We start from the raw sequence: 52,271 nt of genomic DNA on the forward strand, positions 1-52,271 counted from the left end.
GGAAGACAATTGCACTTGTACGTCAGCAATTATGACCTATTTGCGTCCTCAGAGAGCAGGATGTCTGCACGGCCAATTCCAAAACACTTTCTCAGGAGTTCGTCATGCGTATTGCATTCAATCTGGCTGCTGCCTTCGTGAGCAGCGCCGTCATCATGCTGGCCGTTATCTGATTTCAAATACCACCGGACAACCGGTGGTACGGCCGGTTCGCCATCGCCTGCAGCCCGCAATGATTGCCGGCTGCAGGCAAGGTGCTCCCCAGGCAATCCCAGCCCGCCATCGACACAAAACGTAAAGCACCGCGGTTACCGTTCGCTAACTTTGTTTGGCTATGTCGCCGGGGTGAGCAAGACCAAACACAGCCCATCAGCCGCGCGTGATCTGCCGGTCATGGCCATTCTTGGCCTGCGCGATAGCGCCGATGGTGATTGGGACCATTTCCGCGCGATCCAGTATACCGGCCTTGCCCGTTACTCGAACCTGCGTGTCGTCACCAATCTGGTGCTGGGCCTGATGGTCTGCCAGCTTTTCAGCGGCTTCGTTCCGCTGTGGCAGCTGGCGGGCTGGATGGCGATGCTGGGCGCTGCACTCTTTTTTCCGACAATCGTTTACCGCCAGAGCGGCATGGTCAATCACGATCACGTTGCCCGTCGTTTCGTGCTGCAGCTCGTCGCGGCGACCAGCCTGATTGCGTTCGTCTGGTGCATCCCCATTTTGGTGTTCGCGCCTTTGGCAGGCGACCTTGAACTCGCCACCGTCTGGACGATCCTGGCGGCGCTGGTCGTTGCGGGAACGCTGCTGCTCAACGCGTTGCCGCTGGGTGCGTTCATGTTCAACCTGGTGCTGATGTCTGCCTCGATTGTTGCCTATTGGCAGGCAGGCAACATGGTGACCGTGGGTGCGATCACCAGCTTCTCGATCCTTCTGGCGCTGTCTGGGTTTGAAAACGCGCGCGGTTACCTGATGTTCAAGCTGTCCGAACATGGCCTGGCCGAAAAGGACGAGGTGGTCAGCCTGTTGCTTCGCGAGTTCGAAGAGGGGGATGCTGACTGGCTCTGGCAGATCGACTCCGCACGCCGCATCATCAACGCCAGCCCACGCTTCGCCTTTGCCGTCGGACGCGAGGTCAGCGAGATCGAAGGCATGCCGCTGACCCAGCTGATTGCCGGCAAGCTGTGGGAGGGGGGCAACCTTCCCCCCAGCCTGCATATCCTGTCCGACAAGCTAACCAAGCGCGAGAGCTTCTCCAACCTTGTCGTCAAGGTTCATGGCGCGGACAAGACATTCTGGTGGGAATTGTCAGCCTCGCCGCGATATGATGACAACGGCACCTTCACCGGTTTCCGTGGTGTCGGGTCCGATGTCACCGAAAGCCGCGAGAGCGCCGAGAAGATCGCACGGCTTGCCCGCTACGACACGCTCACCGGACTGCCCAACCGCCTGCAATTGACCGAGGCGCTCGACCGCGCGCTCAAGGAATGCGAGCAGTGGAACTGCCGCTGCGGGTTCCTCATGATCGACCTCGACCGGTTCAAGTCGGTCAACGATACGCTGGGTCATCTGGTCGGGGACCGGCTGCTCGCGCAGGTCTCGCTGCGGCTGCGTTCGCTGATGGGCAAGGACGAGATGTGCGGCCGGCTGGGCGGAGACGAGTTTGCCGTGGTGATGCGCGATACCGGCGATGGCCAGCGTATCGGCGATATCGCCGAACGCATCATCGACGTGCTGTCGCAGCCATATGAAGTCGATCAGCACACGCTGTTCATCGGTGCCAGCATCGGCTCTGCGCATGGCCTGCGCGACGGCCGCACGGTCGAAACGCTGATGCGCAGCGCCGACCTTGCGCTCTATCGGTCAAAGGACGAGGGCGGCGGTCGCCATAACGTCTACGAGCCGCAACTGCACAGTCATGCCGAAGAGCGCCGGGTCATGGAAATGGCGTTGCGCAAGGCATTGGAGAAGGACGAGTTCACGCTCGCCTTCCAGCCGGTGGTCGATGCAGGCAGCGAATCCCTGGTCGCGTTCGAGGCGCTGCTGCGCTGGCACAACCCGGAATTCGGGCAGGTATCGCCGGCGCGTTTCATCCCCCTTGCCGAAGATGCGCGCCTGGTCGTGCCGATTGGCAACTGGGTGCTGCACCGCGCCTGCCGCGAAGCGGTGACCTGGCCCGCCAATATGCGCGTTGCCGTCAACGTTTCGGCCGAGCAGCTGTACGAGCCGGATTTCGTCGACACCGTGGTCGAGGCACTGTCTGAGGCCGGGCTGCCTCCGCAGCGGCTTGAGCTGGAAGTGACCGAGAGCGTGTTCCTGCGCGAAGGGTCACGCGCCGGCGAAACGCTGGACCGCATTCTGGCGCTGGGCGTGGGCTTGTCGCTCGACGACTTTGGCACCGGCTATTCCGCGCTGGGCTATCTCAGCAAGACTCGCTTCACCACGATCAAGGTCGATCGCAGCTTCGTGCAGGGGGCCGCTCGGGGGGCGCAGGAGAGCATTGCCATCATCCGTGCCGTGGTTGCCATGGCCGACAGCCTGGGCATGTCCACGACCGCCGAGGGCGCGGAAACCGAGCACGAGGTGCAGGTCGTCCGCAAGCTGGGCTGCAAGAAGATCCAGGGCTATTATTACGGGCGCCCGATGATGGCGAGCGATGTCGGAGAGCTTTTCAGCGATGACCGGTCGGCGATCTACGGCTGATACTCAGCCGCAGATCGACAGGTTCAGGCGCGTTCCAGCACCGATTGCGCCAGGGCCTCGAACAGTCGCGCTCCATCGGTTCCGCCGTGCTGCGGTTCGACCATCCGCTCAGGATGCGGCATCATGCCCAGCACGTTGCCCCTGGCATTCAGCACCCCTGCAATCGCGCGCGCTGATCCGTTGATATCCTGATTGTAGCGGAACGCCACCTGGCCTTCGCCCTCGATCCGGTCGAGCGTGTCGGCATCGGCGAAATAATTGCCATCGTGGTGCGCCACCGGAATGCGGATCGTTTCGCCCTTGCTGTAGGCGCTGGTGAAACGGCTGGATGCGTTCTCGACGGTGAGTTCGACGGTCTGGCAGACAAAGCGGATGCCGGCATTGCGCATCAGCGCGCCGGGCAGCAGTCCCGCTTCGGTGAGAATCTGGAAGCCGTTGCAGATGCCCAGCACCGCAACGCCGCGCTCTGCGGCCTGCACCACCGCGCCAACGACCGGCGAACGCGCGGCCATCGCGCCCGAACGCAGATAATCGCCATAGGAAAAGCCGCCAGGAACGCCGATCAGATCGAGCCCCTCGGGCAGCGTCTGTTCGCCATGCCACAGCCGGATCGGTGCATGGCCGGTGACCCGCTCGATCGCCACCGCCAGGTCGCGGTCGCAATTGGAACCGGGAAAGGTGATGACGGCCGATTTCATGCGACGCGCTCGATCCGGTAGTTCTCGATGACCATGTTGGCGAGTAGCTTGCGGCACATCGCGTCAATGTCATCGTCGCTGGTATCGTCGGCCAGGGTCAGCTCGATCAGCCGTCCGGCGCGGACGTCTTCGACGCCGCCAAAGCCCAGTCCTTCCAGCGCATGGTGGATGGCACGACCCTGCGGATCAAGCACGCCGTCTTTCAGGGTCACATGGATGCGGGCCTTCATCGGCGTCCTCCTGGCTGAATGAATGGCCTGCCCTATACCGTGCGCCAGCGGCGGGGCAAGGGGGTGCTTGCCCTCAGTTTGGTTGGTAATGCAGCTTCTGGCATTAACCGGCCTCAACAAAGCGCTGTAAATGCTTGTCGCATAGCCTTTCTGCACAACAGGGGGGTGGGAAACGCATGGCAGGCCTGGCACTGGCAATGTTCATCGGATTGTTCGGATTCGGGCATGAAATGATGGGATGGAGCGACCCCAGCGGTAATGTGCGGCTGGGGCTGTTCATGGCTTTCATCTTCGGCATCATCAGCGGTTACCGCACCCGGGCGTAACCTGCACCGGTTGGATCAGCGTGGCGCTGCGTTGGTGGTCACCGGGGATTGGCGCGATGCCAGCGCGGTGCCAGCCGCTTCATCCTCGTAAAGGGCCTGGACGAGCAAGGCTCGCTCGGGCGCCAGATAGGTGCGTGCCATCGTCAGCAGTTCATCGGCGCTGACCTTGCCGAAGGCGGTTCCGCCACTGCGGAACCGGTCGAGCCGGGCGGGCTTGCTCTGCGCGCTGTCGACCACGCCCAGCCAGGCCGAATTGCTCTTCACGCTGTTGGCGATGTTTTCCAGGATCGGCGTGCGCGCGCGGGCCAGCTCGTCGGCCGCAATCGGCGAGGGCACGGGCGCATCCCCCAGCGCACGAGCGGGGGCCGAGAGTTCCGCCGCAATCTGCCGCACCGCCTCTGCCACCTTGTCGACATCACCCGTCGCGACATTGGTGCTGATCTGGATATAGCCATAGCCGGGGTAGATCGAAGAGGTGAACGACCGGGCGACGGGTGAATAGCTGGCGCCCAGCTGTTCGCGGATCTGGTCGGTCACCTTGATCTGCAGCAGCTCGGCCAGCAGCCTCAGCCGCACATCCTCGCGATAATCGCCGTCGTCGGTGGTCGGCCAGTAGAATTCGACGATCGCCTGGTCGGCCTCGCCCTTGTGGTGCAGCACGCGCGGCGCGCGGTTGGCGGTGAACTGGCGCATCCGGGCATCGCCATAATCGCGAAAATCCGCCTCGCGCTCTGCCAGCGCGCCGAACGTGGCGGCGACGGCGGCAATCGCCTCATCCTCGTCGAAATCGCCGACCAGCCCGATCTCGATCGCGCCCTTGGCCAGCCGGTCGCCGATCGAGGCCTTGAGGTCGTCAAACGTCAGCCGCTCGAACACCGCGCGGTCGGCCAGCGAGAAACGCGGGTCGTTGTCGGACAGGATCGCGCCGATCTGGCTGCCGATCGCGCCTTCGGGCGTGGCGTTCATGCGCGCGTAGAAATTGGGCAGATAGCTGCGGTACTGGTTGATCGCCTCGCTGCGATAGCCCGGATGGGTGGTGAACGCGGCGAGCACCTGCATCTGCAGCTTGAGGTCATCGGGCGTGGTCGCCAGATAACCGCCGAGATAGTCCTCGCCCGACCCGAAGTTGAGCGAGACCGCACGGCCGGCGAAGATCGAATAGAGGTCGTCCAGGCTGTGCGCCTCAAGCCCGCCGCGCACGAAGATGTTCATCAGGCTGGTGGCTTCGGGGTTGTCGCGCGAGGCGAGCAGGTCGCCGCCATCGATGCGCAGCGAAACCAGCACGCGGTTCTTGTCGAAATCGGTCTTCTTCAGGTTCAGCCGCACATTGTTGGCAAAGCGGACGGTGCGGATGCCCAGGTCCTCGATCGTGCTGTCCGCCACCACGGTGCCGGAGGACCCGAAGTCCTGATAGGCAAAGGCCTGCGCATCGCGTGTCTGCGGCTTTGCGACTTTCGTTTTCTGCGCCTCGGCAAAGGCGGTGCGCAATATGTCTGCGCCGCCTGCAGGTTCGACCTTGGTGGCAAGGTGGATCAGCGGCTTGTCGAGCGTGCCGAAATCGTTGCGCAGCGCCTTGAGCAGGATCTTGGTGGTCAGCGCATCGCGCAGCGCGACAAAGCGTTCAAGCTGGCTTTCCGGCGTGGTGACGATCATGCCATCCTTGGCCATCGCCATGACCTGGTCGGCCAGCTGGTCATTGGGCCGTGTCTGGTGACCCAGCACGGCGTTTTCATAGCCGGTGGTAAAGTTGGCGAGCTGCTCGGCCAGTTCCGCCTTGGTGAAGCCATAGCGCAGCGCTGCGCGAACCTCGCGCTCGGCGGCGGCCAGCCCGCGCTGCCACTCGCCATCGCGGGTGGCGACGTTCAGCACCGACTGGTTGGCGATTTTGTAGACATCCGACCGCCCGATCGACGCGCCGACAAAGGGCGCGTTTTCCTGCCGGGCGATCCGCCCCAGCCTGCGCCCGACGATGTTATAGGCCAGCGCGCGGGTGAGCTTCGCGCGGCGCGCGGCCTTGCTGTCGGGCTCTTCGACGTAGGGCGAAAAGCGGATCGCGGTGGCCACCTCGTCAATCGCGGGGTGGGTGAAGATATTCGCTTCATCGGTGCGAGCGGTGTTGATGTTGCCCAGCGGCACGTGCGGAGCCTCGCCGCGAGTGGCTTGCCAGTTGCTGAAACTCGCCTGGATCTTTGCCTCGATCATGGCGACATCGACATCGCCCACGACCACCAGCGTGCTGCGGCCGGGCGTGTAATAGCGTTCGTAAAAGCTGCGGAAGCGCTCTGTGGGCGCGGTTTCGATCACGGCCCTGTCACCGATGGGCGAGCGGGTGGCGATGCGCGTGTCGGGCACGGTAAAGGCAAACAGCGATTCGCGGTTGCGCTGGGCGTAATTGGCGCGGGTGCGCATTTCGGAGAGGATGACGCCGCGCTCACGCTCGATCGCTTCGGGCTCAAACCGGATTTCGCTTGCGGTTTCGCGCAGCAGGTACAGCGCGGTGTCGACCGTTTCTGCCTTCACGTTGGGCAGGTCGAGCAGATAGCCGGTCTGGTCATAGCTGGTGAAGGCATTGGTATCCGCGCCGAACTCCAGCCCCAGCCGCTCCAGAATCTTGATCATCTCGCCTTCGGGCACGTTTGTCGTGCCGTTGAACGCCATGTGCTCGATGAAATGGGCGAGGCCGCGCTCGTCTTCGGCTTCGGAGGTCGAGCCTGTGTCGATCAGCAGCCGCATGACGGCCGTGCCCGGCGGCGTCGCGTTCTTGCGGATGGCATAGCGCATGCCGTTGGGCAAAACGCCAAAGCGAACGGCAGGATCGGGGGTCAGATCGCTGGCAGCATAGCCCCAGGCAGAGGCGATGGCCGCTTCGTCGCGAACGATCGCAGAACTTTCGCCGGGGGTGCCAGACGTCGATTCGGCAAGCGCGGATTGGGCCCAGGAAGGGGCAGGGGCCATCATCATCGCGGCAACGGCAAAAGCTGCCAGCGCCGACCTTGCTGTCAATACGGAACGCCGGCTGCCTCGATCCATCTCCGCCCACTTGTTATTGGTGTGTGGCGAAAATGTTGCATGCGCGCTTCTGTCACGCAAGATGACGGAAACGTAAAGCGATCAGGCGGTTTTCCCGCGCTTATTTGCCCTTGCGGCGGCGGTGGCTGTCGAGGTCGAGCACCTCGTTGTCGCCGCCTTCGTTAAGCAGGCCCAGACGACGGGCGACCTCCTGATAGGCCTCGACTTCGCCGCCCAGGTCACGCCGGAAACGGTCCTTGTCGAGCTTTTCGCCGGTTTCCAGGTCCCACAGGCGGCATCCATCCGGGCTGATCTCGTCGGCCAGGATAATGCGCGAGAAATCGCCATCGAACTGACGGCCGAACTCGAGCTTGAAGTCGATCAGGCGGATGCCGATCGCGGCGAACATGCCGCACATGAAATCGTTGATGCGGATCGCCATCGACGAGATGTCCTGCATCTCTTCCTGCGTCGCCCAGCCGAAGCAGGCGATATGCTCTTCGGCGACGAGGGGATCGCCGAGCGCGTCGTCCTTGTAGCAATATTCGATCAGGGTGTGCGGCAGCGGCTGGCCTTCTTCCAGACCCAGCCGGGTGCAGATCGATCCGGCAGCGACGTTGCGCACGACCACTTCGATCGGCACGATCTCGACCTGGCGGATCAGCTGCTCGCGCATGTTGAGGCGACGGATGAAGTGCGTGGGGATGCCGATATGCGCAAGCCGCGTGAACACATATTCGCTGATGCGGTTGTTGATCACGCCCTTGCCGTTGATCGTGCCCTTCTTCTGGGCATTGAATGCGGTGGCATCATCCTTGAAATACTGGATCAGCGTGCCGGGCTCAGGTCCTTCATACAGGATCTTGGCCTTGCCTTCGTAAATCTGGCGGCGGCGGGTCATGGCACGTATCTCCGATAGAAAGCAGGACGCCCCGGTGCGGCTACTCATGCGCGCAGTGCCGGGGCGTCGTTCAGCGCCCCTATAGCCGCAAGAGAACTTGCGCGCAATTGTGCTGTCTGCGCCTGTTTGTGGCCTGTCATGAAACCGGACAGGGAGGTGGTTTCACCACCGATGGCAGTGTCCGCAACTGGGGAGCGCTTAAAAATGCGCGAATGGCCGATGATGGGCAGGAAGCCACCGTGCGATCTCAATACCTGTTCCTCGCACCGAGCGGTCTTCTTTCCACTTGCGCTGATGAAGTCCGCACTCGATGCGGTGTTGGTCTGCGGCCAACCTTACTGCCGCAATTCATAGCTCTGGCGCATAAGAAACGGTTCTCCCGCGACGCGAGTCTGCTTGGTGATCCGCAGCCGATTGCCATCGCGGGTTACTATCTTGCGCGCAATCACGGTGCGACCGTTTTCGAGGGTTTCACCTTCGAGCACGATGGTGATCGAGTCATCCTTGGCCGATGCACGCGATTCCACCACTCGCCATTGGTCTGGAGCGTTGCTGCCCATGGAAATGGTGAGTGATTTGCCCGAACCGTCGAACACCCAAGTCTCGGATGAACGCACCGTCTTGCCGGGGCCGTCATCGAACGTCCATGCCAGCATGTGCCCGTCGCTCTGCATCACGGTTGGCAGGGTTTCGCGGGTGTCATCCGTGTAGTCGCGGTAGTCGAGCGTGCCGGTCCAATCGCCCGCCAGCACCCTTGCAGTCAAAGCTGCGGTTTCTGTGTTAGTGGTCAGCAGACCCTGCGCCACCCCAACCGTGCGGTCGCGCCCAGCTTCGAAATCAGCCAGGGTCGGCACGACCAACTGATCGACCGCGACGCCCTTGCCCAGATCAAAGCTTTCGATGGCATTTCGGTTCCAGGCTTCAGGAACGCGCACCTTGATTCCGCTGACGGGCAGCTTCAGCAGGAAAATGCGCCCTGCGGTCGGCCCTTCGGCGCTGCCGCTGCTATCCTCGCCAATCACGGTTGCGCCTGCCTTTTCCTTGAGCTGCGCGATCGCCATCGTGGTGGCCGATCCCACCCGTGGGCCGCTGAGGATGGTCAGGCGTCCGGTAAAGCGGCCCGCGTTGACCGGTTTCTGTTCGAACCGGGTGTCTTTTTCGCTGACGACGGCGCCCTTCATTACCGGAATCCGCTCATACCAGCCATCATCGGTTCGCTTGAAGCTGTCGAGCGGCGGGTTGAACAGCGCGTCTCTATCGCCCCAGGCGCTAACATATTGTGGCAGGTCGCCATAACGTACCGCCCTCAACCGCAGTGGCTTGAACCACGTGAAGGGTTGGTCGATCAGATAGCGCCCCAGCGCCACCGGCACATCGTCCGATCCGCCGCCATTCTTACGAAGATCGATAATCAGCTGCTCGGTGCCCGCTTCCTCCATCGCGGCGAAAAACCCGCTAAGGAAAGCTGTCGCCTGAACGGGATTGCGATAATTGACGAAGGTATCGATCCCCAGCCGTGCGACCTTGCCGTTCATCCGCCACGTGGTGCTGTTGTAAAACTCGCTGCGATACTTCGCGCCAGGCCCGGCCAGGGCTGTCCACTGCGCAAACCCGATCGGCCGGAGTGTGGCGGTGGTGGACTCAGTTCGGCCTACCAGCTTCCATTCGACCTGCCAGCTATCAGGAAAGCCGAAAAGAGCTGGGTAATTCTCGTTGAAATCATCTCCCATCAGATCACTGTCATCCGCAAGCTTGGCAGCAATCGCCTGGTCGGTGGTGCCGTCATAGGAGACCAGCGGAGCAAGCCTAAGCAGCAGCGCGGGTACCGCCATGCCATTGATACCGAGGATCTCGCTCCCCATCGGAGGCGCGCCGGCCTGCCCATCGTTCGACAGCACGATCATCCGCCCTTCGATCATCTGGAACCGCAGCGGCAGATGGGTGGGATTGTTGGTGCGGAACGCAGTCAGTTCGTCCGACATCTCCGCCTTGGTATGATCGCAGTGGATCGCAGCAAGGAGGCGCGCGACTTCGGCGTGCAACGCGAGGTCGGTGATTGGCGCAGAGACGGCGGCTTCCAGCCGCGCAAAAGCCGCGTTTATCTCGGACTTGGAGCTGTAGCGGTAAAGACCAGGGTGCACCATCTCCAACGCGCGGCGCAGCAGGACGACGTCGCGGATAGCTTCCTCGGCGCTCAACAGGCGCGGCGCGTAACGGGGTACGACCGGCGTAGCCGCGACAGCAAGTTCGGCGACGGCTGCTTTCAAGGGAAGCGGCAGAGTGCACAGGGCGGCTGCGGCGGCGAGATTAAGGCTTTTCATAGGGATCGCTCCAGTGGTCTGTAACGAAATCGTCTGTGTCCCGAACTGAGGCTGCGCGCGCCTCAATGGTCAGATTTCTGACAATTTTTGCGATTTGAGCCGCCATTGGCTGGGGCTCATACCGGCGACATCGCGAAACGCGCGATTGAAACTGGCCTTGGAATTGAACCCGGCCTCGAACGCGAGCGTCAGGAGATCACGCGCCTCGCCCCGCAAGGCGAGCAGGCGCTGCAATTCCGCCACACGGCGGCGGTTGATGATCGCGTTGAAGTTGGCTCCCGCCGCTGCGCCCAGCCCTCGTGACAGGTAGGTGGTGTTGGTGCCAAAGATTCGCGCCAGCCCCGCAAGCGTGAGCGTGGGATCGCGCCACAATTCATCCTCGTCGATTCGTGCCAACCACGCGCTGCCTCGCGCGGCCCAATCACGGGTGGCGGCTGCTAGTTCGGCGGGCTCGGGCGGGGCTGCGCTCGTGACTTGTGGAAACGGGGTTTCCGAATGCCGCCAGCCACCGATGCCGAGATACAGCACCAGCACCGAAAACCCGACATAGAGTGGGAATTGGTCGAAATAATCGCGCGCCGGATCAATCCATTTGGCGATCACGAACCCCGCCCAGATCAAGGCAACCAGCGCGAGCGCAGCGAGGAAATTGCGGATCCAGGTGGGTTCAAAATCCACACCGTCGGTGCGGTTTTCGTCGAGCCACACGCGGTAGGCTCGATAGCGGTGATAGGCGGCCGCGCTGTAGGCGGCGATACTCACCAGCGCGGCAATATCGAACGCGGGGTCGATGATCGGCGCATGGGCGATGGTGTTCCACCAGTTCTTGGTCGGCAAGGGGAATGGAAACACCGCTGCATAAGCAAGGAATTGCACGGCCACCGGCCCGAAATGTGGCCAGACGCGCACTGAGCGGGCATTGGTCAGCGTGGCGGTGTAGAGATAGAGCAGCGGCCCGAACGCCAGCGTGTAAGACAGCGGAGCGAAGCTAAGCCACGGCCACCGCTCGTAGAGTCCAGCATAGCCGATGATGTAGGGCGTCATCAGCACCGCCACGCCAAGGATGAGCAGTGCCAGCCACCGGTTCGCCGCTCGGTTGACCCGCCCAAGCCAAAGCAGTGCCGCCAGCAGCGAGCCCTGCACCGCACAAATCAAAAGCGTTATGCTCATCGGCCCGAACGAAATCATCGCTGCAGTTATGGCTTAGCGCGGGCGATTATCAAACGCGGATGTTGGTTGAACGCTTGTGAAAAAATTGGCTGCGTTGCTGGCTTGAATGGGGTCAGTAACAGAATGTCCGGTTTCTTCCCCGCTCGCACAAAAGCTGCCGATCCGCTTTCCCAAAGAAAGGCCGATGCCATCGTTCTCCGGGCTCGGCTGTGGCGTCAGGCAATCCCGCCTCGCGCAATCTTGAGCCGGGCCACCTGCTTTGCCCAGCGCAAAGGGCGGCATGGCGCTCTGATCGCCGGTTTTGAGGCGCTCTGACCGCAATTTTCCCCAGAAAACCCGGCAAAGCCTCTCGCCTTGCCGCATCCGCGCTGCTACGCGGCAGAACTATGGCAAAAGACGCGAGCGCCGGGTCTGGCGACGACATTCCCGAAATCGAGAATACCTCGTTCGACCGTGCGTTGTCGGATCGCTATCTCGTCTATGCGCTTTCCACCATCACCGCGCGTTCGCTGCCCGATCTGCGCGATGGCCTGAAGCCGGTGCACCGCCGCCTGCTGTGGGCGATGCGGCAATTGAAGCTCGATCCGGCGAGCAGCTACAAGAAGAGCGCGCGCGTCGTCGGCGATGTCATCGGTAAGTACCACCCGCATGGTGATGCGTCAGTATATGATGCGATGGTCCGCCTCGCGCAGGATTTCGTGCTGCGTTATCCTCTGGTCGACGGCCAGGGCAATTTCGGCAACGTCGATGGCGACAATGCGGCGGCCTATCGCTACACCGAAGCGCGGCTGACGCGCACCGCGATCGAGCTGATGGCCGGGCTCGACGAAGGCACGGTTGCGTTCAAGCCGACCTATAATGGTGAAGAGGAAGAGCCCGAGATATTCCCCGGCCTGTTCCCCAACCTGCTCGCCAATGGCGCGAGCGGCATCGCGGTGGGCATGGCGACCTCGATTCCCTCGCACAATGCCGCCGAAGTCATCGACGCGGCGATGCTGCTGATCGACCGGCCCGACACCAGCCACGAGCAGATCATGGAGGTGTTCTGGGGCCCCGACTTTGCCACCGGCGGGCTGCTGGTGGACAGTGCCGAGACGATTTCGCAGGCCTATCGCACCGGGCGCGGTGCCTTCCGTCTGCGCGCGCGCTATTCCACTGGCAAGGATGCCGAGGGCAACTGGGAGGCCGATGGCATCGAGAAGCTGCCCGGCGGAACCTGGCAGCTGGTGCTCAGCGAAATTCCCTATCAGGTGCAGAAGGGCAAGCTGATCGAGCAGATCGCGACGCTGATCGCGGAGAAGAAGCTGCCGATCCTCGCCGACATTCGCGACGAATCGGATGAAACGATTCGCATCGTGCTCGAACCCAAGAGCCGCAATGTCGATCCCGATGTGCTCAAGGACAGTCTGTACCGGCTGACCGATCTCGAAATCCGCTTCCCGCTCAACCTCAACGTACTCGACGAGACTCGCACGCCCGGCGTGATGGGCATCAAGCCGCTGCTCGAATCGTGGCTGCGGCACCAGATCCTCATTCTGACCAACCGCAGCCGCCACCGGTTGGACAAGATTGCAGCCAGGCTGGAGCTGCTGCGCGGCTATATCATCGCCTATCTCAACCTCGACCGGGTGATCGAGATCATCCGCACCAAGGACGAGCCCAAGCCGGTGATGATGGCCGAGTTCGAGCTGACCGACCGTCAGGCCGAAGCGATCCTCAACATGCGGCTGCGCTCGCTGCGCAAGCTGGAGGAGATGGAGCTGCGGCGCGAGCATGACGCGCTGGTCAAGGAAGCCGAGGAGCTGGAAAAGCTGCTGGCAGACCCGGGACTGCAGAAGAAGCGGCTGAAGAAGGACCTCAAGACGCTGCGTGCGTTCTATTCGGAAACGACCGCTCTTGGCCGTCGCCGCACCGATCTGCAGGAAGCGGCCCCTGCGCGCGAGATTCCGCTCGAAGCGATGATCGAGCGCGAGCCGGTGACGGTGATCATGTCGCGGCGCGGCTGGATCAAGGCGATGAAGGGTCATGCCGACCTGGCCGTGCCGGAAATCACCAAGTTCAAGGAAGGCGATGGCCCTGCCTTTGCCTTCCATGCGCAATCGACCGACAAGTTGCTGATCGCGCTCGACAATGGCCGCTTCTATACATTGGGCGCGCAGAATCTCCCCGGCGCGCGCGGCTTTGGCGAGCCGGTACGCGGCATGCTCGACATGGAGAACGAGGCCCAGATCATCGCGCTGATGCCTTATGATCCGGCAGGCAAGCTGCTGCTTGCCGCGTCGAATGGCCGGGGCTTCCTGGCCGAGGCGCGCGAGCTGATCGCCGAGACTCGCAAGGGCCGGCAGGTCGTCAACCTCAAGCCGGGCGTCAAGCTGATGGTCATCCGCCCGGTTCCCGCCAGTGCCGATCATGTCGCGGTGGTGGGCGAGAATCGCAAGCTAGTGGTGTTCCCCATTGCCGAGCTTCCTGTCATGGCGCGCGGTCAGGGCGTGCAACTGCAGCGCTACCGCGATGGCGCTCTGTCCGATGCGACCACGTTCCGGCTTGAAGAGGGCCTGAGCTGGACGATGGGCGGCGACAGCGGGCGTACCCGAAACGAGAAGGACATGGGCCTCTGGCGCGTCGCGCGTGGGGCAGCGGGCAGACTGCCTCCCAATGGCTTTCCCAGAAACAACAAGTTCGACGGGTGATTTTTTCTTTCAGCCGTTCATTTTTGCCGGGGCTTTTAGGTTAAATTTACATCTTGGACGATAGTCATCAGTAACCATGGTTACCCCGACACCGCCCTCCAAAGCGCGTTCCAAAAGCCTGCAGGTCAAGACCGGCGTGCTGGCGGCACCACGTGCGCACCCGATGATCACGGCGGCTTTGGACCCGTTGCCGATCCCGGCGGCGGTGGTGATGCGCGCCGGCGACGATCTGGACATCGTGGTTGCCAATCCCGCATTCGATCAGCGCGGTCTCGCCCCTGGCCTGCCCGCAGGGCTGGACCTGCGTCTGCTGACCGATCTGGTGTCGATCGCACATCGCAACGACAGTGGTCATGCGGTTCGCCCTTGGATTTCGAACGATCCGGTCAAGGCGCGGCGGTATGATGTCACGGTTGCGCGGATGAACCTCCGCGGTATGGAATGGCCGCATTTTCTGGTAAGCCTGATCGACCGCACCAGCGAAATCGAGACCCACGACAGCTTCCGCCGCGAAACCATGCGCGACAGCCTGACCGGCTTGCCCAACCGCGCCGGGTTCGAGGACGAGGTCGAACGCCGGCTTGCCGATCAACCGATCGATGGCCGTTCGACGATGGGCGCTTTTGCCATCATCACCATCGATATTGCGCGGTTCAGCCAGATCAATGAATGTGCCGGCAGCATCGTGGGCGACGAGCTGATCATCACCGTCGCCCGGCGATTGATGGGCCGCATGCGCAAGACCGATCTGGTCGCCAGGATCGGGGGCAACGAATTTGCGCTCTATGTTCCCCTGCGCGGAACCACCGCCCGCGAGATCACGCGGATCACCAACCGCATCCGCGATATCTTCGCCAATCCCTATCGCCTGTCCGACCTCGAAATCCAGATCGACGGTGCGATCGGGATTGCGCTGAGCAAGCCCGGACAGAGCGATTGCGCCAACTATATCCGCCAGTCGCAGATCGCGCTCAAACGTGCCAAGCGGACGCGGCAGGCCGAAATCTATACGCCCGAGGAGCTCGACAAGGCGCGCCGGCGGTTCACCCTGGAAACCGAACTGCGCAAGGCGATCGAACTCGACCGTCTGGAGCTGTATTTTCAGCCGCTCATCGACATGAGCAACGGCTTTGTCACCGGGTTCGAGGCGCTCGCGCGGTGGAAAGACCCCGATTACGGCATGATCTCGCCGGTTGAGTTCATTCCGGTGGCAGAGGAATGCGGGCTCATCCTGCCGCTGGGCCGCTGGGCGCTCGACCGCGCCTGCCAGGTGCTGAACGAATGGGACGCCAAGGCGGGCGAGGAGCTGCCGCTGAAGATCAGCGTCAACGTGTCCGCTGCGCAATTTGCGCGCGACGACATTCCCAACATGGTTTCCGGCATTCTGCGGGCCAACCGGACCAAGCCCAAGCGTATCATGCTGGAACTGACCGAATCGGTGGTGGTCAGCGATCCCTCGCGCGCGGCCAAGGTGATGCACGCCTTGCGCGCGCTCGACGTTTCGCTGGCGATGGACGATTTCGGGACCGGCTATTCCAACCTCGCCTATCTTCAGCAGCTGCCCATCGATGTGCTCAAGATCGACCGCAGCTTCGTGACGCACATGCTGCAGGAGCGCGACAAGGTGGCGATCGTCCGCGCGATCCTGTCGCTGGCCAGCGCGCTGGGCATGGAAACGACCGCAGAAGGCATCGAGACGCAGGAAATCGCGCACACGCTGGCAGCCTTGGGCTGCTCGTATGGACAGGGCTATTTCTATTCGCCGCCCGTGCCAGCAGCGCTGGCGTATGATTTCATGATCGACCGGATGGGCTGATCAACCCGCCGATTGCGCGACTTCGCTGGCAATCTGCCGGACGCGATCGGCTTCCGGAAAATCCTCTGCGATCCACCGCTGGCGTATTTCACCCAGCACCTTGGCGACAGCGGGCCCTGCATGAACGCCCAGCGCCAGAATATCGCGGCCACCCAATGGAAACTGGGGTGCTTGCCACCCCTCCAAGCTCTTCAAGCCCTCGCTGACCATGGCATCCGGCGCGCGCAGCAGCAGCCATGGAGCAACGCTGTCTGCCGGCTGGACCTCGGCCGCGATTTGCCGCGCGGTTCCGCTGGTCGGCCAGGGCGTGGCATAGCGGCCCAACGCAAGCCGCTGCGTCTTGGACAGCCGCAGCCGCGCCGCCACCGTATCGGCAAGCAGGGGATCGGTGGGCAGCAATGCCGCAAGCCGCAGCAGTGCCTCTGGCAGGGCACCCGTCTGGCCCTCCCGCGCCAGAAGGATCTCCAGCTGGGCGAGTCCATCGGGCGCAGTCTCGGGCAGGATCACCCGCCAGATGCCGCAATCGGCCATCAATTGCGCCGCTGCCAGCGGATCGGCGCTGCCCAGCAGCAATAGCAGCTCGCGCGCGATCCGCTCGCGCGACAGCGCCTTCAGCCGGTCGGCATGCGTGGTGCAGGCCGCCAGCGCATCGGCATCGGCCGCACCGCCAAAGCGCGCGTGAAAGCGAAAATAGCGCAGGATGCGCAGGTGGTCTTCCAGAATGCGGGCGCCGGCATCACCGATGAACCGCACCAGCCGGGCGTCGAGATCGGCCAGCCCGCCGAAATAATCGGTCACCTCGAGCGTTGCCGGATCGGCAAACAGCGCGTTGATGGTGAAATCGCGCCGGGCGGCATCCTCGCGCCAGTCATCGGTAAACGCGACCTCGGCATGGCGACCGTCGGTGGCGACATCGCGCCGCAATGTCGTGATCTCGACCGGGCCGTTGGGCAACACCGCGGTGACCGTGCCGTGCGCCAGACCGGTGGGAACGGTGCGCAAGCCTGCGGTCTCCAGCCGTGCCATCACCTCTTCAGGATGCAGCCGGGTGGCAATGTCGATATCCGCCGCCTCTATGCCCAGCAGCGCATCGCGCACCGCGCCGCCGACATAGCGGCATTGATCACCATCCACGTTCAGCGCAGCCAGCATCGCTGCCAGATCGTCACGGGCGGTCCATACCGCTGTGATCCGGGTCATGCCGTGACCCCTTCCAGCCGCCGCGAGAGGTTGGCGATGATCCCTGCGGTGACGCCCCAGATCCGCCGCTGGCCCCACATGATCTCGATATAGTTGCGCTGTGCGCCTTTCCACATGGTGCTGTGGTGCACATGGTTGGCGCGATCGAGCACGAAATCGAGCGGGACTTCGAACCAGTCGGCTACTTCGCCGGGATTGGGCGAATAGCTCAGGTCCGGCGGGATCACGCCCAGCACCGGGGTGATCGCAAAGCCGCTGCCGCTGCGATACAGATCGGCAGTCCCGATCACGCGGACGTGATCCGGGGAAAGGCCCAGCTCCTCGTCCGCCTCGCGCAGGGCGGCGGCGATGGGGCTGACGTCCTCGGGATCGATCTTGCCTCCGGGAAAGGCGATCTGGCCGGGATGGCTGCGCAGATAATCGGGCCGCTGGGTCAGGATGACGCCAGGTTGCGGGCGATCGGTGACGGCGATCAGCACGGCTGCGGGAATGTGCAGGCCCCCGTCGAGCGGAATGTGCGCCTCGTCTTCGCCCGGCAGTCCCTCGCTGGCGGCAAGAGCATCGGACAATCTATCGTACAGGCTCACTGCGTGTCGATCCGGTCGAGCCGGAAACAGGCTCCATCGCTCCAGATCGGCAGCCCGTCTTGTGCCTCTTCGGTCTCTGCCAGCGCCAGTTCGACCAGATCGTAATAGACCGCGCGCTCGATCCGCGCTTCCAGCCCGCGCGACAGGCCGAGATAGGGGCGGGGCTCATCCGCCGTGCCACGCATGGTAAGTGCCCGGTCCGGCCCTGCGACCACCAGTTCGTCGGTGTTCAGCCGAAAGGCGAGGCGGCGGCTCTGCCCGTCGCCTTCGGACTTCAGTTCGACGGCCAGCAAAGGCGCGTCCTCGACCTCGATCCACTGCTTTTCAAACGGCGTCACCAACGCGTACCGCCCGTCTGCCTCGCGCCGCAGCACGCTGGCGAACAGCCGGACCATCGCCGGGCGCGATATCAACCCGCCCTTATGATACCAGCGGCCATCAGCGGTGATGCGCATATGGCTGTCGCTCTCGGCAGCCGGGGTCCACTGTTCGACCGGCGGCAATTTGCGCGCGGCGACCAGCCCGGCAATATCGGCGAGCGAAAGGTTCTGCATCTCGGGGGGAGGATCATAAGGCATGCGGACGTCAGATAAGCATGCGCGGGCGATGATGCAAAGGGCGATGCCGGTGTCTGGTGATCAGACCATCCGCCAGGGGCCCAGCATACCGCGTTCCGGCACCTTGAGATCGGGCCGGATCATCGCCAGCAGCCGGTGCTGCTCATACGGTCCCGGCAGCGTCCAGCCGCCGGTGCGGTCGGCCGAAAAGCCGAAGCGCTTGCCGTAATATTCAGGATCGCCCAGCAGCACGAGCGGCAGCTTCTCGCCAACGCCCAGCGCGCCAAACACCGCTGCCATCAGTGCACGGCCAATGCCTTGGTCCTGATGGTCTGGCGCAACGCCCACGGGGCCCACCAGAATCATCGGAAACGACAGCCCATCCGCGTCGGTCAACGCCACCGGCCAGCACTGGATGGTGCCGACCAGATAATCCTGATCGTCAAGCGCGGCAAAGCTCAGTCCGGGCAGGGCGGCAAGCCCTTCACGCACGCGGTAAATGGTGCGGCTGGACCTGTCAGGCCCGAACACCTGATCGAGCAATTCTTCAACCCAGGCGTTATCCACCTGATCCAGCGGGATAATATGAAATTCGGTCATTGGTCCAGACGGCGTCAAGAGGCTGTTGAAGCCCGCGCAATTAAGGGGCCGGACCGGACAAGTCGAGCGCAATTCGTACCCGTGGCTTTCCGTGGCACACAAGGTTTGCCAAAGCTGCCCGGCTTTCCTATGTGTCCTGCGGGCAACAGGGGATGATGATGGACGCGACCGCAAAACCGCATGGATCGATCTGGCTGGCAAGGCTGTGCCTGTTGCTGGGGGCGGGCTCGATCGTGATGGCGCTGGTGGGTGCTGTCGGCGCCGGGCAGGATTGGTGGGACAAGCTGAACGGGTTGAGCGCCGTCTTTGCCGCCGCCGTGGTTGCTCTGCTGGGCTTCGTGTTCTCGCTGATCGTGCTGCTGCTGTACCGCAAAAAGGGTCAGGCGATCCGCAACCTGACGCTGATCGGACTGGTGTGCTCGGTCGCCTTTCTCGGTTTCATCGGCTATTGGGCCAATGTCGGACGCAGCGTTCCGCAGATCCACGACATCACCACCAACCTCGACAATCCGCCGCAATTCCAGGTGCTGAAGCTCCGCCCCGACGACTTTGCCGACATCCCCGGGCGCGGTGAGCCCAAATATGCCGGGATGGATGCCATGGAGCGCTGGAAGGTGCTGCATCGCGGTGCCTATGGCGATCTCAAGACGGTGACCATCGACCTTCCGGTCGACAGGGTGGTGACGCTGGCAGCCGAAATCGCGCTCGAGCGCGGCTGGGAAGTCGCGCTGACCAAGCCCGATGAGGGGCGCGTCGAGGCGGTCGATACCGTTTCGCTGTTCCGCTTCAAGGATGATGTCGTCATCCGGGTGCAGCCGGGTCCCGGCGGCCTTTCCAGCGAAGTCGATGTCCGGTCGGTCTCGCGCGTCGGACGCAGCGATCTGGGCGTGAACGCCAAGCGCATCCGCAGCTTCCTTTCCGATCTGCAGGCCGCAGCCGACAAGGGCTGATGACGGCTCGGTCGCTGGCGAATCAGCCTTGCTGGAGCGCGGCGCTGGATGCCTTTTCGATGCGGCTGCGGTCGGCGAGCATGAGCGTGGAGCTAGCCTTGGCCAGCACCCGGCCCTGCCCATCGAGCAGCTGACCTTCAAAGAAGCAGGTGCTGCGTCCCCGCCGTTCGACCCACGCCTTGGCGATCACAAGCCCGGGGCGCGCCGGTGCGAAGAAGCTGACCTTCAGTTCCAGTGACATCGGTACGACATCGGGCCCGGCCATCGCCATGGCGGCATGCGCCATCGCCGCATCGATCCAGCCGGTCACGAACCCGCCCTGCACGACGCCGCCCGAATGGCACATGTGCAGGCCCGCCTGGTATTCGATGGTGGCGCGGCCTGCGGGGTCCAGCTCGACAACGCGGACAAAACCCATCGACTGGTTGAGATCGGACGGGCTGGCTGCAGCTTCAGATAAGGTCATGGGGCTCCTGGCAGGTGATGGCTGATTTTGGCAGCCAACCGGCATTGGCCCGGAAAGTCAAACGGACTTTCCCATGCTGCGGGTGGAACCCTCGGGTCCCTGCCCGGTAAGTGGGGAATAGAAACAGGAGCTTGCCCATGACCCCCATCCATACCCTCTTCGGCGCGACGATACTCGCCGGTGCGTCCTTGTTGGCCGGGTGCAGCAACGACACGCAGCCTGCGGCCGATACGACCGAGGTGGCTGCGCCCCAGCAGCCGGCCACCGGAACCCCGCCCATGACGCTGACGGCCATGCTCAAGACCGCCGATGGCATGGACGCGGGCACTGCTACCGCGACGGAGCGTGATGATGGTATTGCCATTACCGTCACCGCCACGAACATGACCGCAGGCGAGCGCGGCATTCACGTGCACACCACCGGCAAGTGCGAGGGCCCGAAGTTCGAAAGCGCGGGCGGCCATTGGAACCCCACCGGCGCTCAGCACGGCCTGAGCAACCCTCAGGGCCAGCATCATGGCGACATGCCCAATCTGACCGTGCCGAGCGACGGTAGCGGCAAGCTAGATTACGTGATTCGCGATGCGCAGATCGCCGAGATGCAGGACGCGGACGGCGCTGCGCTGGTGATCCACGCCAAGTTTGACGACCAGATGACCGACCCCTCGGGTAACAGCGGCGACCGTATCGCCTGCGGTGTCTTTACCCGCGGATAATTACGGCTGGCGGCGCTGTTGATAGTCGATGCGAATGCGGACCCATTCGCCGACCTTCGACACGCCGCCAACGCGCGGCGGGCGGACCCGGAACTGCCACGCGGCTGCCAGCACCGCCCGCCCTATGCCCGACCCTTGCGGGCCTTCGCCAAGCTGCACGCAGTCCTCCACCCGGAAATCGCTCACCGTCCGACACGCAATCAGCGCCCAGCCAGGGCCACGTGCGGTCGACAGATAGCCGCTCAGCTCGTCGTCATAGGGTTCGCGATACCAGGCTGCGGCATAAAGCGGCTCGCCATTGGGGCCCGAGCCCACCCTTTCGCTATCCCCCGGTACGCCCTTGTCGGCAGGGCCGAACACCCTGCCGGGCTTGACCACGGCGCGGGCCTTGGGGGTTGCAGGAGGCGCTGCAGGCGCGGATTGCGGCGAGGGCATCGGGACGATCGCAGGGGGCGTGGTCGATACCGTTGGTGTCACCACCGGGTTCGGGGTTTCCACCGGACTTTCGGGCGATTCGGTCGGCTCGGGCGATTGCGCTGCATTCTGGGTGGGCTCGGGGCTTTGTTCTTCGGTTTTTTCCTCGGATGGATCGGGGCTTACGCCGAACACCGTCATCACGTCATCCTGCGCCTTTTCCCGGGGCGGCGCGATCGACAAGGACAGCAACGCCAGAATGAACAGCAGTTCGGCCAGAAGCGCGAACAGAATTCCACCTGCGCGCTCGCCAAGCCGCGAGCGCAACCAGCCCATGACCCGGCTTTGCGGCTTGTGATCGTCCGATAGTGATTCAGGCGGGGCAATGTCCATCAGCGGCAGGCTAGCTCTCGTGCGTGTGCGGCCCCCCAGCCCCTGAATATGACCGGATGGTGCCGCTTGTCGGAATCGAACCAACGACCTACCGCTTACAAGGCGGTTGCTCTACCAGCTGAGCTAAAGCGGCGCATCAGGCGCATTTGCGCCGCGTCCAATGCTCTATTTGACGCCAAAGGTCCAGCCTTCAGTGACGCGAATGGCCTCATTGAGTGCATGAGGGTTCCAAAAGCCATGCCACAGCTCGGCATCGCGCGCGGCATCGCGCAGCCAGGCGGCGGTGATCAGCGCATCGGTGCTGTGATCGTCATGTGCCAGCAGCGGGGCAGGGGGCAAGCTTCCCAGCTGTGCCAATGCCGCATGCAGGCCATCGGCATCGCGCACCTTGCTGCGCGAAAGCCCTCGCCCTGCGGCGCGGGCGGCGATGGTGGTGTAGATTTCGACGATCACCGGGCCGCTGTCGGGCACGGGGTCGAACGGCCAGACCGGGATCCGCCCCGCCAGACGGTTGAGCACGCGCATGCCGGTGAGGCTCGACTTGCCGACCTGCGCGGCACCGACCAGATTGAAGCAGCTGGCGCTGTTGGCCTGCCCCGTCATCCGCTGCTGTCGCTCGACGGCCCGCAGCCTGCCGGTCCCGGCAAGGCCGAAGCGGTCGCCGGTATCGCCCTTGCCATGGCGGAAATAGCGCCGCGCCTGATCGTGCCCGACAAAGCTTGCCGCGCCCAGATGATCGTCGCGCGCGCACAGCGCATCCACCATCGCCCACAGGGCTTTCGCATCGGCAGGGCTTTCGTCCCAGCCGGGGAAATAGCCACCGGCATCGACGAACGGGAACGAAGGCGACAGGTCCATGCCGATCAGCATGTCGGTCCCGGCATCGGCATGGGCGAGCAGCCAGTCGAGCGCCGCGCCGCGCGACCAGCCGCCGTGCGGGCGGAGCAGCACCGGGCGCGCGTCGGCATCCGCAGCGATGGTGGCAAGCGCCAGCCCCTTGGGCCTTGCCACCGCCTGACCCGACCAGTCGAAACAGGCGTAATGGGCAAACTGGCGCATCTCGGTCAGCGGACCTGCTTCAGCACCTCGGCAGTGAATTTGGCGACGTCGAACCGGTCGGCGTCCGTATCATAGCCGCGCCGCACGATTACCAGATCGCGGCTGGGAATGATGACCAGATACTGGCCGCGATTGCCGAACGCGGCAAACGCATCGTCGGGCACGCCCACACTCTTGTTCATCAACCAGAAGCTTGCGCCATAGCCGAACGGTCCCTCGGGCTGGGGGCCGCTGGCCCTGGTCACGTAATCGCGCCAACCTGCGGGCAGCACCCGCTGGCCGTTCCATGTGCCATCGTTCAGATAGAGCAGGCCCATCCGCGCCATGTCGCGCGCGGTGGTCCACACCTGGCTGGAAAGGATGTAGTTGCCCTGCCAGTCGGTCTCTGCCCAGGTGCGGGTCATGCCCAAAGCATCGAACATCTGGTGTGGGTGCAGATCGGGTGCGGCGTCGCGCGCAGCGAGCGTCGCCAGCAGGATATCGTTATTGGCATAGCGGAATGTGCTGCCCGGCTGGTGCAGCATCGGCCAGAGCGTCGTCCACTGACGCACCTCGCCTGCGCCGAGGTATACGGCGTCGGTGCGAGCGCCTGCCGTGTCGCTGGTGAGGCCGCTGCCCATGCGCAGCAGGTGATCGACGCTGATCGCCCTGCGCGGATCGCCAGCGACGTTCCACTCGCGCACCGGGGAATCGGGGATGTTGAAGCCCTTCTGCCGGACGAAGCCGACATATGTCCCCGCCATCGACTTGGCGACCGACCATGTCCGCTGCGCGGTGTGCATGTCGTGGCCGGGCTTGTAGCGTTCCTGCACGATGCGACCCTTGTGGACGATCACCACGCCGCTGGTCTTGCCGCCAAAGGCTTTCGCTTCGAACGCGCTTTCGACCAGCTGGTCGAACGGCGTGACCATCATGATTCGCGGGTCACTGGCATCGGCATCGCCCATCGGCCAGGCAAGCGAATCGGCGCTGCCCGGCTGTTCACGCTCCAGCGCTTCGGCGGGCAGGCGGCGGCCATCATTGGTCCAGCCGATCGGCATCGATGTGCATCCCGTCACGCGATTGTGCCGGGCAACGCGCGGCGGCATGTCGTCGGCAAAGGCAACGCTCACCTGGTGCGCGGCCTCGTCGATCTCTGCTTTCAGGGTCGGCACGATGGGGGCGACATGCGGGTAGATGCCGGTCAGCTCGTCCGCCTCGATATCGGCGAGCGTCTTGTTGCCGTTCCACAGCCCGGAACACACGAACTGTGCCTTGTAGCCGGCAGCTTCGGCCAGATCCATGCGTGCCGCCCCGGTTGCGGCAGCGGGCGGGGGAAGCTGTTGTGCGGCGGCAGGCGCGCTGGCCGCCAGTATCAGTGCAAGACTAATCGCGATTTTCGTCACGCATTTTCTCCCATGTCCGCATGCGTTCGGCAATGCGCGCTTCATAACCGCGTTCCACCGGCTGGTAGAAACGCTGCGGGTTCATTTCTTCTGGCCAGTAATTCGCGCCCGAAAAGCCTTCGGCCCGATCGTGGTCATAGGTATAGCCCTTGCCATAGCCGATGTCCTTCATCAGCTTGGTGGGCGCATTGAGGATGTTGGGCGGCGGCATCAGCGATCCGGTGGCGCGGGCGCTTTTCCACGCGGCCTTCTGCGCGGCATAAGCGGCATTCGATTTGGGCGCGGTGGCGCAGTAGAGGCAGGCCTGCACGATCGCCAGCTCGCCCTCGGGAGAGCCGAGGAAGGCATAGGCATCCTTGGCGGCAAGGCACTGCACCAATGCCTGCGGATCGGCCATGCCGATGTCCTCGCTGGCAAAGCGGGTGATCCGTCGCAGCACGTACAGCGGCTCCTCGCCCGCCACCAGCATCCGCGCCAGATAATATAGCGACGCCTGAGGATCGGAACCGCGCATTGCCTTGTGCAGCGCGGAAATGAGGTTGTAATGCCCCTCGCGATCCTTGTCGTACACCGGCATCCGGCGGTGCAGCAACGCGGCCAGTCCGGCAGGATCGAGCGGCGCATCGATCCGCACCGACAGCAGCGTTTCGACCTGGTTGAGCAGAAAGCGGCCATCGCCATCGGCCGACGCGATCAGCGCCGCACGGGCATCGTCGGTCAGCGGCAGCGCTCGCCCGGTCAGCGCTTCGGCGCGCGCGATCAGCGTGCCCAGAGCCGCCTCGTCGAGTCGCCGCAGGATCAGCACCTGGCTACGGCTGAGCAAGGCAGCGTTCAATTCGAACGACGGGTTCTCGGTTGTCGCGCCCACCAGCACCACCGTGCCCCGCTCGACAAAGGGCAGAAAGCCGTCCTGCTGCGCGCGGTTGAAACGGTGGATCTCGTCTACGAACAACAGGGTGCGCTGGCCTGCGCCCGCCATCTTCTCGGCCTCGGCAAAGGCCTTCTTGAGGTCGGCCACGCCCGAGAACACCGCCGAGATCGCAACGAACCGCATGCCCGTCGCCTCGCCCAGCAGCCGCGCCATGCTGGTCTTGCCGGTGCCGGGCGGGCCCCAGAGGATCATTGACGACAATTTGCCCGCCGCGACCATCCGTCCGATCGCGCCATCGGGCCCGGTCAGATGATCCTGGCCGATGATCTCGCCCAGGTTCGCCGGGCGCAGCCGGTCGGCCAGCGGCGCATCGGCTGCGGGCTGGTGGCTGCTGGTATCGGGAGGCAGGGTTTCGAACAGATCGCTCATCGCCGTCACGCTAGCGGCTGGGGCCGGTCGGGGGAAGGGGATGAAAAATGCATCCATCGCACGAAAGCCACTTGTCAAATTCTATCTAAGATATATCTTAGAGCCATCGAGATACACAGGAGTAACAATCGATGAGTATGCGTTTCAAGATGGGCGGTGGCCCGCGTGGTGGCCGGGGCGGTGGTTCCGGCAATGGCGGCAACCCCTTCATCGCCATGAGCTTTGGTCGCGGCGGCGGCCGCAGCTGGGGCAGCGACTGGGATTTCGGCAACTGGAGCTTTGACGGCGGTGGTCGGGGTGGACGCGGTGGCGGCGGTGGCCGGGGAGGTCGCGGCCGGCGGCGGATGTTCGACAGCGGCGAGCTGCGCATCGTGCTGCTGGCGCTGATCGAAAAGGAGCCGCGGCATGGCTATGACCTGATCAAGGCGATCGAGGAAATGACCGTCGGCGAATATGCCCCCAGCCCGGGCGTGGTCTATCCTACGCTCAGCCTGCTCGAAGACACGGGTCTGATCGCGTCGGTGGAAACCGAAGGCGCGCGCAAGGCGTTCCGCATCACCGATGCCGGTGTCGCCGAATTGGCCGAAAAGCGGGGCGAGGCCGATGCACTTCTGGCGCGTCTGTCCGAAGCCGGCGAGGAGCGCGAGCAGCGCGCCGGTGGCCCGCAGATCGGCCGGGCCGTCGGCAACCTGATGGCAGCGATGGCGCACCGTCTGGCGAGCGGCGAGACCGACGCGGAGTTCAAGCACCGGGTCGCCGAAATCCTCGACGAGGCCGCGCAGAAGATCGAGCGGCTCTAATGCCAATCCCCTCCCGCTTGCGGGAGGGGAGATTTATTCAGGCCAGCAGTGACACGTTCCCGCCTGCCGCCGTCGTGTCGATGCACACATGCCGTTCGTGCACGCAGCGCTGGGCGAAATGCGTCTCGGTGAACAAGGGCAGGATAGCCCCGTCGCGGGCCGCCAGCGCCTTGCGGATGGCGCGCTGGTCGTCGTTGGTGCTCCAGGCCGCGACCGCATCGAACCCTGCAATGTGGGTGAGATCTGCGCGTTCGATGAAGCCATCGATAGCGTGCGGGCCCTTGGCACCGGGAACGACGACCAGCGACGCGCAGCCTTCGGATTGCGCGATCTGCGCCTGTAGCATCGCGGCCTCGACCGTGGGGCCCAGGCACAGCACCCGGCCACGCGCATAGGTCGACAGCACGTTCGATTCGCCTGTCGGTCCCGGCATCGTCATCGTGTCGAGCGGCAGTTCGGTGACCCGCGGCAGCGCGGCAAGCGCTGCTTCGACCTGGGCGCGCGCCGCGATCCGAGTGAGCGGGGGCAAGTCCAGCTGTTCACCCGATGCAGCGGCAAAGCGCGGCAGATAGCGCGGGCCGCCCGCCTTGGGGCCAGTGCCGGACAATCCCTCGCCGCCGAACGGCTGTGCGCCGACGACCGCGCCGATCTGGTTGCGGTTGATGTACATGTTACCCGCATGGATGCGTGCGGTGACCTGATCGACACGGCTGTCGATGCGTGTCTGCAAGCCGAAGGTCAGGCCATAGCCACGCGCATTGATCCGGTCGATCAGGGCATCGATCTCGCCTGCCTCGAACGTGGCGATGTGCAGCACGGGGCCGAATATCTCTTCGGCCAGATCCTCGATGCCATCCACTGCGATGGCTGCGGGGCCGACAAACCAGCCATTGTCCGGCGCATCGAGCTGCTTGAGCAGCCGTCCGTCCCGCCGCGCGGCCTCGATATGCGCAGCTATCTTCTCGCGCGCTGCCGGATCGATCACCGGACCGACATCATTGGCCAGCCACCACGGGTCGCCCAGCGACAGCGCGTCCATCGCGCCGAACAGCATTTCCTTCAGCGAATCCGCGATATCGCGCTGCACATAGAGCAGGCGCAGCGCCGAACAGCGCTGGCCTGCGGACTGGAAGGCCGAAGCGACGATATCGCGCACCGCCTGTTCGGGCAGTGCGGTCGAATCGACGATCATCGCGTTGAGGCCGCCGGTTTCGGCGATCAGCATGGCATCAGGCGCACAGTGTTCGGCCATCGCGCGGTTGATCGCCTGCGCGGTCGCGGTCGATCCGGTGAAGCAGGTGCCTGCAATCGCGGCATCGCTGGTCAGTGCCGAACCTATGACCTTGCCGGGTCCCGGCAGCAGCTGCAGCGTATGTGCAGGCACGCCCGCCTCGTGCAGCAGGCGCGTGGCAAGGTGCGCGATCAGCGGCGTCTGCTCGGCCGGCTTGGCGAGCACCGCATTGCCTGCTGCCAGCGCCGCAGCGATCTGCCCGGTGAAGATCGCCAGCGGGAAGTTCCAGGGCGAAATGCAGGTGATGATGCCGCGCGGAGCCTCTGCCGGGTCGGCGAGGGCTTGCGCGGCGTAATAGCGCAGGAAATCGACCGCCTCGCGCAGTTCAGCGATGGCGTCGGGCGCGGACTTGCCCGCCTCGCGCGCCAGCAGCGCGAAAATCTCGCCGTGATGGGTTTCGAAGTGGTGTGCAGCACGATTGAGCGCGTCGGCGCGTTCGGTGACAGGGGCATCCCAGCAGCGCGCAGCAGCGATGGCAGACGCCGCTTGCTCGGCGGTCACATCGCGCACGGTGCCGATCTGCATATCCGGCTGCGCGGGGTTGAACACCTCGCGCTCGTGGCTGGCGGCGCTGGGCGCTCCGACGATCAGCGGCGCGGCATGCCATTGCTTGTCGGCAAAGGCCTTGCGCGATTCGAGAAAGGCATTGAGATCGGTGCGGTTGGCCAGGTCCCAGCCGTGCGAGTTGATGCGCGACGGCGCATAAAGCGCGTTCGGGCGGATGATCTTGCGATCCGCCTCGGCGCGCTCGGTTTCGAGCTGTTCGAACGGGTCGGCGGCAATCGCCTCGGCCGGGACGGCGTGGTTGGCGAGCTGGTTGACGAACGACGAGTTCGCGCCGTTCTCGAGCAGGCGGCGCACCAGATAGGCGAGAAGTTCCTTGTGCCGCCCCACCGGCGCGTAGATCCGCGAGCGGACCTTCTCGTTGCGCAGCAGCGCGCCATGCAGCGGTTCACCCATGCCGTGCAGCCGCTGGAACTCGAAATCGTCGCGGTTGCCCGCCATCTCGAGGATCGCTGCAACGCTGTGCGCATTGTGCGTGGCGAACTGCGGATAGATTCGGTCGGTCAGCCTGAGCAGCTGCGCGGCGCAGCAGATATACGAGATATCGGTGGCCGCCTTGCTGGTGAACACCGGAAAATCGGGCACGCCATCGACCTGCGCGCGCTTGATCTCGCTGTCCCAGTACGCGCCCTTGACCAGCCGGACCATGATCTTGCGGTCGAGTGACTCGGCAAGGCCATACAGCCAGTCGATCACGAAGCTGGCGCGCTTGCCGAACGCCTGCACGACCACGCCCAGGCCGTCCCAGCCCGCGAGCGAGGAATCGCTGAGCACCATCTTGATGATGTCGAGCGACATGCCGAGGCGATAGGCCTCTTCGGCATCGATATTGAGCCCGATCCGCGCATCGCGCGCGGCGCGGGCGAGTTCGAGCACCCGGTCGGCGAGGGCAGGCACGCATTCGTCGGCCTTGCTCATCTCGTAGCGCGGATAGAGCGCGGAGAGTTTTATCGACAGGCCCGGATTGGTGCGCATGTCGTCGGTCTTGGCGGCATCGGCGATCGCGCGGATCGCGTGCATGTAGGACGCGAAATAGCGGTCGGCATCAGGGAAGGTGAGCGCGGCTTCGCCCAGCATGTCGTAGCTGAAGGTCGCGCCTTCCGCCGCCCATTTGCGCGAACGCTTGAGCGCCTCGTCCATGTCCTCGCCCAGCACGAACTGGTTGCCCAGTTCCTTCATCGCCCGGCGCACGGCGACGCGGATCACCGGCTCGCCGAGCCGCTTGATCGCGCTGCGCAGCGCATCCAATGGCCCCTTGCTCACCGAGCCTTCGAGCACCGACTGCGTCATCGAAAGCGCAAAGGTGCTGGCGTTGACGAGCGTATGTTCGGATTTGCCGAAATGCTCGCGCCAGTTGGCGGGGCTGATCTTGTCCTCGATCAGGTCGTCGATCGTTTCGGCATCGGGCACGCGCAGCAGCGCTTCTGCCAGCGTCATCAGCGCCAGGCCTTCGTCGGAGGACAGACCGTACTGGCCGAGGAAGCTTTCCATCAGCGTCGGGCCAGAGGCAGCGCGAACGTCTTCGACCACGCGCACGGCGCGGGCGCGGATGCGCGCACGCAGCTCGGGCGAGGGGGCGTAGTTCGCCGTCAGAGTGTCAAGCACCACGCCTTCATCGGCGCGGTGGTGGGCGCGCACGATATCGCGCAGCGCGAGCAGATCGGTCATGAATAGCGGCCTTTTCCGGGGAGGACCATGGCGGTGCCCTTACAGATATTTGCGGGCATTTGAAGCCTTGCAAAAGGGCTGGCAGCACAAAGCCGCGACTTGCCGGGCAAAGCTTGCCTGAAAACCACAGAAATCGCTTTGCACCGGCATTTGTTACAGATATGCGACCGTTTTGTGACGGGGACCATGCCATTCGCCAGATAGCTGCACTGCCTTATCGCACCGCGCGCGACGATGTGAACGCGCCGGTGACGATCCTGCTTGTCACCTCCCGCGAGACACGTCGCTGGGTGCTGCCCAAGGGCAACATGATCGAGGGCCTCCAGCCGCATGCCGCCGCCGCGCACGAGGCGGAGGAAGAGGCAGGCGTCAAGGGCGCGGCCTGCCCGACGCCGCTGGGCAGCTATCGCTATCGCAAGAAGCGCAAGAACGGCGCGATGCTCAACGTCACCGTCGAGGTGTTCCCGTTCTCGGTCACCGATGTGCTCGACGAATGGGAAGAGCAGGACCAGCGCGACCGGCAATGGTTCTCGCTGGAAGAGGCAGCGCAGCTGGTCGATGAGCCGGAGCTGTCCGAGCTGATTCGCCGTTTTCGCGCCAGTGAATCCGACCGGCGCATCGCCAAGAGTGGATTCGTCCTCGATACGCAGAAAGCCTCACCGAAAATGGCCGTATTCCAGTGGGTTCAGGCGTTGCTGCCCAAGCAGGGCAATTTCTTCGAGCTGTTCGAGGCACATGCGCTGACGCTGCTCTCCGGCTCCAACGCACTCGCGCGGTTGCTGAATGGCGGATCGGGAATGCGCGACCATATCCAGGAGCTGGTCGAGCGCGAGCACGAGGCGGACCAGATCACGCGCGAAGTGCTGCAGACCGTGCGCCGCACCTTCCTGACCCCGTTCGATCGCAGCGCCATCACCAGCCTGATCGCGGCGATGGACGATGCCATCGACGAGATGCAGAAGACCGCAGGCGCCATCGATCTGTACGAGCTGACCGAGTTCAAACAGGAAATGAAGGACATGGCTGCGATCATCGTCGACTGCGCGAGGATCACGGTGGAAGCGCTGCCGCTGCTGCGCCAGGTCAACCGCAACGCCGGACGGCTGCACGAGCTGACCGAGCGGCTGGTGATCATGGAGGGCCATGCCGACGAGATCCATGCGCGCGGGCTGAAGGCGCTGTACAAGGAACATGGCGAGGCGAACCCGCTGAGGTTCATCGTCGAGCGCGAGCTGTTCACGCATCTCGAGCGCGTGGTCGACCGATTCGAGGATGTCGCCAACGAGATCGACGGCCTCGTGATCGACCACGCCTGATTTTTACCAGACCTCATGGAAACCACCATCATCGCCATGCCGCTGCTGATCGCGTTGATCGCGCTCGCGCTGGCGTTCGACTTTCTCAACGGGTTGCACGATGCCGCCAATTCGATCGCGACCGTGGTGTCGACACGGCTGCTCAAGCCGGTCTACGCGGTGGTGTTCGCGGCGTTCTTCAACTTTGCCGCCTACTGGGTGTTCGGGCTCAAGGTCGCAGAAACCATCGGCAAGGGCATCATCGATGTCGATATCGTCAACCCGCAGGTCATCTTCGGCGCTTTGGTCGGCGCGATGTTCTGGAATGTCGTCACCTGGTGGAAGGGCATCCCGTCATCGTCCAGCCACGCGCTGGTCGGCGGGCTGATCGGGGCGGGGGTGACCCGCGCCGGGCTCGATGGCATCGTCTGGTCGGGCGTGCTCAAGACCGCATCGGCGATCATCCTGTCGCCGACGATGGGCATGATCCTCTCGATCCTGCTGGTGATCATGACGTCCTGGTTCTTCATGCGCGCGACCGCCAAGCGCGCCGAAGGTTCGTTCAAGACGCTGCACCTCATCTCGTCCGCCGCCTACTCGCTGGGCCATGGCGCCAACGACGCGCAAAAGACGATGGGGCTGATCACAGTGCTGCTCTATTCGCAGGGCATGCTCGATGGCGAGTTCGCGGTGCCCGGCTGGGTGGTGCTGAGCTGCTATGTCGCGATCGCTTTGGGCACGCTGTCGGGCGGGTGGAAGATCATCGAAACGATGGGCACGCGCATCACCAAGCTGTCGCACCATCAGGGCTTCTGCGCGTCGGCAGGGGGCTCTGTGATGCTGTTTGCCGCCACCGCGTTCGGCATTCCGGTCTCGACCACGCACACCATCACCGGCTGCGTGGTCGGCGTTGGCGCGGCGCGGCGCGCGTCCGCCGTGCGCTGGGGCGTGGCAGGCCGGGTGGTGATCGCCTGGCTGATCACCATCCCGGCGTCTGCTGCCGTCGGCTCGCTGTTCTACTGGTTGACGACCATCTGGGGTTGAGCGCCGGTGGCGCGGATCAGATGACGCCGACTTGCTTGCCTGCTGCCTCGAAGATGCCCAGGATCTGGGTGACCTGTTCGCTTGAATGCTCGGCGCACAGCGAGCAGCGCAGCAGCGTCATGCCCGCAGGGGTTGCCGGCGGACGGGCGAGGTTGACGTAGAGCCCGCGGTCGAGCAGCGCTTCCCACATCTGCGCGCCCTTGAGCATATCGGTCATGATCACCGCGATGATGCCGCTCTGCGCCTCGGGCGTACCAAGCTGGAAGCCCAGATCGCGCAGGCCCTGGTGCAGCCGCTTGCTGTTCTCCCAAAGGTGCGCGCGCTTGTTGCCGGCGTGCATCAGCTTGCGGATGCTGGTCGCGGCAGTGGCAACCACCGATGGCGGCAGGCTGGCGGTGAACACATAGGGGCGGCAGACGAGGCGCAGGACCTCGAACTTGGGATGGTTGGAGACGCAGAAGCCGCCGACGGTGCCCACCGACTTGCTGAACGTGCCGATGATGAAATCGACATCGTCCATAACGCCAGCCGCTTCCGCCACACCGCGTCCGTTCTCGCCGATGAAGCCCATCGAATGAGCCTCGTCGACCAGCACCATGGCGCCTGCGGCCTTGGAGATGGCGACCATTTCCTTGAGCGGTGCAATGTCGCCGAGCATCGAATAGACGCCTTCGAGCACGACGAGCTTGCCCGCTTCCGGAGGAAGCCGCTTCAGCCGCTTTTCCAGCGCTTCGACATCATTGTGGCGGAAGGCGACGATCTGGGCATTGCCCAGCGCGCAGCCGTCATAGATCGAGGCATGGCTGTCGATATCGAGGATGATGTAATCCTCCTTGCCCGCCATGGTCGAGATGATGCCAAGGTTCGCCTGGTATCCGGTGGAAAAGACCATCGCATGGTCCATCCCGTAGAATTCCTTGAGCGCCTCTTCGCAATCGCGGTGCCCGGCATAGGTGCCGTTGAGTACGCGGCTGCCGGTGGTGCCCGATCCGAAATTGTCAAGCGCGGCCTTGCCGGCGTCGAGCACGTCCGGATCAAACGTCATGCCCATATAGTTGTAGGTGCCCAGCAGGATCGTTTCCTTGCCATTGCACATCGCCACGGTGGGCGATTTGACCGATTCCATGACCAGCGCATAGGGATCGCGCACGCCGTGCGAGAGCAAGGCCTCGCGCTCGCCGATCAGGGCGTCGAACTTCGAAAACAGGTCGGTCATGGGGTCATTCTCTGATGGGGGAGGCCAGGATAGGAAGCGGCAATCTGCCAGATGGGGTCAGGCGGTGAGTTTTTCCACCGCTGCGACCAGCTGGCCGACAGTTTCGATCTCGGCCTGCATGTTCATGGTGATGATGATGTCGAATTCGTCCTCGATCGCCGCGACGAAATCCATCACCGTCAGGCTGTCCCATTCCAGATCGGACGCGAAGGTGGTGCTGTCGGTCAGTTCGACGCCCTTCTTGTTGAAAGGTTCGATCTGCGCTGCAATGCGATCATAAGTGGCTGTGTCGGTCATGCGGTTCTTTCATCCATGTCTGGGCCCCGCCATGCCGGGGGAATGCGGCAACATAGCGGCAGCTTGTTGCAGGCAGAAGGGCAGTGCAGCGTCGCTTGTCAAGCGCGGTGCTGCTATGTCATCAATCTGTCATGGGGGAGGGTGTCATAGAAGATCGAGTCGAAACGCCGCGCAAAGCGATTGCCACCCCGTGGCCGCAGACACCGCACACGTTTTCGCCGCACGCGATCCACCTGATCCGCACATCGGTGCAGACCAACCTCGCGCTCAGCCAGATGGCTGACCAGAAGGCCAGCATCCTCATGGGCGCGACCTTCGTCGTTTTCACCATTTCGGTGGGCCAGGCGCGCAGCGGCAATTTCACGCTGCCGCTGATCGTGCTCGCGCTGTTCGCCTTTCTGTCGGCGATGTGTGCGGTCTTCGCCATCCTGCCCTCTGTGCGCGGCGCGCCCAGACCCAGCGGCCAGGTGCCGGGCGGATCGAGCAATTTCATGTTCTTCGGCAATTTCTCGGCGATGGCGGAAGATGATTTCGCCGATCTGGTGATCGACCAGTTGCACACGGACGAGACGATCTTTCGCACCATGCTGCGCGATGTCCATCAGAACGGCATGGTGCTGCAGCACAAGAAATACCGCTATCTGGGGCACGCCTATCGCATCTTCCTGATCGGCCTGACGCTGACCTTCGCACTGTTCATCGTGGAAATGGCGCTGGGCCGGTCGCTGCTTACGCTTTGAGCCAGCCTTTGGCGCGGTACCAGCGCGCGGTTTCTGCCAGCCCCTTGCGCGTCGCGATTTCGGGCTCCCACAGTGCGCGCGGCGGACGGCGCAGCGGATCGGCCGTCCAGTCGCTGTGTGCGATGTAGCGGGCGCGGTCGGGGGTCAGCTTGGCCTTCCTGCCGCGCAGCATCCGGTCGGCCCGCGCCGCCAGATGCAACGCGAGCTCCGGCGTGCGCATCGTGCGGACCTGACGGCCCACCGCACCCCCCAGCGCGTCGGCGAATTCGGCGTGGCTCCATCCGCGCAACGTGCCGTCGTCGACCTCGTAGATCGCATGCCCATCCCCTGCGCCTGCTGCCAGCTGCACCAGCAGCCGCGCCAGATCGGCGACATGCACCACCGACATGCGCCCGCCCGGCGGTAGCATCACCAGCCCGCGCGATGCCATGCGAAACAAATCGAGCATTTCAGTGTCGCCAGGGCCATAGACGGCGGGCGGGCGAACCATGGTCCATTCGCGATCCGATGCCGCCACCTGCGCTTCGGCCTCGGCTTTCGACCAGCAATAGTTCGACAGACCCGGTTCGCGCGCAGCCAGCGAGGATACGTGGACGAATCGCGCCACACCTGCGCGCGCCGCCGCCGTCAGCATGTTCTGCGTGCCGGTGATGTTGCCCGCAATGAATCCTGCGCGGTCGGGCGCATTGACCACGCCTGCAATGTGCAGCACGCAATCGGCGCCCGCGCACAGCCGTTCGAGGCTGGCGACGTCATCGAGCGTCCCGTCGATCCACATGACCCCATCGCGCACCGGCTGCGGCTTGCGGGTCAGCGCGCGCACCTGATGGCCCCTGGCGAGAGCCGCATCGATGGTTGCGCCGCCGACAAACCCGGTGCCGCCGGTCATCGCGATCACGGTCACAGCAGCACCATCTGGTCGCGATGGACCAGCGCGCTGCGCGGCGCATGGCCCAGCACGTCCGCAATCGCATCGCTGCGCAGGCCGGTGATCCGCCCGGCGTCCGTGGAATCATATTCGGCAAGTCCGCGCGCGATCGTCTCGCCGCTGGCGGTCACCACTTCGACCACATCGCCGCGGGCAAACCGGCCCTCAATGGCCGTCGCGCCGGCGGCCAGCAGGCTCGACCCCTTGGCAAGCGCGGCGGCAGCGCCCGCGTCCACGAAGATCCGCCCGCGCGCGGTCATCCGCCCGGCCAGCCACAATTTGCGGCCCTTGCCCTGCTTGCCAGCGATGAACACCGTGCAGCGTCCGCCATTGGCCAGCCGCGCGAGCGGGTGATCGTGGGTGCCATTGGCGATGGCGAGGTGCGCCCCTGCGCTGGTCGCGATTCGTGCCGCCTCCAGCTTGGACAGCATCCCGCCCGACCCCATGCCGGAAGCGGAGCCGCCATCAGCCATGGCGCGGATGCGCGCGTCAATGCGCGCGACGTTCTCCACCAGCTTGGCGTCTGGATTGTTCTTGGGGTTGGCGGTGAACAGGCCGTCGATATCGGAGAGCAGCAAGACGCCGCCCGCGCCCGCTGCCTGCGCGATTCGTGCCGCCAGCCGGTCGTTGTCGCCGAAGCGGATTTCCTCGGTCGCGACCGAATCATTTTCGTTGATCACGGGAACGACATCGAGCGCTATCAGACGCCGCAGCGTCGCCGAGGCGTTGAGGAAGCGCCTGCGGTCTTCCAGATCGTCGAGCGTCACCAGCATCTGGGCAGCGGTGATGGCATGCCCGCCCAGCAGCTCGGCCCAGCACTGGCTGAGCGCGATCTGGCCGGTGGCGGCGGCGGCCTGCGCGTCTTCCAGGCTGGCGCGGCCGCCCTTGGGCAGCCCGAGCCTGCGTGCACCCAGCGCGATTGCGCCTGATGAGACGATCACGATCCGCTGGCCGTCTGCAATCCGTGCGGCGATATCCGCGACCAGCGACGCCAGCCAGTCGCGCCGCACCGTGCCATCTGGCGCCACCAGCAGCGCCGAGCCAACCTTCACCACCAGCACGGGGCAGCGTGCAGGGGCGAGAGGGGAGGTCATTGGCATATTCGCGTCCTTGATATGCCTTCAGCAATGACCTCGATCAGCATGGCCTGACCACCTCTTACGAGTTCCCGAGCGAAGTCGAGGGACGTGTGCTCGAACGGTTGCGAATACGTCCCTCGACTTCGCTCGGGACAAACGGAAATAGGAGCGAACTACCTTGGGTTTATGCCTCACTCAAACCGGTGACCAGGTCCCCGGTTCAACGTCCGCATTCGGGTCCACGCCCTCGGGCCTTTCGGTCGCGGTATCGTGCGGCATGTATTCGAGAAGCGCGTCGAACAGGTCCGATATGCCCGCGCCGGTGGCGCCGGAGACGGGGAAGACGCGGTCTGCCCCGGCAGCGATCAGTTCGTCTGCGAAGTGCTTCATCAACTCGTCGTCGAGCAGATCGCCCTTGTTCAGCGCGACCAGCTTGATCTTCTCGTCCAGGCCCGCGCCGTAGTTTTCCAGCTCGCCATCCACGACGCGCATCGCCTCGACCGGATCGTCGCCATTGGCGTCGATCAGATGAATGAGCACGCGGCAGCGTTCGATATGGCCCAGGAACCGGTCGCCGATGCCTGCACCCTCTGCTGCGCCCTCGATCAGGCCGGGTATGTCGGCTAGCACGAACTCGCGGTTGCGGTGTTGCACGACGCCCAGCTGCGGACGCAGCGTGGTGAACGGATAATCGCCGACCTTCGCCTGCGTGTTGGTCACCTGGTTGATGAAGGTCGATTTGCCCGCGTTGGGCAGGCCGACGAGCCCTGCATCTGCCATCAGCTTCAAACGCAGCCAGACATACATCTCGCGGCTGGGGTAGCCGGGGCCATGCTGTCGCGGCGCGCGATTGGTGCTGCTGGAATAGCTGAGGTTGCCGCGACCGCCATCGCCGCCGCGCAGCAGCATGATGCGCTGGCCGGCATGGGTGAAGTCGGCGAGCACCTCTTCCTTGTCATCGCTCAGGATCTGGGTGCCCACCGGCACCTTGATCACCAGATCGTCGCCGCCTGCGCCGGTGCGGTTGCGGCCCATGCCGCCATTGCCGCGCTTGGCCTTGAAATGCTGGGTGTAGCGAAAGTCGATCAGCGTGTTGAGACCGCTGATCGCTTCGAAGATGATGTCGCCGCCCTTGCCGCCGTTGCCGCCGTCGGGGCCGCCGTATTCGGCATATTTTTCACGGCGGAAGGACACAGCGCCCTGTCCGCCCGCACCGGAACGTATGAAAATTTTGGCTTGATCGAGAAAATGCATGGCCGCGCCCCTAACGGAAAGTCGCAGGAAACACCAGTGCCAGCGACAGATTGGGTGCTGGGCATGCGTCAGGGCGGTACAGCCGGGCTGCGCAAATTGCGCGCGCCCCCTTGCCTGCGGCCCGCGAAATACGATATTCCGGTGTATCTATGAACACTGCGACCCCAGCTTTTGCGCCCTCACGGCGCCTCCATGCCGCTGCGACAGGACGCGCGCCTGCGCCTGTCCATGCCGGGCCAGACCGTGAGGACCAGGGCCCCCCCGATATCGGGATTGCGGTCAAGACCCGCGCCAAGTCGAAAAAGCCCAGCCAATACAAGGTGCTGATGCTGAACGACGATTACACGCCGATGGAGTTCGTCGTGCTGGTGCTCAAGCGGTTCTTCAGCATGAACATGGATGAGGCGACCCGCGTGATGCTCCATGTCCACCAGAAGGGCGTCGGCGTGTGCGGCATCTTCACCTATGAGGTCGCCGAGACCAAGGTGAACCAGGTGATGGACTTCGCCCGCGAAAACCAGCATCCGCTGCAGTGCACGCTCGAGAAGGTTTGATACCGCCAGCGTTGCCGCCCTCTTGCACGGCCCGCCGCAGGCGTTAAACAGCGGCGATGGACAAGATCATCATTCGCGGCGGCAAGTCGCTTTCCGGCCGTATCCCCATCTCTGGTGCCAAGAACAGCGCGCTGACGCTGCTGCCGTGCGCGCTGCTCACCGATGAGCCGCTGACGCTGCGCAACCTGCCGCGCCTCGCCGATGTCGACAGCTTTGGCCATCTGCTCAACCAGCTCGGCGTCTCGACGATGATCGAAGGCGCGCGGCCCGAGGATTTCGGCCGCGTGATGACGCTGCGCGCGGGCCGGGTCACTGCGACGGTCGCGCCTTACGATATCGTCCGCAAGATGCGCGCCTCTATCCTGGTGCTGGGTCCGCTGCTGGCGCGCGCTGGTGAGGCGACGGTGTCGCTGCCTGGCGGCTGCGCCATCGGCAATCGCCCGATCGACCTGCATTTGAAGGCGCTGGAGGCTCTGGGCGCCGAGATCGAGATTACCGCAGGCTATGTCACCGCCCGCGCGCCCAAAGGCGGATTGCCCGGCGGCGACTTCGGCTTTCCCGTGGTGTCGGTGGGTGCGACCGAGAACGCGCTGATGGCTGCCGTGCTCGCCAAGGGCACGTCGACGCTGCGCAACGCCGCGCGCGAGCCCGAGATCGTCGATCTGTGCAACCTGCTGGTGGCCATGGGCGCGCACATCGAAGGTATCGGCCAATCGACATTGGTCATCCATGGCAAGGACCGGCTGCACGGCGCGACCTATCGCGTGATGGCCGATCGGATCGAGGCGGGCAGCTATGCCTGCGCGGCGGCAATCACCGGCAGTCCGCTCGACCTCATCGGTGCAAAGCTCGACGAGATGGAAGCCACCGTCGCTGCGCTCCGCCAGGCGGGCGTGCAGGTCGACGAGATCGCCGATGGCATCGCGGTGCGGCCCAACGGCACGTTGAATGCGGTCACGCTGTCGACCGCGCCTTTCCCGGGCTTTGCCACCGACATGCAGGCGCAGTTCATGGCGATGCTGTGCATGGCGCAGGGCGCGAGCGTGCTGACCGAGACCATCTTCGAGAACCGTTACATGCACGTGCCCGAGTTGAACCGCATGGGCGCGCATATCGAGGTCAAGGGCCGTACGGCGGTGGTCCATGGCGTGAACCGCATGGTCGGCGCGCCGGTGATGGCCACCGACCTTCGCGCCTCGATGAGCCTGATCATCGCTGGCCTCGCTGCCGAGGGCGAGACCGAAGTCAGCCGCATCTATCACCTTGATCGCGGCTACGAGCGGCTTGAGGAAAAGCTCCAGGCCGTGGGCGCGGATATCGAGCGCGTCGGCGGGGATTGAGCGTCGATCTCGTTTTACGGCGAGTGCGGGTGTTTGGATCACCCTTTGAGCATACGTCCCTCGACTTCGCTCGGGAGAGACGGTGAGAGGGCAGTGAGCCCGCATTTCACGGGCCACAAATATGTGCGAAGCATAACGCGGCGTCGTCCTAGCCTCCCGAGTTCCCGAGCAAAGTCGAGGGACGTTACGTGTCACCCCAGCGTAATGCTGTGCGCGCACTAAAGGACGGCTAATCCGAGTTTGCGGAGCTTTTGGTGCTAGTCGCGGACATGCCCTCCACCAGATCACGCACCAGCCACAGCCGGATCGCGCTCGCCAGATTGGGCGGATCATCCGCCTCGATTCGCTCGACATCGATGCGCGCCACCAGTGCGTTCAGCGGCAGCGCGCGTGTCTCCGCCGCCGCCTTGAGCAGATCCCAGAACAAGGGCTCCAGGCTGATCGAGGTCAGGTGCCCGGCAATCTGGATGCTGCGTTTGACCGGGCCGCGGTAGAGGTCGTCGGGGGCAAAGGTCATGCAGGCGGGTAGAGCCGGTTCATTTCCGCCAGATCGTGGCCGATCAGCTCTTCCAGCACGCCCATGTCGATCTGGCCCAGTTTCGTCACATGCAGGCAGGTCTTCTCCATCTTGTGCTTGCCAAGCCTCGCCAGCAGCGCGTCACGCCGAGCGGCAACCGCTTCATCATCATAGCCCGCCATCAGGTAGATGCTGTGCTTGCCCTTGCGCGGGGAAAAGCTGGCCCGCGCCCAAGTCCCGGTCCGCCCGCTGGGATACGCATAGTCATAGCTGCCAAAACCGATGATGCTCGGCCCCCACAATTTGCCCGGCTCACCGGTGACGCGCTGGTACAGGTCCAGCAACTGCTTCGCCTCGGTCCGCCGCTGTTCGGGCTCGAGACCCGCGATATGGCTCTCGACATCGGCATCGGTTGCCGTGGTTGTGTTGCCAGCATCCGCCATCTTGCATCCCCCATGATCAAGGCCTAAAGGCTAGCACGTCTGATGGGGAGTAGCCAACCGGTGCGATGCGCCGGTCCGCGCGTCAACACACTTGGCCGAGAGGCCATGGTGCGCGGGTTTCCGGAGCTGTTGAGCCCCGGTTTCCGGCAAGACCGATGACACCTGATCCCTTTTGCCTGGCCGGGCAGGGGTGAACGGTGCCATTGTGTTTTGCCCTCTGCCCGGCCCCGGAAATCGTGTTCCATGGAAGCCTTTCTCGCCTCTCTGTCGCTCGTCGCGCTCGCCGAAATGGGGGACAAGACGCAGCTGCTCGCCATCCTGCTCGCCGCCAGGCTGCGCAAGCCTGTGCCGATCATCGCCGGCATCCTGGTGGCGACGCTCGCCAACCATTTCCTCGCCGCATTGCTCGGTCAGCAGGTCGCAGGATTGCTCGACAGCCCTGCGTTCCGCTACGCCATCGCGGCTGGCTTTGTCGGCATGGGGCTATGGGCGCTCATCCCGGACAAATTCGACGAGGACGACCAGCCCAAGGCGCGCGGCGCGGGGGTGTTCGTCACGACGCTTATTGCATTCTTTCTCGTCGAGATGGGCGACAAGACGCAGATCGCCACCGTCGCGATGGGCGCGCATTACCAGAATGTGGTCGCGGTCACCGCCGGTACCACGCTTGGCATGATGGTCGCCAATGTCCCTGCGGTGCTGCTGGGCCACAGGATCGAACGCATCCTGCCGATCCGCGCGCTGCAGATCGGCGCGGCGCTGCTGTTTGTCGCGCTGGGCCTGTGGGCGGCAGCGCAGACCGCAGGCTGGGTCTGAACAGCTCTTGCCCCGATCCCGCCGCGCTGTTAGGCGGCGCGCGAACACTCTTTCCTGCAGAAAGTCCGCTTCCATGTCTCAATCCGTCAACCGCGTCGTTCTGGCCTTTTCGGGCGGGCTCGATACCAGTGTGATCCTCAAGTGGCTGCAGCAGACCTACAATTGCGAGGTCGTGACCTTCACCGCCGACCTCGGCCAGGGCGAAGAGCTGGAGCCGGCGCGCGCCAAGGCACAGATGATGGGCGTGAAGCCCGAACACATCTTCATCGACGATCTGCGCGAGGAGTTCGTACGTGACTATGTCTTCCCGATGATGCGCGCCAACGCGGTCTACGAGGGCACCTATCTGCTCGGCACCTCGATCGCGCGGCCGCTGATCGCCAAGCGCCAGATCGAGATCGCAAGACAAGTTGGCGCGGACGCGGTCAGCCATGGCGCGACCGGCAAGGGCAACGACCAGGTGCGCTTCGAGCTTGGCTATTATGCGCTCGACCCGGACGTCAAGGTGATCGCACCGTGGCGCGAATGGGATCTGACCAGCCGCACCAGGCTGATCGAGTTTGCCGAAGCCCACCAGATCCCGGTGAGCAAGGACAAGCGCGGCGAAGCGCCGTTTTCGACCGACGCGAACATGCTGCACACCTCGTCCGAGGGCAAGGTGCTCGAAGATCCGTGGGATGAAGTCCCCGATTACGTCTATTCGCGCACCAACCATCCCGAGGACGCGCCCGATACGCCCGAATACATCACCATCGATTTCGAGCGTGGTGATGGCGTGGCGATCAACGGCGAGGGCATGAGCCCGGCGACCCTGCTCGAAAAGCTCAACGAATTCGGCAAGACGCATGGCATCGGACGGCTCGATCTGGTCGAGAACCGCTTCGTCGGCATGAAGTCGCGCGGCATGTACGAAACGCCCGGCGGCACGATCTATCACATCGCGCATCGCGGCATCGAGCAGCTGACGCTCGATCGCGGCGCTGCGCACCTCAAGGACGAACTCGCCCCGCGCTATGCCGAACTGATCTACAACGGCCTGTGGTTCAGCCCCGAGCGCGAGATGCTGCAGGCGGCGATCGATCACAGCCAAGCCCACGTCACCGGCACCGTGCGGCTGAAGCTCTACAAGGGCAATGCCTGGGTCGTCGGACGCAAGTCGCCTTACTCGCTGTACAGCGAGAAGGTCGTGACGTTCGAGGACGATGCCGGCGCCTATGACCAGAAGGATGCGGAAGGCTTCATCAAGCTCAACGCGCTGCGGCTGCGCCTGCTGGGCCGCCGGGGGGCCTGAGCGCGCATATGGAGCGGGCAGGGGGTCACAATCGCACGCTGATGCAGGCGCTGACCTATGCAGGCGCTCTGCCGTTCCTCGCGGGCGCGTCGTGCCACATCACCGGCTATGGTGATGTCAACGCGGCCAACCTCACCTGCTACTGGGCGTTCACTATCCTGATGTTCATGGCGGGTACGCTCTGGGGCATCCAGGTGGTCGCGCCGCAGAAGGTGAGCCCCAATCTGCTTGTCGCCAGCAACGTCGTGGTGCTGGCGACCTGCGCAGCCTTGTGGTTCGTGCCGTTCAACGAGGCCGCGCTGCTGTTCGCGATCGGCTTTGGCGTGCTCTACTGGCTGGATCGCAGGGCGGTCGAGGCGGGCGCGACCGACGCCGCCTATGGCACGATGCGGGCGCGGGTGACGGCTTTCGTGATCGCCTGCCTGGTGCTGATCGCGGTCGTGCCGATGGGAGCCATCGGTTAACTGGCGTTGCGTGTGACGTCCCTCGACTTCGCTCGGGAACTCGGAACTGTGGCAACGTCGAAAACTCCCCGTCCCGTCTGTCCCGAGCGAAGTCGAGGGATGTAGCGAACGAATCGTCAGACGAGGCACGCCCGAAACGCGATTGTTACGCCCTCATGAAACAATCCAACCGGCGCACCTTAATCCATTGCTATTCACCATTTTATCCACAGCCAAGCTGCGTCATCTGTGGATAACTCCCACATTTTCGCTGGCCGCGACTCGGGTGTCATGAGACCTTGAAGAGGTCGGAAGGACAGACGGAAAGCGGACTGAAAGCCGGAAAAAGCAAGCCTTTACAGAGATGTAGGGTGAGGGATGGATGGCTGGAGAGACCGCCCGGAGCGGACATCGGCAACGATGGGCGCCCCGAATGAAGGCCGGTGTTATGCACAGGCTGGAACGGATGGCCCGGCCGCGCGGAAGCAGCGATGCGGATGTGCGGTTCAGGTGGTCTGAAAGGTTCGGATGGACGGATGATGATCGGCAGGCAGGCAAGATGCGGGGTGGAAGCCCCGGATGGAGCGGCAAGCCGGTGCAATGCCCTCGCCTCAGTGCGATGCGGGTCAGGACAGGCGGTTAACGCGCACAATCCTTGCGGATGGTGCTGCCGGGCCGGGTGATCTGAACCGGGTGCACGAAGAGGGGGTGTCAGGCAGAGCGCGGACCCGGGTCCACCGGTCTTCGGACCAAAGGGAACCGGGCCTCGCGCGAAGCCGGACGCCTGGGAAGGGTCTCGGCAGCTGATGGGGTGCGGGCAGCAATGCCCACGCTGCAACCGACAGCCCGATCCGGACACGTCAGCTCCACCGCTCGCGGCGCAGCAGACGGACCACACAGAGGCGGGACACCGCCTTCAGGGCTGCGGAAAAAGCCTCGATGATCCCAACAGGCGCAGTGGGGGCCGACAGCAATGTCGGCCCCCGTTTTGCGTTTCGCAAGAAGGCCGGGCCGGAATGATCGCCCGACACTGCTCTCAAATCACCGTTGTTCATTTCGCCGCCCCCACGCGCAGGCTTGCGGATTTCCGGCAGCCCGGTAGGACGCTTGCAGGGAGCAGAAGGGCAGCAACATGGACCGCAAACTTACCTGGTATATTTTCGCCGGCATGATGCTGGGGGTCGCGGTAGGATATGGCGTCCATATCGGCATAGCTGCGGACAGTCCGGCCTTTGAATATATCACCAAGACCTTCAAGCTGCTGTCCGATATCTTCCTCAACCTGATCAAGCTGCTCGTCGCGCCGCTGGTGCTTTCCACCATCGTGGTCGGCATCGCGCATATGGGAGACAGCAGCGCGCTCGGCCGCATCGGCGTGCGCGCGCTGACGTGGTTCATCACCGCAAGCTTCATTTCAATCGCGCTGGGTCTGCTGATGGTCAACCTGTTCCAGCCCGGTATCGGTGCACCCATCCCCGAAGCAGCAGAAGCGGCTGCCATGGTGGGCGAGGTCAAGAAGCTCGATGCGTGGGAGTTCACGCTGTCGATCTTCCCCAAGAACGCGCTGGAAGCGCTGGCCACCAACAATATCCTGCAGATCCTGGTGTTTTCGATCTTCGCCGGCGTGGCCCTGTCGGCACTGGGCGAGAAGGGCGCGCCTTTGGTGCGCGGGTCCGAAGCGCTGGCCGAAATGATGCTGCAGATCACCGGCTATGTGATGCGCTTTGCACCGTTCGCCGTCTTCGGCGCGATCGCCAAGGTGGTTGCCGGCAGCGGCCTTGCCATCCTGGGCACCTATTTCGAATTGCTGGTCGAGTTCTACATCTCGCTGTTCCTGCTCTGGGTGATCCTGCTGACCATGGGCTGGATCTTCCTGCGCGGAAAAATCTGGCAGCTCATCCGCTATATCCGCGAGCCGTTGCTGATCGCGTTCTCGACCGCCTCGTCCGAGGCCGCGCTGCCCAAGATGTTCGAACAGCTCGACCGGTTCGGCGTGCCGCGCCGCATTTCGGGCTTCATGCTGCCGCTCGGGTATAGCTTCAACCTCGACGGGTCGATGATGTACATGAGCTTTGCGACGCTGTTCATCGCGCAGGCCTATGGCATCGAGCTGTCGATCATGACGCAGATCCTGATCCTGCTGACGCTGATGATCAGTTCCAAGGGCATCGCTGCGGTACCGCGCGCCAGCCTGGTGGTCATCACCGGCACGCTTGCCCAGTTCGGGCTGCCTGTCGAAGGTGTCGCGATCATCCTGGCTATCGATCAGTTTCTCGACATGGGCCGCACCGCAACCAATGTCGTCGGCAATGCGGTCGCGACCAGCGTCATCACCAAATGGGAAGGCATGCTGGAAAAGCCCGAACCTGCGGAAATGGAACTGCCCCATGCGCCAGCCGACACGCCGGAGCATGGCAAGCGCGGACTGGATTTGCCGGAACAGGCCTGAGGCCGCGCACAAGCGGTTGCGCGTTGCATCTGGCAAGACAAAAAAGGCCAGCCGTTGTGCACGGCTGGCCCTTTTTCGGTTTCAGCGCTGATGTGGGGGATCAGTCGATCGTTACCGTTACTGCGCGGCGGTTCTGGGCCCAGGACGCCTCGTCCGATCCCATCGCTGCAGGGCGTTCCTTGCCATAGCTGACGACGCGCAGGCGCTGCTCGCTGACGCCCAAGGACACCAGATAGTTCTTCGCGGCGTTGGCGCGGCGCTCACCGAGCGCGAGGTTGTAGTCGCGCGTTCCGCGCTCATCGGCATGGCCTTCGATGATCGCCTGCTTGTTGGGGTATTGGGCCAGCCACTGTGCCTGGCTCTGCAGCGTGATCTGGTCATCCGAATCGACATTGTAGCGGTCGAGGTCGAACAGGATGCGGTCGGAGCGGACCTTGGCGAGGAAGTCGCGCTGGCTTCCCGGGACGACGGCATCGCCGACGCCGGAATTGTCCTGACCCATCGAGTTGTCGACGGCCGGCCCCGGCGCCGGGGGCAGTTCGGGCGGGGCCTTCTTCGCGCAGGCGCCCAATGCGATGACGGCGGTGGCCAGGACAAGCGTGTTGCGGACAGTTCTCATCGAGCGTCTCCTTGCTGGTAGTGTGGGTCAGGGCCGCCGGACGGTTCCGGTCTGGGCGCTGGCCCGATGGGGAAATGACGAAACATGGCGTGAGCAGGCCCAGCCGGTGATGACAATACAACCCGTAACTGCGACGAACCGTGACTCGCTTTGTCGGCAAGGTAAACCCTTTTGCCGCAAAAACCGCCATTGATGCCGCGAATTGCACGGCTTACGGCAGGATCGGCCCCCAGGATGGGTCGGAGCCGTCGACCGGCGTGGGCAAGCGGCGCTCGTTCGACCCGGTGAGGTCCACCTGCCAGACGGTCGAGCTGACCGCGCCGCGTCCGGTGCGGAAGAACTGGATGACGCGGCCATTCGGCGCCCAGGTCGGCGCCTCGTCCTGCCAGCTGTTGGTCAGCAAGCGCTCGCCGCCGCCCGATGGGCTCATCACGCCGATGCGGAAATTGCCCTGCATCTTGGTGAAGGCGATCAGGTCGCCGCGCGGGCTCCATTCGGGCGTGGCATAGCGTCCGCCGCCAAAGCTGATCCGGCGCTGGTTGGTGCCGTCTGCGTTCATCACATAGAGCTGTTGGCCGCCGCCACGATCGCTTTCAAACACGATCTGGCTGCCATCGGGCGAGAAGCTGCCGCCGACATCGATTCCCGGGCCGTCGGTCAGGCGCACCGGCGTGCCGCCTGAGACGGGAATCTTGTAGATGTCGGTGTTGCCGCCGATCGCCATCGAATACAGCAGATAGCGGCCATCGGGCGACCAGCGCGGCGCGAACGTCGGATTGCGGCTCTGCGTCACCAGCCGCTGCCGGCCTGTGCCGACATCATAGACATAGATGCGCGGGTTGCCGTCGAGATAGCTCAGATACGCGATCTGCTTGTAGTCCGGCGAAAAGCGCGGCGTCAGCGCGGTCGATTGGCCGTTGGTGATGAACCGGTGGTTTGCACCATCCGAATCCATGATTGCAAGGCGCTTGGTGCGGTTCCCCTTGGGGCCGGTTTCGGCGATATAGGCGATGCGGCTGTCGAAGAACGGGCTTTCGCCCGACAGGCGCGAATAGATGGCATCGGCGCATTTGTGCGCGGCGCGCCGCCAGTCTGCCGGTTCGACGACAAAGCCCTGGCGGGTCAGCTCGCTGCCCAGCGCTACGTCGTACAGATAGCAGCCCACGGTGATCTTGCCGTCGCCGTTCGAGCGGACGAAGCCCTGGATCAGCGCGGCGGCGCTGCGGCCCTGCCAATAGGGGAAGGTGGGTGCGGTCACTTCATCAACAGTGATGCGTTTGACGGCATTGCGACCGATGGGCTTGAACAGTCCCGAACGGTCGAGGTCGGAGGCAATCACGTCGCTGATGCGGTTGCCCAGATCCTCGGTGGTGCCTGCCAGCGTGCTTTGGCTCTGCGGGGTGGGCAGCGCAGGAACCGCGATGATCAGGTCCGCATTGCCGGCGTTGTCGACGTCCACCGCGAGCTGGGCCTGGGCGGGGCTCGTTGCAAATGCGACAGCGGCAATCGACAGTCCCAGTGCCCACCTCCGTTTGTCCCGAGCGAAGTCGAGGGATGTATGCGCAACGGTTGCGCACGCGTCCCTCGACTTCCCGGCAAAGCCGGGAAGTTTATCCTGAGCGGCTGGCTTGCCAGCCAGCCGAAGGGCTCGGGAATGCGGGAGAGGTTTGACAGATGATAAAAAGCGCATGGTTTACAATCCCAGATAGAAGGTTGGCTCGATGGTCTGCCATTCCGAATAATATTGCGCCGGAAATTTGAACGGCGCGGCGCGGCGGACAGCGGCGATGGCGCGTTCCTTGTGCTGGCCTTCCTGCGCGCGGTTGCTGGCATTGACCCCGGTGGTCGTTGCGCTGGGCGTGCCCACGATATTGCCCTGCTCGTCCAGACGAACGACGACCTTGGTGCGCAAAAGTTCCGCATCTGCGCCGGTCGGCGGCACCCAGTGCGGCTTGACCTGCCGCAGCAGTTCCCGCTGCAGCGAGGCGACGACGGCGGGGCCTGCAGCGGCTGCAGGCGGCGTCTGCGAACGGCTGGTCGAAGCCTTGTCGGTCACGCCGTCCAGAAAATCCTTGCCGATCCGCGGCGCGCGCGCAGTTTGCGTCGCAGGCTTTTCTGCAGGCTTGGCCGCCGGTTTCGCCGCAGGCTTGGTCGCCGGGCGATCGGGGCGGCGGCGGTCGGATGTATCGGCAGGCGGCGCAGGCTTGGGCTTTTCTGCGGCCTTGGGGGTCGGCTTGGCCGGCGGCGGCGGAGTGCTGCGGGCAGGCTTGGGCACTGGCGCAGGGCGGGGCTTTTCCGCCGCCTTGGGTTTGGGCGGGGCAGGGCGCTCGATGGCCTTGGGCGCGGGCGGCTCTGGCCGCTTCACCGGCGGGGCGGGCGCGGGCGCAGGCTCAGGTTCGGGTGCCGGTGCGGCCTTTTCGATTTCGGGGGCGATCTCTGGCGCAGTCGCAGTCGCGGCCTCGGTATTGGGCGAGGGCGATTGCGAGACGAGGCCGACCTCGTCGGTCAGCGTCACGGTAAGGGGTTCGGTCGGCATCTTCAGTTCGCTGCGGCTGGCGATGCCCAGCGACAGCACGCCGAACAGCGCGATATGGCCGACAACCGCCACCGAAAGCCCAAGACGCTCGCTGCTCTCCATCCCGTTCCTGCTGATCCTTCGTGAGAAAACTGGCCTATTCGGCCTCGGATGAACCCGTGGTGACCAATGATACGCGGTTCAGGCCCGCCCGGTTCAGCTCGCCCATCACCGTCATGACCTTGCCATAGTCGAGCGAACGATCGGCCCGCAGCATGATCTGCGGCGCATCGCCATTGTCGTCGCCGCGCTCGGCACGGATCGCCTCCAGCGCGGCGGGCAGATCTGCCTGCGAAACCGGATTGTCATCGATGAAAGGCTGGCCCTCGGCATCGAGCGAGATCTGGATCGGCTCCTTCTCCTGCTCCAGCGCGTTGGCGCGGCTGTCGGGCAGGTCGATCGGAACGCCCGCGACCAGCAACGGCGCGGTGACCATGAAGATGATCAGCAGGACCAGCATCACGTCGACAAACGGGGTGACGTTGATTTCGGCAATCGGAGCGCGCGACCGGCCCCGCCGCCCGCCACCCGAGGGGCCGCCTGAAGAACCTGGCGACATGCCCATCAGAAGCTGTCCTTTTCAAGCTCGCGGCTGAGCTCACCGTGGAAGGCGTCGGAGAAGCGGAACAGCTTGCCCTCCAGCTTGTTCAGCCGGTGCGAGAAGCGGTTGTACGCGATGACCGCCGGGATCGCCGCGAACAGGCCGATGGCGGTCGCGAACAGGGCTTCTGCGATGCCTGGCGCGACGACCGCGAGCGAGCTGTTCTGTTCCGCTGCGATCGCGGTGAAGCTGCGCATGATGCCCCAGACGGTGCCGAACAGCCCGACAAACGGCGCGACCGACCCCACGGTGGCCAGGAAGTTCAGCCGGTCGGACAGCGTGTCGATCTCATGACCCACGGTGGATTGCATCGCGGTTGCCAGCCGCTGGCGCGCGCCATCGCGATCGGTGACCTTGCCCTTGGTGGTGCGACGCCATTCGCTCACGCCCGATGCCAGCACCCGCGCGCTGGGCAGCGTCTCATGCCCCCGCGCCTTGTAAAAGGCATCGATATCGCCCGCCTTCCAGAAATCCTTCTCGAAAGCGGCGTTGCTCCGCGTGATCTTGCCGATCTTCAGCCCGAAGCTGATGATGATGGTCCAGGTCCAGATACTGGCCAATGCCAGACCGATCATCACCGCCTTGACGACAAGATCGGCCTCCATGAACAGCTTGAGCGGCGACAGGGTGACGGCATCCGGGGTAATGCCCATGGTATCGATCATAAGCGGGGTCAGTCTTTCTGGTCAGGATCAGGAATTGGCTGGTCAGGATCGAGAATGGCGGTGAAGGCGTCCACCCAGGCGCGGGGCTGGCGGATGGGTCGCCCTTCGGGGTTGATAAAGGCGGCGGTAACCTCTGCATCCAGAAGTGTCTCGAAGGATTCGGCCATAGATTGTCCGCGTCGGATGACTCGTTGATGAATGATGCACGCTGCAGCGCGCAATCGTGTGATCTGGCTCATCACCACCAGGTCGTCGTCCATCTTGGCCGGGCGCAGGAAGCGCAAGTTCATGTCGGCCACCGCATATACGCCTTCGCCGGCAGCATAAGTGGTGCGCTGCTCGATACCCAGGCAGCTGAGCATGTCCGAGCGCGCCCGCTCCAGATAGCGCAGATAGTTGGCATGATAGACGATGCCCGAAAAATCGGTGTCCTCGAAATAGACCCGGCAGGCGAAATAATGCGTCCTGCCTTCAAACCGGCCACGGAAGGGGAGGATATCGGGCGGAACCATGGTCCCTCGCTTAGAGTCTTTGCGTTATCAATGGCAAGGCTTGCGAGGCGCAAGCGACGTTAAATGCCATTTGGCTGCTGCATTTTGTGCCTGACATTGCTATGGGGCGCGGCCCGGCCTAAATTGCCGGGCTTGTCTTGTTGGACGGCTGGAGTGAATGACGTGGCAGTGAAGTGGACACCTGATAGCTGGCGGACCCAAGAGGCGCGGCATATTCCGGAGTATCGCGATGCCGCCGCGCTTGCCGAGGCAGAGGCCACGCTGAAGAATTATCCGCCTTTGGTGTTTGCGGGCGAAGCGCGCAGCCTGGAGAAGGAACTGGCACGCGTTGCCGCCGGCGAGGCATTCCTGCTGCAGGGCGGCGATTGCGCCGAGAGCTTTGCCGAGTTCCATCCCAACAACATCCGCGACACCTTCCGCGTGCTGCTGCAGATGGCGGTGGTGCTGACGTTCGCGTCGAAGCGGCCGGTGGTGAAGCTGGGCCGCATGGCGGGCCAGTTCGCCAAGCCGCGCTCCGCCCCGACCGAGCGGCAGGGCGATATCGAGATGCCGAGCTATTTCGGCGACAACATCAACGGCATCGAGTTCGACGCGGCGGTGCGCGAGCCCGATCCTGCACGCATGGTGCGCGCCTATTCGCAGAGCGCAGCCACGCTCAACCTGCTGCGCGCCTTTGCCAGCGGCGGCTATGCCAGCCTGCAGCAGGTGCAGCAGTGGATGCACGATTTCATGGGCCGCAGCCCCTGGGCGGATCGCTATGCCCAGACCGCCGACCGCATCAGCGAGGCGCTCGATTTCATGCGCGCCTGCGGCATCAGCCCCGATACCGTCCCGCAGCTGCAGGGCACCAGCTTCTTCACCAGCCACGAGGCATTGCTGCTGCCGTTCGAGGAAGCCATGACCCGGCGCGATTCGCTGACCGGCGACTGGTACGACACCTCCGCCCACTTCCTGTGGATCGGTGACCGCACCCGCTTTGAAGGGTCGGCGCATGTCGAGTTCCTGCGCGGCATCGGCAACCCGATCGGCATCAAGTGCGGCCCAAGCCTCAGCACCGACGCGCTGCTGTCGATGCTGGATACGCTTAACCCTGCGCGCATACCCGGGCGGATGACGCTGATCAGCCGCTTCGGGCACGACAAGGTCGAGGCCGGCCTCGCGCCGCTCGTCCGCGCGGTGAAGAAGGAGGGTCACCCGGTCATCTGGTCGTGCGACCCGATGCACGGCAATGTCGTGAAATCCGAAAGCGGCTTCAAGACGCGGCCCTTCGAGCGGATCATGGCCGAACTGCGCGGCTTCTTCGCCGTGCACCGCGCCGAGGGCACGCATGCCGGCGGTATCCATATCGAGATGACCGGGCAGAATGTGACCGAATGCACCGGCGGCGCGATCGCGATCACCGACGAGGCTCTGGGCGACCGCTACCACACGCATTGCGACCCGCGCCTCAACGCGGCGCAGTCGCTGGAAGTGGCGTTCGAGGTCGCCGAGATGCTCAACGCAGAAGTCGCATTGACGGCCAAGCGCGCGGCATGAGCGAACGGCGGGTCATCGTGCAGCGCGAGGTCGTCCGCAACGGCGTCGGCTTCGGCAGCGCCTTGGCCATCGCGATCAGCTACACCGCGCACAAATCTGTGCTCTGGGCGATCATCCACGGGTTCTTTTCGTGGTTCTACGTCGTGTATTTTGTGCTGACGCGGGATTGATGGTGGCATGCTCCCCTCCCTGGTCAGGGAGGGGCTAGGGGTGGGTCGTCGGCGCTGAGCGTCGCGTCTGTACGCCTAA

Annotated in this window: 47 protein-coding genes, 1 tRNA gene and 1 riboswitch; of the genes, 18 read left to right on the plus strand and 30 right to left on the minus strand. The window is 64.1% G+C overall.

Annotated features, from left to right (window positions below; genetic code table 11):
• Positions 1-345: 345 nt before the first annotated feature.
• Positions 346-2,697, plus strand: coding sequence for a GGDEF and EAL domain-containing protein (locus tag D618_RS0102325; RefSeq protein WP_026091198.1), 2,352 nt, complete (start codon positions 346-348; stop codon positions 2,695-2,697).
• Between the two features lie 23 nt (positions 2,698-2,720).
• On the opposite strand, the gene purQ is transcribed toward D618_RS0102325, so the two are convergent.
• Together purQ and purS are read right to left on the minus strand one after the other, a co-directional pair.
• Entirely contained in the window at positions 2,721-3,395 is a 675-nt protein-coding gene (purQ, locus tag D618_RS0102330; RefSeq protein WP_017669874.1) for a phosphoribosylformylglycinamidine synthase subunit PurQ, read from the minus strand.
• The gene (gene purS / locus D618_RS0102335) at positions 3,392-3,625 is read right to left on the minus strand and encodes a phosphoribosylformylglycinamidine synthase subunit PurS (RefSeq protein ID WP_017669875.1); all 234 of its coding nucleotides are present in this window, start codon (positions 3,623-3,625) and stop codon (positions 3,392-3,394) included. The genes purQ and purS overlap by 4 nt, the downstream gene beginning before the upstream one ends.
• 176 nt (positions 3,626-3,801) lie before the next feature.
• Between purS and D618_RS19805 the strand changes: the two genes are divergently transcribed.
• On the plus strand, positions 3,802-3,951 hold the full coding sequence (locus D618_RS19805) for a hypothetical protein (RefSeq protein WP_017669876.1): 150 nt from the start codon (positions 3,802-3,804) through the stop codon (positions 3,949-3,951).
• A 15-nt stretch (positions 3,952-3,966) separates the two neighbouring features.
• Here the strand turns inward: D618_RS19805 and D618_RS17460 are convergent, their stop codons facing one another.
• The 4 genes from D618_RS17460 to D618_RS0102370 all read right to left on the minus strand — a co-directional run bounded on the left by D618_RS17460 (position 3,967) and on the right by D618_RS0102370 (position 11,370).
• Positions 3,967-6,912 (minus strand): insulinase family protein, encoded by a 2,946-nt coding sequence (locus D618_RS17460; protein WP_017669877.1) that lies wholly within the window; start codon positions 6,910-6,912, stop codon positions 3,967-3,969.
• A gap of 169 nt (positions 6,913-7,081) precedes the next feature.
• On the minus strand, positions 7,082-7,861 hold the full coding sequence (purC, locus tag D618_RS0102350; RefSeq protein WP_017669878.1) for a phosphoribosylaminoimidazolesuccinocarboxamide synthase: 780 nt from the start codon (positions 7,859-7,861) through the stop codon (positions 7,082-7,084).
• 335 nt (positions 7,862-8,196) lie between these two features.
• Positions 8,197-10,182 carry a S41 family peptidase gene (locus D618_RS18890; protein ID WP_017669879.1) on the minus strand — a complete coding sequence of 662 codons (1,986 nt, stop codon included), beginning with the start codon at positions 10,180-10,182 and terminating at the stop codon, positions 8,197-8,199.
• Between the two features lie 69 nt (positions 10,183-10,251).
• Entirely contained in the window at positions 10,252-11,370 is a 1,119-nt protein-coding gene (locus D618_RS0102370; RefSeq protein WP_017669880.1) for an AraC family transcriptional regulator, read from the minus strand.
• Positions 11,371-11,738: 368 nt separating this feature from the next.
• On the opposite strand from D618_RS0102370, the gene parC reads away from it, so the two are divergent.
• Together parC and D618_RS17470 are read left to right on the plus strand one after the other, a co-directional pair.
• Positions 11,739-14,042 (plus strand): DNA topoisomerase IV subunit A, encoded by a 2,304-nt coding sequence (gene parC, locus D618_RS0102375; protein WP_017669881.1) that lies wholly within the window; start codon positions 11,739-11,741, stop codon positions 14,040-14,042.
• Positions 14,043-14,118: 76 nt separating this feature from the next.
• Positions 14,119-15,858 (plus strand): bifunctional diguanylate cyclase/phosphodiesterase, encoded by a 1,740-nt coding sequence (locus D618_RS17470; protein ID WP_017669882.1) that lies wholly within the window; start codon positions 14,119-14,121, stop codon positions 15,856-15,858.
• On the opposite strand, the gene D618_RS0102385 is transcribed toward D618_RS17470, so the two are convergent.
• Genes D618_RS0102385 through D618_RS0102400 form a run of 4 tightly spaced genes read right to left on the minus strand, consistent with a single transcriptional unit; the run spans position 15,859 to position 18,802 of the window.
• Positions 15,859-17,058, minus strand: coding sequence for a CCA tRNA nucleotidyltransferase (locus D618_RS0102385; RefSeq protein ID WP_017669883.1), 1,200 nt, complete (start codon positions 17,056-17,058; stop codon positions 15,859-15,861). It lies immediately after the preceding gene.
• Positions 17,055-17,597: a CoA pyrophosphatase gene (locus tag D618_RS0102390; RefSeq protein ID WP_238550571.1), complete on the minus strand. Its 543-nt coding sequence runs from the start codon at positions 17,595-17,597 to the stop codon at positions 17,055-17,057. The genes D618_RS0102385 and D618_RS0102390 overlap by 4 nt, the downstream gene beginning before the upstream one ends.
• Positions 17,598-17,641: 44 nt before the next feature.
• Complete coding sequence (locus tag D618_RS0102395) at positions 17,642-18,223, minus strand: DUF1285 domain-containing protein (RefSeq protein WP_017669885.1); 582 nt, start codon at positions 18,221-18,223, stop codon at positions 17,642-17,644.
• A gap of 60 nt (positions 18,224-18,283) precedes the next feature.
• Positions 18,284-18,802, minus strand: a complete 519-nt coding sequence (locus tag D618_RS0102400) for an N-acetyltransferase (RefSeq protein ID WP_017669886.1) — start codon at positions 18,800-18,802, stop codon at positions 18,284-18,286.
• Between the two features lie 158 nt (positions 18,803-18,960).
• Here D618_RS0102400 and D618_RS0102405 point away from each other — a divergent pair, with 158 nt between their 5' ends.
• Positions 18,961-19,752, plus strand: a complete 792-nt coding sequence (locus D618_RS0102405) for a DUF1499 domain-containing protein (RefSeq protein ID WP_026091203.1) — start codon at positions 18,961-18,963, stop codon at positions 19,750-19,752.
• 22 nt (positions 19,753-19,774) lie between these two features.
• Here the strand turns inward: D618_RS0102405 and D618_RS0102410 are convergent, their stop codons facing one another.
• Positions 19,775-20,218 carry a PaaI family thioesterase gene (locus D618_RS0102410; RefSeq protein ID WP_017669888.1) on the minus strand — a complete coding sequence of 148 codons (444 nt, stop codon included), beginning with the start codon at positions 20,216-20,218 and terminating at the stop codon, positions 19,775-19,777.
• A gap of 137 nt (positions 20,219-20,355) precedes the next feature.
• Between D618_RS0102410 and D618_RS0102415 the strand changes: the two genes are divergently transcribed.
• The gene (locus tag D618_RS0102415) at positions 20,356-20,934 is read left to right on the plus strand and encodes a superoxide dismutase family protein (RefSeq protein ID WP_017669889.1); all 579 of its coding nucleotides are present in this window, start codon (positions 20,356-20,358) and stop codon (positions 20,932-20,934) included.
• Here the strand turns inward: D618_RS0102415 and D618_RS0102420 are convergent, their stop codons facing one another.
• The 5 genes from D618_RS0102420 to D618_RS0102440 all read right to left on the minus strand — a co-directional run bounded on the left by D618_RS0102420 (position 20,935) and on the right by D618_RS0102440 (position 25,485).
• Complete coding sequence (locus D618_RS0102420; protein ID WP_017669890.1) at positions 20,935-21,741, minus strand: hypothetical protein; 807 nt, start codon at positions 21,739-21,741, stop codon at positions 20,935-20,937.
• A gap of 57 nt (positions 21,742-21,798) precedes the next feature.
• A tRNA-Thr gene (locus tag D618_RS0102425) sits at positions 21,799-21,874 on the minus strand.
• Positions 21,875-21,906: 32 nt separating this feature from the next.
• Entirely contained in the window at positions 21,907-22,800 is an 894-nt protein-coding gene (locus tag D618_RS0102430) for a hypothetical protein (protein ID WP_017669891.1), read from the minus strand.
• Between the two features lie 5 nt (positions 22,801-22,805).
• The gene (locus D618_RS0102435; protein ID WP_026091204.1) at positions 22,806-24,185 is read right to left on the minus strand and encodes a serine hydrolase; all 1,380 of its coding nucleotides are present in this window, start codon (positions 24,183-24,185) and stop codon (positions 22,806-22,808) included.
• Complete coding sequence (locus D618_RS0102440) at positions 24,166-25,485, minus strand: replication-associated recombination protein A (protein WP_017669893.1); 1,320 nt, start codon at positions 25,483-25,485, stop codon at positions 24,166-24,168. The genes D618_RS0102435 and D618_RS0102440 overlap by 20 nt, the downstream gene beginning before the upstream one ends.
• Before the next feature lie 131 nt (positions 25,486-25,616).
• Between D618_RS0102440 and D618_RS0102445 the strand changes: the two genes are divergently transcribed.
• Complete coding sequence (locus tag D618_RS0102445) at positions 25,617-26,285, plus strand: PadR family transcriptional regulator (RefSeq protein WP_238550569.1); 669 nt, start codon at positions 25,617-25,619, stop codon at positions 26,283-26,285.
• A gap of 37 nt (positions 26,286-26,322) precedes the next feature.
• Here the strand turns inward: D618_RS0102445 and putA are convergent, their stop codons facing one another.
• Positions 26,323-29,808, minus strand: a complete 3,486-nt coding sequence (gene putA, locus D618_RS0102450; protein ID WP_017669895.1) for a bifunctional proline dehydrogenase/L-glutamate gamma-semialdehyde dehydrogenase PutA — start codon at positions 29,806-29,808, stop codon at positions 26,323-26,325.
• A gap of 161 nt (positions 29,809-29,969) precedes the next feature.
• On the opposite strand from putA, the gene D618_RS0102455 reads away from it, so the two are divergent.
• Both D618_RS0102455 and D618_RS0102460 read left to right on the plus strand, forming a co-directional pair.
• Complete coding sequence (locus D618_RS0102455) at positions 29,970-31,124, plus strand: DUF47 family protein (protein ID WP_017669896.1); 1,155 nt, start codon at positions 29,970-29,972, stop codon at positions 31,122-31,124.
• Between the two features lie 15 nt (positions 31,125-31,139).
• Entirely contained in the window at positions 31,140-32,147 is a 1,008-nt protein-coding gene (locus D618_RS0102460; protein WP_017669897.1) for an inorganic phosphate transporter, read from the plus strand.
• Between the two features lie 16 nt (positions 32,148-32,163).
• Here the strand turns inward: D618_RS0102460 and D618_RS0102465 are convergent, their stop codons facing one another.
• Together D618_RS0102465 and D618_RS0102470 are read right to left on the minus strand one after the other, a co-directional pair.
• Positions 32,164-33,363: an aminotransferase class I/II-fold pyridoxal phosphate-dependent enzyme gene (locus D618_RS0102465; protein ID WP_017669898.1), complete on the minus strand. Its 1,200-nt coding sequence runs from the start codon at positions 33,361-33,363 to the stop codon at positions 32,164-32,166.
• 57 nt (positions 33,364-33,420) lie between these two features.
• Positions 33,421-33,660 carry an acyl carrier protein gene (locus tag D618_RS0102470; protein ID WP_017669899.1) on the minus strand — a complete coding sequence of 80 codons (240 nt, stop codon included), beginning with the start codon at positions 33,658-33,660 and terminating at the stop codon, positions 33,421-33,423.
• Positions 33,661-33,791: 131 nt separating this feature from the next.
• On the opposite strand from D618_RS0102470, the gene D618_RS0102475 reads away from it, so the two are divergent.
• Positions 33,792-34,400: a Pycsar system effector family protein gene (locus D618_RS0102475; RefSeq protein WP_017669900.1), complete on the plus strand. Its 609-nt coding sequence runs from the start codon at positions 33,792-33,794 to the stop codon at positions 34,398-34,400.
• On the opposite strand, the gene D618_RS0102480 is transcribed toward D618_RS0102475, so the two are convergent.
• The 3 genes from D618_RS0102480 to obgE all read right to left on the minus strand — a co-directional run bounded on the left by D618_RS0102480 (position 34,390) and on the right by obgE (position 37,661).
• Positions 34,390-35,304 (minus strand): NAD(P)H-binding protein, encoded by a 915-nt coding sequence (locus tag D618_RS0102480; protein ID WP_017669901.1) that lies wholly within the window; start codon positions 35,302-35,304, stop codon positions 34,390-34,392. The two genes, D618_RS0102475 and D618_RS0102480, sit on opposite strands and share 11 nt — an antisense overlap.
• On the minus strand, positions 35,301-36,422 hold the full coding sequence (proB, locus tag D618_RS0102485) for a glutamate 5-kinase (RefSeq protein WP_026091207.1): 1,122 nt from the start codon (positions 36,420-36,422) through the stop codon (positions 35,301-35,303). Before proB ends, D618_RS0102480 begins: the two co-directional genes overlap by 4 nt.
• 180 nt (positions 36,423-36,602) lie before the next feature.
• On the minus strand, positions 36,603-37,661 hold the full coding sequence (gene obgE / locus D618_RS0102490; RefSeq protein WP_017669903.1) for a GTPase ObgE: 1,059 nt from the start codon (positions 37,659-37,661) through the stop codon (positions 36,603-36,605).
• A 149-nt stretch (positions 37,662-37,810) separates the two neighbouring features.
• Here obgE and clpS point away from each other — a divergent pair, with 149 nt between their 5' ends.
• Together clpS and murA are read left to right on the plus strand one after the other, a co-directional pair.
• Positions 37,811-38,215, plus strand: coding sequence for an ATP-dependent Clp protease adapter ClpS (clpS, locus tag D618_RS0102495; protein WP_017669904.1), 405 nt, complete (start codon positions 37,811-37,813; stop codon positions 38,213-38,215).
• A gap of 56 nt (positions 38,216-38,271) precedes the next feature.
• Entirely contained in the window at positions 38,272-39,555 is a 1,284-nt protein-coding gene (gene murA, locus D618_RS0102500; protein ID WP_017669905.1) for a UDP-N-acetylglucosamine 1-carboxyvinyltransferase, read from the plus strand.
• Between the two features lie 229 nt (positions 39,556-39,784).
• On the opposite strand, the gene D618_RS17475 is transcribed toward murA, so the two are convergent.
• Together D618_RS17475 and D618_RS0102510 are read right to left on the minus strand one after the other, a co-directional pair.
• A complete protein-coding gene (locus D618_RS17475) occupies positions 39,785-40,072 on the minus strand; it encodes a ribbon-helix-helix domain-containing protein (RefSeq protein WP_017669906.1) in 288 nt (95 codons plus the stop codon).
• Positions 40,069-40,515: a DUF1801 domain-containing protein gene (locus tag D618_RS0102510; protein WP_017669907.1), complete on the minus strand. Its 447-nt coding sequence runs from the start codon at positions 40,513-40,515 to the stop codon at positions 40,069-40,071. The genes D618_RS17475 and D618_RS0102510 overlap by 4 nt, the downstream gene beginning before the upstream one ends.
• Positions 40,516-40,553: 38 nt before the next feature.
• Positions 40,554-40,750, plus strand: a riboswitch (yybP-ykoY riboswitch).
• 8 nt (positions 40,751-40,758) lie between these two features.
• On the opposite strand from D618_RS0102510, the gene D618_RS0102515 reads away from it, so the two are divergent.
• The 4 genes from D618_RS0102515 to D618_RS0102530 all read left to right on the plus strand — a co-directional run bounded on the left by D618_RS0102515 (position 40,759) and on the right by D618_RS0102530 (position 45,514).
• Positions 40,759-41,331 carry a TMEM165/GDT1 family protein gene (locus D618_RS0102515; RefSeq protein ID WP_017669908.1) on the plus strand — a complete coding sequence of 191 codons (573 nt, stop codon included), beginning with the start codon at positions 40,759-40,761 and terminating at the stop codon, positions 41,329-41,331.
• A gap of 73 nt (positions 41,332-41,404) precedes the next feature.
• Complete coding sequence (locus D618_RS0102520; protein ID WP_017669909.1) at positions 41,405-42,622, plus strand: argininosuccinate synthase; 1,218 nt, start codon at positions 41,405-41,407, stop codon at positions 42,620-42,622.
• Between the two features lie 8 nt (positions 42,623-42,630).
• Complete coding sequence (locus D618_RS0102525) at positions 42,631-43,086, plus strand: DUF3429 domain-containing protein (RefSeq protein ID WP_081590390.1); 456 nt, start codon at positions 42,631-42,633, stop codon at positions 43,084-43,086.
• A gap of 1,111 nt (positions 43,087-44,197) precedes the next feature.
• Positions 44,198-45,514: a dicarboxylate/amino acid:cation symporter gene (locus D618_RS0102530; protein ID WP_017669911.1), complete on the plus strand. Its 1,317-nt coding sequence runs from the start codon at positions 44,198-44,200 to the stop codon at positions 45,512-45,514.
• 100 nt (positions 45,515-45,614) lie between these two features.
• Here the strand turns inward: D618_RS0102530 and pal are convergent, their stop codons facing one another.
• The 6 genes from pal to D618_RS0102560 all read right to left on the minus strand — a co-directional run bounded on the left by pal (position 45,615) and on the right by D618_RS0102560 (position 50,486).
• Complete coding sequence (gene pal, locus D618_RS0102535; protein WP_017669912.1) at positions 45,615-46,133, minus strand: peptidoglycan-associated lipoprotein Pal; 519 nt, start codon at positions 46,131-46,133, stop codon at positions 45,615-45,617.
• A gap of 211 nt (positions 46,134-46,344) precedes the next feature.
• Entirely contained in the window at positions 46,345-47,652 is a 1,308-nt protein-coding gene (gene tolB / locus D618_RS0102540) for a Tol-Pal system beta propeller repeat protein TolB (RefSeq protein ID WP_026091208.1), read from the minus strand.
• A gap of 174 nt (positions 47,653-47,826) precedes the next feature.
• Positions 47,827-48,771 (minus strand): hypothetical protein, encoded by a 945-nt coding sequence (locus tag D618_RS0102545; RefSeq protein ID WP_017669914.1) that lies wholly within the window; start codon positions 48,769-48,771, stop codon positions 47,827-47,829.
• Positions 48,772-48,805: 34 nt separating this feature from the next.
• Positions 48,806-49,273 carry a protein TolR gene (gene tolR, locus D618_RS0102550; RefSeq protein WP_017669915.1) on the minus strand — a complete coding sequence of 156 codons (468 nt, stop codon included), beginning with the start codon at positions 49,271-49,273 and terminating at the stop codon, positions 48,806-48,808.
• Entirely contained in the window at positions 49,273-49,974 is a 702-nt protein-coding gene (tolQ, locus tag D618_RS0102555) for a protein TolQ (protein ID WP_017669916.1), read from the minus strand. Before tolQ ends, tolR begins: the two co-directional genes overlap by 1 nt.
• An 8-nt stretch (positions 49,975-49,982) precedes the next feature.
• Complete coding sequence (locus tag D618_RS0102560; protein WP_017669917.1) at positions 49,983-50,486, minus strand: YbgC/FadM family acyl-CoA thioesterase; 504 nt, start codon at positions 50,484-50,486, stop codon at positions 49,983-49,985.
• A gap of 162 nt (positions 50,487-50,648) precedes the next feature.
• Here D618_RS0102560 and D618_RS0102565 point away from each other — a divergent pair, with 162 nt between their 5' ends.
• Together D618_RS0102565 and D618_RS19810 are read left to right on the plus strand one after the other, a co-directional pair.
• On the plus strand, positions 50,649-52,022 hold the full coding sequence (locus D618_RS0102565) for a 3-deoxy-7-phosphoheptulonate synthase class II (RefSeq protein ID WP_026091209.1): 1,374 nt from the start codon (positions 50,649-50,651) through the stop codon (positions 52,020-52,022).
• Positions 52,019-52,192: a hypothetical protein gene (locus D618_RS19810; protein ID WP_017669919.1), complete on the plus strand. Its 174-nt coding sequence runs from the start codon at positions 52,019-52,021 to the stop codon at positions 52,190-52,192. The genes D618_RS0102565 and D618_RS19810 overlap by 4 nt, the downstream gene beginning before the upstream one ends.
• The last annotated feature ends 79 nt before the right edge of the window (positions 52,193-52,271 follow it).

Source organism: Blastomonas sp. AAP53, from assembly GCF_000331245.1.
GTDB lineage: Bacteria > Pseudomonadota > Alphaproteobacteria > Sphingomonadales > Sphingomonadaceae > Blastomonas.

Bases quoted from the DNA above. Each gene is read 5' to 3' on its own strand.
- purQ (WP_017669874.1), bottom strand. From the start codon at position 3,395: ATGAAATCGGCCGTCATCACCTTTCCCGGTTCCAATTGCGACCGCGAC.
- purS (WP_017669875.1), bottom strand. From the start codon at position 3,625: ATGAAGGCCCGCATCCATGTGACCCTGAAAGACGGCGTGCTTGATCCG.
- D618_RS19805 (WP_017669876.1), top strand. From the start codon at position 3,802: ATGGCAGGCCTGGCACTGGCAATGTTCATCGGATTGTTCGGATTCGGG.
- D618_RS17460 (WP_017669877.1), bottom strand. From the start codon at position 6,912: ATGATGATGGCCCCTGCCCCTTCCTGGGCCCAATCCGCGCTTGCCGAA.
- purC (WP_017669878.1), bottom strand. From the start codon at position 7,861: ATGACCCGCCGCCGCCAGATTTACGAAGGCAAGGCCAAGATCCTGTAT.
- D618_RS18890 (WP_017669879.1), bottom strand. From the start codon at position 10,182: ATGAAAAGCCTTAATCTCGCCGCCGCAGCCGCCCTGTGCACTCTGCCG.
- D618_RS0102370 (WP_017669880.1), bottom strand. From the start codon at position 11,370: ATGATTTCGTTCGGGCCGATGAGCATAACGCTTTTGATTTGTGCGGTG.
- parC (WP_017669881.1), top strand. From the start codon at position 11,739: ATGGCAAAAGACGCGAGCGCCGGGTCTGGCGACGACATTCCCGAAATC.
- D618_RS17470 (WP_017669882.1), top strand. From the start codon at position 14,119: ATGGTTACCCCGACACCGCCCTCCAAAGCGCGTTCCAAAAGCCTGCAG.
- D618_RS0102385 (WP_017669883.1), bottom strand. From the start codon at position 17,058: ATGACCCGGATCACAGCGGTATGGACCGCCCGTGACGATCTGGCAGCG.
- D618_RS0102395 (WP_017669885.1), bottom strand. From the start codon at position 18,223: ATGCCTTATGATCCTCCCCCCGAGATGCAGAACCTTTCGCTCGCCGAT.
- D618_RS0102400 (WP_017669886.1), bottom strand. From the start codon at position 18,802: ATGACCGAATTTCATATTATCCCGCTGGATCAGGTGGATAACGCCTGG.
- D618_RS0102405 (WP_026091203.1), top strand. From the start codon at position 18,961: ATGGACGCGACCGCAAAACCGCATGGATCGATCTGGCTGGCAAGGCTG.
- D618_RS0102410 (WP_017669888.1), bottom strand. From the start codon at position 20,218: ATGACCTTATCTGAAGCTGCAGCCAGCCCGTCCGATCTCAACCAGTCG.
- D618_RS0102415 (WP_017669889.1), top strand. From the start codon at position 20,356: ATGACCCCCATCCATACCCTCTTCGGCGCGACGATACTCGCCGGTGCG.
- D618_RS0102420 (WP_017669890.1), bottom strand. From the start codon at position 21,741: ATGGACATTGCCCCGCCTGAATCACTATCGGACGATCACAAGCCGCAA.
- D618_RS0102430 (WP_017669891.1), bottom strand. From the start codon at position 22,800: ATGCGCCAGTTTGCCCATTACGCCTGTTTCGACTGGTCGGGTCAGGCG.
- D618_RS0102440 (WP_017669893.1), bottom strand. From the start codon at position 25,485: ATGAGCGATCTGTTCGAAACCCTGCCTCCCGATACCAGCAGCCACCAG.
- D618_RS0102445 (WP_238550569.1), top strand. From the start codon at position 25,617: ATGAGTATGCGTTTCAAGATGGGCGGTGGCCCGCGTGGTGGCCGGGGC.
- putA (WP_017669895.1), bottom strand. From the start codon at position 29,808: ATGACCGATCTGCTCGCGCTGCGCGATATCGTGCGCGCCCACCACCGC.
- D618_RS0102455 (WP_017669896.1), top strand. From the start codon at position 29,970: ATGCGACCGTTTTGTGACGGGGACCATGCCATTCGCCAGATAGCTGCA.
- D618_RS0102460 (WP_017669897.1), top strand. From the start codon at position 31,140: ATGGAAACCACCATCATCGCCATGCCGCTGCTGATCGCGTTGATCGCG.
- D618_RS0102465 (WP_017669898.1), bottom strand. From the start codon at position 33,363: ATGACCGACCTGTTTTCGAAGTTCGACGCCCTGATCGGCGAGCGCGAG.
- D618_RS0102470 (WP_017669899.1), bottom strand. From the start codon at position 33,660: ATGACCGACACAGCCACTTATGATCGCATTGCAGCGCAGATCGAACCT.
- D618_RS0102475 (WP_017669900.1), top strand. From the start codon at position 33,792: ATGGGGGAGGGTGTCATAGAAGATCGAGTCGAAACGCCGCGCAAAGCG.
- proB (WP_026091207.1), bottom strand. From the start codon at position 36,422: ATGACCTCCCCTCTCGCCCCTGCACGCTGCCCCGTGCTGGTGGTGAAG.
- obgE (WP_017669903.1), bottom strand. From the start codon at position 37,661: ATGCATTTTCTCGATCAAGCCAAAATTTTCATACGTTCCGGTGCGGGC.
- clpS (WP_017669904.1), top strand. From the start codon at position 37,811: ATGAACACTGCGACCCCAGCTTTTGCGCCCTCACGGCGCCTCCATGCC.
- murA (WP_017669905.1), top strand. From the start codon at position 38,272: ATGGACAAGATCATCATTCGCGGCGGCAAGTCGCTTTCCGGCCGTATC.
- D618_RS17475 (WP_017669906.1), bottom strand. From the start codon at position 40,072: ATGACCTTTGCCCCCGACGACCTCTACCGCGGCCCGGTCAAACGCAGC.
- D618_RS0102510 (WP_017669907.1), bottom strand. From the start codon at position 40,515: ATGGCGGATGCTGGCAACACAACCACGGCAACCGATGCCGATGTCGAG.
- D618_RS0102515 (WP_017669908.1), top strand. From the start codon at position 40,759: ATGGAAGCCTTTCTCGCCTCTCTGTCGCTCGTCGCGCTCGCCGAAATG.
- D618_RS0102520 (WP_017669909.1), top strand. From the start codon at position 41,405: ATGTCTCAATCCGTCAACCGCGTCGTTCTGGCCTTTTCGGGCGGGCTC.
- D618_RS0102525 (WP_081590390.1), top strand. From the start codon at position 42,631: ATGGAGCGGGCAGGGGGTCACAATCGCACGCTGATGCAGGCGCTGACC.
- D618_RS0102530 (WP_017669911.1), top strand. From the start codon at position 44,198: ATGGACCGCAAACTTACCTGGTATATTTTCGCCGGCATGATGCTGGGG.
- pal (WP_017669912.1), bottom strand. From the start codon at position 46,133: ATGAGAACTGTCCGCAACACGCTTGTCCTGGCCACCGCCGTCATCGCA.
- D618_RS0102545 (WP_017669914.1), bottom strand. From the start codon at position 48,771: ATGGAGAGCAGCGAGCGTCTTGGGCTTTCGGTGGCGGTTGTCGGCCAT.
- tolR (WP_017669915.1), bottom strand. From the start codon at position 49,273: ATGGGCATGTCGCCAGGTTCTTCAGGCGGCCCCTCGGGTGGCGGGCGG.
- tolQ (WP_017669916.1), bottom strand. From the start codon at position 49,974: ATGATCGATACCATGGGCATTACCCCGGATGCCGTCACCCTGTCGCCG.
- D618_RS0102560 (WP_017669917.1), bottom strand. From the start codon at position 50,486: ATGGTTCCGCCCGATATCCTCCCCTTCCGTGGCCGGTTTGAAGGCAGG.
- D618_RS19810 (WP_017669919.1), top strand. From the start codon at position 52,019: ATGAGCGAACGGCGGGTCATCGTGCAGCGCGAGGTCGTCCGCAACGGC.